This window comes from Saprospiraceae bacterium (assembly GCA_026129545.1).
Taxonomy (GTDB): domain Bacteria; phylum Bacteroidota; class Bacteroidia; order Chitinophagales; family Saprospiraceae; genus M3007.
This window is the reverse complement of the sequence record JAHCHX010000002.1, coordinates 57672-115342: the sequence shown is the minus strand read 5'-3', so window position 1 is coordinate 115342 and position 57671 is coordinate 57672. Positions and strand designations below refer to the sequence as shown.

The window sequence follows — 57671 nt, the reverse complement described above, 5'->3', positions numbered from 1 at the left end:
GCAGGTTGGCTTCGTTGAACAAGCGGCCATAAATGCCTCGGCCAAAGAACTGGAAATAGGCTTCCAAGTCGCTGTCGGGCGTGGGTGTTGGCAGGCCGAAGAACGAGATGGATTGCAGCGACAGTTCGAGGGGCGATTTGATGATGCCTCCCATGATTTCGTCCTTGTTGTCGGAGTCGTCGGCATCGAAGAAGTGCTGGCTTTGCAGCAGTTGTTCGAGCACGGGTTTTATCTCGAATCCGGCGGCGATGAACGTGTCGGCCAACGGTGCGATGATGTCGCTTTCTATTTCCGGTGTGATGTGGCGGCTCACGAAGAAGCGATAGAGCCGGCGGCAGAAGTTCTTGGCCGTTTCGGGCTGCGCGAAGGTCATGTTGACGAAAGCATCCAGCTCGGCCCACATTCCGGCATCGTCGGTGCCGCCTTGAATGACGGTGCCTTGAAATTTGTCGCTGAATGTCTTCGGGTCGGTGTCATGCTGGTCAATGTTGGTGCCGCCGCGCGGGATGTTCGTTTCGGGGTCGAGCGTGTTGCGCGGCCCTTTCACGCGGAAGCCTGTCAGCAGTCGGGCAGCCTCGTTGATGTCGTCTTCCGTGTAGTTGGTGTAGTCGCCCGGGCCGATTTGCAGGCCCTTGCCGATGGTGAACAGTTCGAAGAACTCGCGGGCGAAGTTGGTGTTGGGGTTGGCCTTCACGTTGTCCGTGTTGTTGAGGTATTTCAACATGGCGTTGTCCACCACCATTTTGGTGACAAACTTTTTGAAATTGCCCAATGCTCCCCAACGCAACAGCATGAGATAGTCGAAGTAGTGCGAGGTGAGAAAAGCCGTGATGGCGACGGAATTGAACTGGTGCAGGAAAAACGTCATGCGGTGGCCGATGCCGGGGTCGTTGAGGGCTTCGTGGAGCCACCAGCTGGCTAGCCACGGGCGCAATTTGAAATCCTCGGTGGGGGGCAGGCTGCCGGGTGGCAAGCACCAAGTGCCGGGCGATGCGCTGCCAGACGCTTCATTTTGGTCGTAAATCGGTTGGTCGTGCACCAAAGGGTAGAGTTGAAGAAGCGAAGCCACCGCTTGGCCGGCTGTCTGTCCTGCCATTTCGTCCACCTTTGTTTTGGTGAAGCGGTAACTCGTTCGGCGCAGCAGGTGTGCCGCATGCCGATGACCTAAGGCGCCTTGCATGGGAGATAAAGATGCCATGTTCGGAAAGGATTGTTTTTAGTTAAAAAAAGAAAAATCGGTTCAAAGCGCAGCCGAAGTGATGAGTTGGGTGGCTTCCCCGGCCAAACGAAGCGGACGGGGTTGAGGGGGGGACCCGCCAATCCGTCAACCAGTAAAAATCCGGTCAACCAGCAACAAGCAAATAAATAATGGTGGGTTGTTTGAGGCGGGATGTTCAGCGCGGACTTCAGTCGGCGTCGGCTGCGCATTGGACAGGTGGATTAAAATTGGTGCATAAACGAGGCGTTTAAGATTTTATTAAGGGTGCTTTGTTAAATTTTGAAAAATTAAGTCTTCAAGGGTAGCACTGCAAATTGCATCCGCCCCGCCTTCCCGCAATATCATTTCGGGTTGTGATTATGAGCGTTGGATATTCATTGCCGTGGTTGATAGGTGCCGACAAAGTCGAGAAGGTGCGAGACCTCACCGCAGAGACGCGGAGTTTTACCTCTATTCGTGGCTACATAGGAAGGTGCAGCGCCCCGGAATGTGTTTCGGGGCGCTGCCCTCGCCTAAGTATTTGCCTGTACTTTTAAAAATCTTCGCGTCTCTGTGGTGAAAAAGAACAATAGACTTGTTGCGGTGGATGCCTTTGGCGAAGGGAAAGCCCTTTTTCCGACTGGCTTCGTTAAGTTTTTCGCCGAATATGCCCGATTTCGACTGCAAAATTTGCCTTGCCAGTCGAAAAAATGACAATCCCCTTCACTCAAAGCCCTCCACCGCAACAAGTCTAATATCCATTTTCCCAAACCATCACATCCGCAGCAACTTGACGATGCCGAACCGACCGCCCTGCGTCACGCGCACGGCATAAATGCCTATGGGCAAATGCTGCACGGGCAGTGTCATTGTTTGGCGCTCGTGGCCGTTGTTTGGAAGCCGGTATTGTTGGGCAAGTCGTCCGAATGAGTCGAACACTTCCACCAGAGCAGGTGCATCGCCAGTCAAATGGGCAGAAAGCTGGGCGGTGGAGGTGGCAGGATTGGGCGACAGCGCCAAATCAAAAGCAGCGTCCGCTTGTGGCAGGTCGAATATACTGTTGGTCAGAAAATCGGTGGGCACCTCGAACCAGTTGATGGTATTCGTGGTTGCGCTATGATTGGTTCCCCACACGTTGGAACCGGGTATGCCGTCTTGCTGATAGAGCACCCACACCTTGTCGCCCACAATGCGTCGCGGGATGGCTGGCCATGCCGACTCGACAAACCCGATGAACGCTTCGTCCACAAATGGGGGGGCCGTGAGCTCAAACGGCTCGCTCCAAGTGTCGCCATTGTCCTCCGATTTCATGATGTAGAGGTGGCGGTAATACTGGTCTTTCTCCGCGCCCCAGTTGGAGCGGTACAGCTCGTTGACTGCGGCATATACGAGATAGATAGAGCCTTCGGCATCCATCCCAGTGGTGGCAAAGCTGGAAAGACTGTTGAAATATGGGCCAATCGCGCCACCGCCGCCTACCAATGTGAGCAAAGAATCGCCGTCGTAATCGAGCGCGCCCGTGATGACTTGAATGTTGTCGCTCCCCCAGCTTTCCTTCCAGTAGCACAGCCCGTTCGTGCCGGGATAGTAAAAGGTGTTGGCTGCCGGGTCGTTGTCAATGACATACATCCGACCGAACCACACATGGGCCTGCAAGGCATCGTCAATGAGCAGCGACCCGAACCCGTCGTTGGTAAATACGGCCAGCGAATCCGGTGCTTCAGGGTCGAAATAGCCAATGTCGTCGAAAGTGTAAAAATCACCGTCCGCCCCGGCGTAATTTTCGAGCGCATCGGGGAAATCGTTCACCACCGTTTGCTCCCAAGTATCTCCGTTGTCGAGGGATTTGAAGAGCAAAACATCATTCCAAGTGGGGAATACGGCAATGCCGACCGCGTCGCCGTTGACATCTATGGTGTATTCGTCGGCGGCCAACGCTTTGACCTTGCTGCTGTCCAAACCCGGGATAATCTGATATTTTTTATCCCAAGTCAGGCCGCCGTCGGTCGAACGCCAATAAAGCAAGTGCCCGTTCACGCCTTGATAGATGACGCCGTTGGTGGAACCACCTGTTGGCGAGGTGATGGCGATGACGTGTACCGACTTGCCATCGGGACCTCCCACCGCGACTCTGGGCCACAGGCATCCCGAACCGGGCGGATTGTCGAGGTCGGTTTCGACCCAAGTGGAGGCACCGGCGGCTTTGCGGGTGACATGAATGCGGAAGGGGTTGAACCCGGTAGCGTGAGAGACCACCAGTTCCGTCCCATCGTCGAGCCGGGCAGCTGCCGGAAAACCTGTGCGAATAGCCTCCAAGCGATTGTTGACATTGGGCCAGCCGCCCGAAGCACGCACGTTGTAGCCAGTGCCGCGCTCGGGGTACCCGCCACTCAAATCGCTGCCGTACAGCCAAGTGGCTACTGGGTTGCCATTGGCATCGCCATAGATGCGCGAAGGCATGCTGCCATAAGATTGGGCATCCCAAGTGGTGAAGCCCGCAAATTCTTCCTGACGGGCACTGACGGCGGGGCGACTGATGGGGTGGGGGTTTTCAGGCTCAGGCAGGTAATGCTCGGGTGCTGGGGCGGTGTGCTTCCAGTAAGGCGCGGGCTGCGCAGCCGACGAGGCAGGTACTTTGCCTGCCCTTTTTCCCTGTGCTATCAAAGCACTTGCCCACACGAGGGCTAGGATGGTGTAGAAGTATTTTGTTTGCATAAAATCCATGCTTTTGAAAAAAAGTGAAAAATATCTCGCAGGTGTGGTATGCCCACGTTGAGAGCAATAATTTGTAACTGCTTGGGCTGCCGCTTTTAAAACAGCCTCTAAAACATTCGGGACAAAAGAACAGCTGAAAAGCCTGAATTAGGCAGTCTGGCATTAAAAACCTTTTTGGGGTTATTGTAAAATTTTGACCGAATTAGCTGAAAAAAAATATTCGGGTTTTCCCGTGCTCTACTTTTGCCGCACAACTAAAATTGATTGCTTTTTTAACTCTTCTTTCTACGTTATGAATAAACACTCCCTACTCTCGGCAAAGGCTGCCATGCTCAGTTTCTGCTTCCTCTTTTCTGCCCTCGTCGCAAACGCACAGGGCGACCCCGGCACCGACGACGACGGCTTCATTGTCAGCATCGTGTCGCCCCCTAGCATCGCCAAATACATCAGCAACGGCTTCTTGGACTGTGGCTGGATTGGCACTTCGGGCTTCGGACCCGACGTGACCGAGGAACTCTGCGGAGAAGTGGTGTGGGCACCCGATTCCTTGGCTTGCTCGCCGCTCCCCGCCGGTAGTCTCAATGGCAAAATCGCGCTTATCCGCCGTGGTACTTGTGGTTTTAGCTTGAAAATTTACCATGCTCAGCAAGCGGGTGCCAAAGCTGTCATCATCCTCAACCACTACGCCAATCCTTTGGATGGGCCATGCGAGGCGCGTATTGATGCCAGCACTTACTTTGGTGGAATGTCGGGTCTCGACAGCGCGAGTGCCGTGACCATTCCTGCCATTTTCCTCCAACGCTTGACGGGCGAGGAGATTGATGGCGCCCTGAAAGCGGGTGAGAAGGTGGAAGTTTGCTTCGTATTCCCGCGTTTCACGCAAGCTTGGGCAGCCTATTCCTACGCAATGCCTGCCAGCCAAGTAGATACATTGGGCGCTATGGTGGTCAATTTCATCAACCGCGACAACAATGTGGTGGACAATTTGGTCATCAAGGTGGACATACAGGGGCCGAATGGCTACAGCGAGTCCTTCGAGGCGCTGCAAGACCCCATTGACCCAGGTGCTGAATTGTTGGTAGGATTCGGCGAGTTCTATGTGCCGCCAGCAGTGCCTGGCGAGTACACCGCCACCTTCTCTTCCAATCTGTACACCGAAGGGCGCGACACGCTCACGCGCAAATTTGTCGTCACGGACTATACCTACGCGCTCGACAACCTGAACCTCCGCTTGGACGGCGGTGCTGCCCTCAACACCGACTTTGCCAACGGTGGCTTCCAATATCAAACAGCGGCGCTCTATTTCACGGGCGATGCGGGCGCGGTGGCTACTCACGCCACTTTTGGCATCGCCAACATTGACTCCGTGTATGTGCCCGGTGGCGATGATGAAACCAACGCTGTCTTCGTTTTCCTCTTTGACGGCGACTCGGACGAAGATGGCACCATCAACCTGTCTGGTGGTTTCAACAGCATCGAGTCCGATGTGGTCGCTATCGGAACTTACATCATGAAAGGCGGCGAGCAAGAAGACAAATTGATTGACGTGGCGCTCGAAGATTTCTTTGAGCCAGGCCAAGCCCCTGTGCTGAAACCCAACCACCCCTACTACCTGTCGCTCAAATACGACGGTATCAACAACGGCTCTGGCCGCTGCATTGCGTTCACCAACACGGCGAACGAGAGTTATCTGGTCATCAATGGCGGCTCCACCTCGCCCATTTTCATCGGGCAGTATTACGGTGGCGGTTGGAGCGACCGCACCATTGTGCAACGCCTGCAGTTGGAAGGTTATACTTCCTCTGCCAAGCCTGAGCCGAAACTCAGCGCCGACAAGTTCAGTATCACGCCGAACCCCGGCAACGAGTATGTCTATCTGAACCTTGATTTGGAGAGCACCAATAAACAAGTGGTCGTGTCCTTGTTTGACATGGGCAGCCAGCCCGTGCGCCAATCGGTGGTGCGCAATATCCAAGAAGGGCAGATTCGCCTCGATGTGAAAGACCTGCCCGTAGGCACCTACATCATGACCATTCGCACGGACGAAGGTGTGGCAGTGCAAAAGGTGATGGTGCTCCACTAATTTTTGCACCTCTAACCAACGACAATACGAGTCATCGTCGAGCTTTCGGCGATGACTCGTTTTTTTGGGGGGGAGCGGAGGGACTATTTTAAACTCCGTTGAGCAGGTGTGGCATGACCGCTTTGAGCGCAATAGTAAAGTGTAATTCCCATGAGCGGTCGTGCCACACCCATTCAACGCTGGATTTCGGATGGCTTTATACCCAGATTAAAGAGGATTTGAATTTGCCCTTTGGCATGGCAGGTTCAAATCCTCTTTAATCTGGGTATAGTCTGCTGGAGGGAGGCAGACTACCCCATCAGACGTGAATTGTTGCTTTTTTAGGTCGTAAAGACCAATTTTTGATTTTGCCAGCTCCTCGCAAACAACATTTTTTGAGAAACATGTACGTTGGTCTCCCCAAGACCATACTTTTGCCGCACAAACAGTTTGACTTAATCTAAAAATACTTCGTGTTATGAAAAAGCAACTTACACTTGCTCTAGGACTTGCATTCGCACTGCTATTCCAGTTTGCGGTGCCCAATCAAATCGTTGCACAGGGCACCGATGGCCTGAACTTGGTACTCCGAGTGACCATTAACGGCCAAGATTATGAGTACTTCCAAGGCACATGTGGCTACGAGACGGCCAACTGGGGTGGTACCGTTACTGCCGAATTTTGTGGCAATCCCGCATGGGGATACGACATTACTCCCGACTCATTGGGCTGCGACTCCATTCCCGCAGGCCAGTTGACCGGAAAAATTGCGATGATTCGCCGTGGCGCGTGCGAATTTGGCTTGAAGGCGCTCAATGCCGAAAAAGCAGGCGCCATCGCGGTGATGATTGTGAACAGCGATGCGGCAACTGCTGGCGACGACTGCAACGCCATCCCGATGGGTGCCGGAGCCGTCGGCGCCCAAGTCACCATCCCGGCTATTTTTCTCTCTCGTGTTGTCGGCAACCAAATTGACGCAGCTATTTCGGCGGGTCAAAACGTGGAAGTCTGCTTCTTGCTACCCAATGTGGGCACTCCCTACGTCGCCCGTGCTTATGCCACGCCAGTGACACAGGTTATCGAAAATGACGTGATGAGCATGGTGTTCTACAATCGCGGCACCACTGTGATTGACGACTTGGTCGTCAAAGCCGACATCACCGGGCCAAACGGCTACACAAACACGATAGAGACCGCCGCCCCGCCGCTCGACCCCGGCTTCAACGGCTTGGTTTTCTTCGACACTTGGTTGCCTCCGAGCGTGCCGGGCAAATACGATGTGGTGATGTCCAACAACAAATTCACCGAATCGCGCGACACGCTCCGGCGTTCTTTTGAAATCACCGACTACACGTTTGCGGTGGACAATTTGAACCTTATTGATGCACGTCTGTGGAACAATAGCTCTTTCGTCGCGGGCAACTTTCTTTATCAGACAGGAGCGCTATACTTCACTGGCGCGAACGGTGGGGTGGCCACTTACAGCACTTTTGGCATCTCCAACATTGACTCCATCTACACGGGCGACCCCGAGGCGGATTTGATTCAGGTGTTGGTCTATGATGCCGACTCCGATGAAAATGGTGTCATAAACTTCCAAAGTGGCGGCTTTAATGACTTGGCTGCCGACTTGGTCGGCACGGGTTCGTACATCCTTAAAGGGAATGAGACTTTTAACAAAGTGGTACACGTCCAGTTGGAAGACTTTTTCGACCCCGGACAGCCAGTGACCTTGAAGCCCGACCATGCCTACTACATCTCCCTGCTCTACGACGGCATCAACAACGGCTCTGGCCGTTGCCCGGGCTTCAACGCCAGTGCCAGCGAGGACTACTTGGTTTACGACGGTGGCGGCCTGACCACCCCGCTGCAAATGGATGCACTTTATTCTGGCTGGGGCGGCGGCACCTTGGTCAATCGCATGGAACTGGAAGGCTTCGACCCGACCATCTCCGTGAAAGAGGCCAAGCCCCAATCCCTTGATGCCTCCAAGTTTTCCATCACGCCGAACCCCGGCAACGAGTACGTCTATCTGAATCTCGATTTGGAAAACGTGAACAAGAAAGTGAACGTCACGATATTGAGCGCGTCGGGTCAGGTGTTCCGCACGAAGTTGCTCAATGACTTCCAAAGCGGCCAGATTCGCTTCGATGTGAACGACTTGCCCACTGGCCACTATCTGATGTGGATTCGCACCAACGAGGGCAACACGATTCAAAAAGTGGCGATTTGCCATTGATTCTACCTTCCTCGTTTCAATAACAAGCGGCTTCCCGGATGCTCCGGGAGGCCGCTTGCTCTTAAGACACATCTTATGCTCAGGCATGAGGTGCTACTTAATTTTCATATCCATTTAGTTTCTTGTTAGCATGTTGCCTTGAATCAGTCAATTAAGACGAAAATCAAATTCGTCAAAGTATAAATCGCTTTTTGCTTTATTTTACAAATAAAGTTCTTCAAAAAACTATTCTTTCAATTGCCCGAACGCACTATATTTGCCCCACAAACATTTCGTGAACTTTTAAATCCTCCGTGTTATGAACAAAATGCTTACAAACATCACTCGCCTATCTGTTTTGGTAATTTTGCAAATGGCCTTGTTGCAAGGCCTATATGCGCAAGGCAACCAAAACGACAATTTCATTTTCAGCATCAAGTCTGCCAACACCGACCAGTTCTTTCGTCAGGAGGCCTGCGGTTTCGGTTATTCACAATTTGGAGCTAGTGTGCAGAGCGAATTGTGCGGCGATATCGTCTGGGGTTTTAGCACAGCTGGCGACTCGCTTGGCTGCGATACCATTGTCAACAACTACGCTGGAAAGTTTGTGTTGATGCGCCGCAAAACCTGCAACTTCTCCATTAAGGCATACTATGCACAACAAGCAGGTGCCGCAGCGGTTTTGATAGCCAACCACTACGACAACGTTGCTGATGACGGTTGCTCGATAGTTGGCATGGCTGCAGGTACTTTTGCCGACCAGGTCACCATTCCTTGCATCTTCCTTTCGCGCGACATGGCAGAGGCTATTGACAACGAGCTGCAAGCAGGCAACCCGGTGGAAGGCTGCTTCCTGCTGCCGCGCGTGACCGGGGCTTGGGCGGCTTATTCTTATGCCGTGCCTGCCAGCCAAGTGGATACATTGGGCGCTATGGTGGTCAATTTCATCAATCGAGAGCCTAATGTGCTAGATAACTTGGTTATTAAAGTGGATATCAGCGGACCGAACGGCTATAGTGAATCATTTGAGGCGCTGCAAGACCCTGTGGACGTAGCCTTTGAAGGTTTGTTGGGCTTTGGTGAGTTTTATGTGCCCCCTGCTGTACCGGGTGAGTACACTGCAGTGTTCTCCAACAACGTGTATACCGAAAGCCGCGACACGGTTTCTCGCAAATTCGTTGTGACGGACTACACCTATGCCGTGGACAACCTCAACTTGCGCCTTGACGGTGGCGCTATGCGCAATGATTTGTTCGCAAATGGCGGCTTCCAATATCAGACGGGTGCCTTGTATTTCACAGGTGACGCGGGCGCGGTAGCCACCTATGCTACATTCGGTATTGCCAACATTGACTCGGTGTATGTGCCAGGAGGGGATGACGAAACTAACTCTGTTTATGTGTTTCTCTTTGACGGCGACTCCGACGAAAACGGCACCATCAATCTTTCGGGTGGGTGGAGTAGCATTGAGGCCGACGTGGTGGGTATCGGAACCTACGTCATGAAGGGCAACGAGAAACAGGATGTTTTGCTGGATGTGCCGTTGGAAGATTTCTTCGAACCCGGCCAAGCACCCGTACTTAAGCCTAACCATCCTTACTATATTTCTTTCAAATACGACGGCATTCCGAATGGTAGCGGTCGAAACCTTGCGTTCACCAATACCGCTCACCAGAGCTACCTCATCATTAATGGCGGCCCCACCACACCGATGTTCTTGGGTCAGTTCTATACTGGTGGATGGGGCGACCGCACGGTGGTGCAACGTCTGCAATTGGAGGGTTACACTTCTTCGGCCAAACCTGAACCCAAACTCAGCGCCAACAAGTTCAGTATCACGCCGAACCCGGGTAACGAATATGTCTATCTCAACCTTGACTTGGAAAACACCAACAAGCAAGTCGTTGTGTCCATCTTCGGAATGGGCGGGCAGCCAGTTCGTCAGTCCATCGTGCGCAACTTCCAAGAAGGTCAGATGCGTTTCGACGTGAAAGATTTGCCTTCTGGCACCTACTTCATGACTATCCGCACAGATGAAGGTGTGGCAGTGCAAAAAGTGGCTGTTTGTCACTAATTGCTGCCTCATATAAAAAGCCAAGCGGCTTCCCGGATGCTCCGGGAAGCCGCTTTTTCTGCTCGCTCGGAGTTTACAAAAACTTTACATTAGCGGCTTGATACGACTTGCGCTGCCAAGTTTTGGGCATGGCTATAATCGCAATCTGCTCAGAATCAGGGATATCAATCATGCCCATCTGACAACTCTTCTCGAATCAAGGTATAAAACCGCCGCTACAATGAAACACCACATCTATTTCTGGAACCTCGAAAACCTCTTCGACGTGGTGGACAGCCCCACACGCCCCGCATGGCTGCAAAAAGCCCTCAACAAGGAACTCAAAGGCTGGACGGCCCCCGTGCTCGCTCGCAAAATCGAGCAATTGTCCAGCATCATCATCCAACTCAACCCCGACATCTTTTGCGTCTGCGAGGTGGAGAACGAGGCCGTTTTGAAAAAACTGACCGCTGCGCTCGCGCCCTTGGGCCGCAACTATGTGGTGCGACATCACGACACCAAAGACCAACGCGGCATTGACGTGGCCTTTTTCTACGATGCCGACCGCTATGAAGACGACGGGCGCCTGTTCACCCTCGAAATCATGAAGCGCACCTACACCCGCGATTTGGCGCAAATCAACCTGCGTACCAAACCGGGTGGCCACGACCTCATCCTCATCGGCAACCACTGGCCCGCACGGTCGGGTGGCCAATACGAAAGCGAGCCATATCGCATCATGGTGGCTGAAACGCTGAGCTATTGGATAGACAGGATTTATGAAATCAAGGGCAACAACGCCCCCATCGTGGTGATGGGCGATTTCAACGACGAGCCGTTCAATCGCTCGCTCGAAGACTACGCCAACAGCACCCGCAACCGCGACAAAGTGCTCAACGCCCGCTCGGTACCTTATCTGTACAACCTGATGTGGCCTTTTTATACCAAAGGGATAGGCACGCACTACTTCAACCTGCCCGTCCTGCTCGACCAGTTCATGGTATCGCGGAGCATTGCCTCCAGTGCTGCGTCAACGCCTTTCGTGGTGGATTCGGTGGACATCATCAATCTGCCGGGCATGACGAGGGGCGAGTATCGCATACCCGTTCGGCACAGCCGTCCGTCGCAACAGGACTACAACCCAAATGGCTACAGCGACCACTTGCCGATACGCCTGGTGCTGAACGAGCGTTGACGCGAGCGGCTAAGTTTTTACAAACAGAGGTAAAAAAACACAAGAGCCATCACTCTATCCCACTGCTGGGAGATGATGGCTCTTGTCAAAAGGCTGGAACTTAAAAACAACCTCAAATGAATGCGGAGGGGGAGGGATTCGAACCCCCGGTGGTGTAACCCACGACGGTTTTCAAGACCGCTCCATTAAACCGCTCTGGCACCCCTCCTGTTATAGTGCTTTCAAATTCGGCGGCAAAGGTAGCCAAAGAACCGAAATGCCAAACGCAAAGTTCGGATGTGGAAAAAAAAGCAGGTAGGGGGGCACAACTTCTTCCCGTACCTCTTGCACTTTTGTATTTTATGCCTCGCGCCACCAAGTTTTGAGCAGATTGCGCTTTTGGCCATGCCCATAACCTAACGGCGCGAAGTATAAAGACAGCCAACTTCCAACATCGTTTCGCCGCAACGAGGGGTGAAGTACTTTCACGACAATTTTGTGCTCAATCGAAGTCCAGTGTCTATATTGTACTTTTGTGTCCCTTCGCCATGCCAAGCCACCTCATCGCTTCAACCGACAGATATATGCACGACTACGCTCCAATTGCTCCCGCGCCTGCCCGCCCCCAGTTTTTCGTGGTGCCAGACGACCCCATTCAGGTGCAAATGCACACTTTGTCGAATGGCCTCCGCTTGTTTTTTACCGTCAACAAAAACGAGCCGCGTGTTTACACCGAAATAGCGGTGCGGGCAGGCAGCAAGCACGACCCGCCAGAGACAACCGGGCTGGCCCACTACTTCGAACACATGATGTTCAAGGGCACCGATAGGCTCGGCAGCCTCGATTGGCCCAAAGAAAAGGCCCTGCTCGCTCGCATCGAGCAAAAATTTGAGGAACACCGCAAGGAACAAGCACCCGAGAAAAAGAAAGCTTTGTATGCGGAAATCGACCAGCTTTCGTTCGAGGCGGCCAAATATGCCGCCGCCAACGAGTACGACAAACTGGTGAGCGCCATCGGCGCGAAGGGCACGAACGCCTACACTTGGGTGGAGCAGACGGTGTATGTGAACGATATTCCCTCCAATGAGCTGGAGCGGTGGTTCGAGCTGGAGAGCGAGCGATTCCGTCGCCCAGTGTTGCGCTTGTTTCACACCGAACTGGAAACGGTGTTTGAGGAATACAACATCAGTCAGGACAAGGATTTTCGCAAGACGCTGAAAGCGATGCAGGCGGCGCTCACTCCCTCGCATCCCTACGGCACCCAAACCACGCTGGGGCGCGGCGAAGACCTGAAAAACCCATCGCAGACCAACATTTACCGCTTTTTCGACCAGTATTATGTGCCCAACAACATGGCGATTGTGTTGGCGGGCGATTTTGACCCAGCGCAAGCCCTGGCTTTGGCCGACCGCTATTTCGGTCACTACAAAGCAAAACCCATCCCGACGTTTTCTTTTGAAAAACAGCCCGCGCTCCGCGCCCGTGTCCGCCGCGACGTGTATGGCAACGAGGCCGAGTGGCTGGAAATGGGATGGCGTTTTGAGGGAGCCGCCTCAGAAGAAGCCATGATGTTGCCCCTCATCAGCAATATGCTGCACAATTATCAGGCGGGCCTTTTCGATATGCACCTCGTTCAGAAGCAGCAACTGCTCGAAGCATTTGCCTACCCGCGTGTCTATGAGGACTATTCGAGCCTTCTGCTCTATGGGAAGCCCCGCGAAGGCCAATCGCTTGAAAAGGTGGAGGCGCTTTTTTGGGAACAAATAGAGCGCCTGCGCGAAGGGCACTTCGAGGATTGGTTGCCACAGGCAGCGGTGAACGACTTGAAATTGTCGGAAATCAAGGAGTTTGAAAAAAATCAAGGCCGTGCGGGCGCGCTCGTGACGGCTTTCGTGCTCGGCCTCGATTGGAGCGACATGGTGCAACGGTGGAAAAAACTGGAAAAGGTGACAAAAGCCGATGTGGTGGCGTTTGCTCAAAAACACCTGCGACCCGACAATTATGTGGTCGTCTTCAAGCATCATGGCGAAGACAACTCGGTGATGAAAGTGGAAAAGCCGCCGATTACCCCGATAGAGGTGAACCGCACGGATGTTTCGGAATTTGGTCAGGCATTTTTGGCACAGGAAGCCGCCGAAATCGCGCCGCAGTTTGTGGATTTCAAAAAAACGATTCGGCAGGCTACCATCATGCCGCACCTGAAACTTCGCGCCGTGCAGCAGCACGACAACAAGCTTTTTCGCCTCTACCACACTTTCGACATGGGGCGCTTGAGCGACCGGCGTCTGGGTTTGTTGGCTTCTTACCTGCCCTTCCTCGGCACCACCCGATATTCGGCGACGGAGATGCAGCAGGCCTTTTATCGCCTCGGGGTCAATTTCTCGGCCAGCTGTCAGGACGACCATTTCCACTTCACGCTCACGGGGCTGGAAGAGTCGTTCGAGGAAGCTGTGGCACTCATGGAGCACCTGTTGGAAGATGCGCAGCCCAACGCGGAGGCTTTGCAAAATCTTGTGGCCGACACCCTGTTGCGTCGGGAAAACAACAAAAAAGACAAGCGCACCGTGCTGACAAAAGCCATGGCCAATTATGCCAAATACGGCGCATTGTCGCCATTTACCGACAAATTGACGAAGGAACAGCTGCTGGCGGTGAGACCGGAAGAATTGACGAGCCTGTTGCGCCATTTGCTCGCATACAAACACGAGGTGTTTTACTATGGTGCCAAAAGCCCGCGTGCGGTGGCAAACGTGTTGAAGCGTCACAAGCCTGCATCGCTGGTGCCGCCGGCTGCCCCGCTCCCCGCCAAAAAATATCCTGAGTTGCTGACTCGAAAGGACAAGGTGTTTTTCGTGCACTTCCCCACCGTACAGGTAGAACTGATGTTGCTCTCGAAAGGAACGCCCAAGTTCGATTTGCAGGAGTTTGTTTTTTCGGAATGGTACAATCAGTATTTCGGATACGGGTTGTCGTCCATTGTGTTTCAGGAAATCCGCGAATCGAAGGCGCTGGCCTATTCCGCCTATGCCTTTGCGGCCAACCCGGCCAAAAAACAACGGGCGCACTGGCTGCAGGCTTACGTCGGCACACAGCCCGACAAGTTGCGCGAGGCGGTGGAGGCCTTCCAAACGATTTTGGAAACAATGCCCGTCTCGCTCCCACAAATAGAAAACGCTCGCCAAAGCGTGCTCAAACAAATAGCAGCCACTCGCATCACGAAAACCGATTTGTATTGGACTTGGCGGGCCAATCGCGACAAAGGGTTCCCCAACCGCGACCTCCGCGCAGACATCTATCACAAATTGGAACACGCTGATGCCGCCGACCTGATTCACTACCAACAGCGCCACGTCAAAGGCCGCCGCTACACTTGGCTGGTGTTGGGCGACCGCGAGCGTATTGACTTCCAATACCTTCGGAAAATAGGGCCAGTACAAGAGCTGACCATGGAAGAGGTATTTGGGTACTAATCACCACACGATGACACAAACAACAAGAACACTGCGGCTGGCCGTCATCTTTGGGCTGACCGCCGTCGCCATCGGAGCCTTTGGCGCGCACGGCCTGAAAAGCGCCTTCGAAGCACGACAACTCGACACGCGCTATCTGCTCGGCATCTACGAAAAAGGAGTGCAGTACCAGTTCTACCACACGCTGGCACTTGGCTTGGTGGCTTTGCTGCTGCATCATCGCCCCGACAGCAAATGGCTGGTTCGCGCAAGCGCCTTGTTTGTGGCGGGCATCCTGCTCTTTTCGGGTTCGCTCTATCTGTTGGCATGTCGCGATTTGTTGCCTTTCCCGGTTGGCTGGGCGGGGCCAGTGACACCTGTGGGCGGGCTGTGCTTCATCGCGGGTTGGGCGGCCCTGCTGTGGGCCACTTTTGAGAAGCCATAAGAGGACGGAACTATTGCGCGGAGCAGAAGGTTGTGTTGCGCCATCGGTGTCACAGCATCTCCCCGTCCAATTCGTCTGAAATGCTATGCAAACAAAACAACCCTCCGTGCGCAATCCTTACCTCGCCATGCTCGCCATCGCGTGGAAATATGCTCGCAACGAGCGACGGCGCTACCTGCTGGTGTACGCGCTCTTTATGCTCAGCAACGTGGCGATGGCGATGTATCCGGTCATCTGGGGTTTGTTCATCAACGCCGCGCAGCAGCAAGGTGCCGATGTGCTGAAAAGCGCGTGGATATACGGCCTCGCATATCTCGGTATCCGTTTCGTTGACTGGAGTTTTCACGGCCCGGCGCGGCTCATGGAGCGCGAGTTGGCTTTCAATCTGAGCCGCAATTTTTTGCAGGAACTCTACCACAAAGCACTGCATCTGCCCGTGCGCTGGCATCAGGACAACCACTCCGGGGCCACCATCAACCGCATCCGAAAAGCCTACGAGGCGCTGCGCGATTTTTTCCAAAACGGCTTCGAGTATCTCCACACCTTTTTCAAATTCGTGTTCTCATTCGCAGCCATGATTTATTTCGCCCCCGTTTTCGGCCTCGTGGCAGTGGCTATGGGGTTCGTGGTCGTGTTTATTATTCTGAAATTTGACAAACCCTATATCGCCACCCAAACCGAAGTGAACGAACGCGAAAACGTCGTGTCCTCCACACTTTTTGACAGCCTCTCGAACATCATCACCGTCATCACGCTACGTCTGGAAAAACGCATGGAAAGTGGCCTGCTTCGCAAAGTCGCTGACATCCTGCCGCCGTTCAAGCGCAACGTGGCCGTGAACGAGTGGAAATGGTTCGTCACCGATATGCTCGTCGGCCTCATCTATGCCGTCATTTTGGTCGGTTATGTCTGGCAAAACTGGAAACCCGGCGAGGTGTTCCTGCTTGGCGGACTCGTGATGCTGGTCGGCTACGTCGAGCGTTTCACGAGCGTTTTTCACAATGTCGCATATCTCTACACCGATGTCGTGAAACATCACACCGACGTGAAACAAGCCTACGCCGTGCTCGACGCTTACGACGAACATCACCTGCCGGAGAGCGACCACCAGTTGCCCGAAAACTGGCAAGTCATTGACATTCAAAACTTAAATTTTACGCACCGCGGCTACGGCGAAGCGGTTTTGCCCGACCCTACCCGAAAATTTGTTGGTCTGAAAAACATCCATCTACGGCTCAAACGCGGCCAACGCATCGCACTCGTGGGCGAAAGCGGCAGCGGCAAAAGCACTATCCTCGCCCTGTTGCGTGGCCTCTATCCCGCAGAACCGGGCGTGCGGGTCACGGTGGACGGCCATCCGCAAAATGGCCTCGATATCATCACTGGCGATGTGACTTTATTCCCGCAGGAGCCGGAGATTTTTGAAAACACCATCGAGTACAACATCACGCTCGGCCTGCCTTTCGAGCCAGCGGAATTGGACGCGATTTGCAGGACCGTTCATTTTTCGGAAGTCATCGAACAACTGCCCAAGGGCCTGCAAAGCAGCATCATGGAAAAAGGCGTGAACCTTTCCGGTGGACAAAAACAACGGCTGGCACTGGCACGGGGCGTGTTCGCGGCCAAAGACAGCGACCTCATTCTGCTCGACGAACCCACCAGCAGCGTGGACCCGAAAACCGAAATGCGCATATACGCTCGGATGTTCGAATCTTTTGCCGACAAGGTGGTGGTGTCGGCCTTGCACCGGCTGCATTTGTTGCCGAAGTTCGACTATATCTACGTCCTCGACCAAGGCAAGGTGGCCGACGAAGGCACGTTGGAAGCGTTGTTGGAACGGAGCGCGACTTTTAGGGAGTTGTGGCGGCATCAAGAAGAAATGGGGCCTTTGGCGGGGTAGTGTATGGCGGCTGTTTTCATGCGCCTCGCCGAACCCAAACAGCGAAGCCTTTTCACTCCCTTCCCTCGATGAGTCGGCGCAAGCCAGCCATCATGTCTGGCCCCGTTTGTTTGCCCACCGACATGGAGGTGAGGTAGGGCGCGTGGGGGAGCGAGGCATTGTCGAAATAAGCGGGTTTCAAGATGTATCCCAATGCGTCCATGCCCAAGCCAAGCACAAATTTAGGCCCATTGGTCTGCATCATTTTTTTTGTTTCCAGACCATAGAAAGGGGCTGTTTCTCCGGGATGCGTGGCAAACTGTGCATCGCCAATAGCGAACCATGCGAGCTCGGTCGCTACCGAATCGCTGAGCGCCCGTTTGATGGTGCCTATGGCGGCCAATTGTTTCCAGCCAGCGTTGTCCAATCGGAACTGGATGGGCAGGGTGCGAATGCGGAGGGCGTTGCCGCGCAAAGGAGTGGGGCGTTGGAGTGCTACAAAGACGGCATCTGCCAGTTGCTCGCCGCGCAGATAGGCTTTTTCGGGCGTCCCTTCGCCGTCCACTGGCTGCACCCAGCCTCCGATGGCACCTTGCAAAAACAGGTTTTCGCCGCCTATCTGCTGCGCCATTTTTCGGTAAAACCCCGCTACATAATCCGAAGAAACTTCCGTGTACTTGGCATCGAGGTAAGTGGGGTGGCAGGCAAAGTTGGTGAGCGATGCCACGTTCTGACCGTTTGCACCGACGAATTGCAGCACCGTCACGGAGCGGTCTATCTCCTCGTCGCATATATTTTGCACCCATTCCGTTCCGAATTGTGTCTCTGCACTGCGGGCGGTCACGGGTTGAAGCCGTTGGGCGGCAAGGTTGATTTGGGCGGCAGCGGTGTGTATGAGTTGTTCCATATAGGCGCTGTCCACGCCGCTATGCAAATAGTCCACGCCCCAAATGCCCACCACGTCGGGGCCAGCGTGAGTGTGCGTTGAACTGACTACAATGTGCCCCGGGGGCAGGTTGACGTTCGTGACCAATCGGCTGGCTCGTAGGCGTATTTGCTCTATGTCTGGATAAAGCAGCCCAATGCAATCCACTGTGACGATGGCGAGTGCGGTATGGCCATCGTGTAGCACCACAGCTTTTGCGAATAGGCTGTCCAACACGCCAGTAAAACGGCGGTTTTGCTTGTCGCCCGCGATAAACGCGCCGATGGGTGGGTTGACGTGGGCCGATGCAGCACCTGCTCGAAGCTTCGATGCCGAAATCTGTGCAGAGGCTTTGTTAGCCATGCCTATCAAAGCGCAAAACAGCAATCTGAGGCAAAGTTGATAATAATTCATGTCGTGGTTGTTTGATTCTATGTTCCTTGCTTGATTTTGCCGTTGGTGCCTCTCGCCAGCATTCTGATGCTCATTGCCGGCATCCTGTCAATGTCGTTCCCTCTCCCATCCGCCCGCTACCAAAACGCATACCCTATGTGCAGTCCCAAGAGCAAATCCAGCAAGCGGCGCCTGCCAACGGGATATTCGAAGGAGAGCAGCCCTCCGCGCTCCAACAATTCCGCATCGGGCGGCAAGTCTATCGAGACACGATGAAACACCACTCCCAGCCCAACGTATGGCTCGAAAAGCAGGCGCCTCCTTGCGCCTTCATAAAAATACCCCCCGAAACGCCCTGCCACGCCCCAACTCCGTACTGTCCGCTCCGTCAGTAGCGTCTCCTGATATTGTCCGCCTTGTCGCAGCACCTCCCTGTATTTCAAGTGGCGGATATTGTTGTGTTTTGCCTCAATGCCTAAATGGATAGGTGCGTTTTCTGCGGCATCGGGGAAAAATTTGATGCCGGAGCGCAGCCTAAGCCCTTGATACGATTCCCCTTTGTATTGGGTGAAACTGGCAGAGTGGAAAAAGTACCCCGTCCCCAAGTCAAGGCTAACATTGGGAGCGAGGCGCACGTCCGTCGTGAGGGCGATAGCCTGCTTGCCCGGGCTGATGAGCGTCCCGGCATTGGCTTTGAGTGTGAAGGAGGGCAGGCCATCGCGTTGTGCGCTCGCAGTGGCCTGCCAAATGAGCAAAAGGAATAGGGTGGGGCGCATTTACTTTTCTATGAGACCAATTCGGCGTATGGCTGTGATGTCGCTGAGGTCGTAAATCTGAAAGTCGGTCTTCGTGGACACGAGCATTTTTTCGCCATACACGATAAGGTCAAAAGGGTCAGTGATGGGCACTGAATAGTCCGTCAACTGGAGCGAGCGCGGATTGGAGATGTCGAACACTTCCAAACGGTCGGAGCCTTCGTCGCACACGAAAAGATAGTTGTCCTTGTAGCCCAGCCCATTGGGAAGCGACAAAGGGTAGATTCCCACCTGTATGGGAGTCGTCCGGTCACTCACATCGTACACCAGCAAGGCGCTTTGTGCCGCTGCCTGACCGCAGACGTTTGCGATGATTTTTATGGTGGAATAGGCAAAGTTGTCTTTCACCACCACAGGGTCGCAGCCTCTGCTCAACGCTTCTACCCGTGAGGTTTGTGAAAGCAGCACTGGCGCGGCAGGATTGTCAATGCCGAGAATGTAGAGCGACGTGCGCGAGCCGAGAAAAATGGTGTTGTCGTACACGATAATCGTTTCCAAGCCATAGTCCGTCGGGAGCCGATGCACCAAAACCGGCTTGTCCGCATTGGCGAGGCTGTAGGTTTGTACCTCGTTGAGATTGAGCACATACATATAGTTGTTGTGCACGGCAAACCGCGTTATCGAGCCGGATTTTCCAGTGGCATCCGCGAACTCCGCGTTGTCCTGGGTGCAAGAAACGGCCAAGAGCATGACCGCGATAAGTAGTTGTGACAACTGTTTCATGTTTGATAGAAATGAATGGGTGAAAGCAAGGTTCCAATTTGCGGGTGCTATATTAAGAGGTTGGATGCGCAATGCCAAAAAGTTTCTGGTTGCATAATTTTTTGTGTCAAACATTTTTTCAAAAAATAAAACTATTTATTTTTGTCCTGTTTTTTTGTGAAACACAAGTTGTTCAAAAACAAGAACTAATCGAGCAACTCGCCAAATAACCTTAAAACAAAGGCCATCAATAGCCGTTTAATCAAACAAACAATTTATGAAAAAACAACCCGGCCATCGCAAGTACAACGTCTCTGAGGCCGACCTCTATGTCACCTGCATGGAGGCCATCAGGGCTGCTCACCGCGATATCGAACACTTCAAACAATATGGCTACGGCCTTGACAGACTCAAGGCCTTCAAAGCCCAATGCGACCAATTCCAAGCCATGCCCGGCGACGACGAGCTCGTGGGCGACCAGATGATTTGCACCGAAAAAAAGAACATCGCCGCCGATAAGCTGCGCACCGCCATCCGCTCCGTGATGACCCGCGTGGCGATGAAATACCACGACCGCACGGGGCGCTACCGCAAGTTTGGCACCGCCAAACTCGGCGACATGAGCGACCCGCAACTGCTTTTTTGTGGCCGTCGGGTGGCTCGTGTGGCAAGACAACAGATTGATTTTCTGGCAGAAGTAGGCATCAATGAAAATATCATCCAGCGCGTGCTCGATGCTTGCGCCGAGTTTGAAAATGCCATGAACATCCAGCAGGACAAACTCCACGACCGCGACATCGGCGTGGAGCGCCGCACAGATTTTGGCAATAAAATCTACAAAGAATTGGTCGTGTTGGCAGACATCGGCAAGGACATCTGGATAGAGCGCGACCGCGTCAAATACGACCAATACTGCCTCTACGACAGCAATGCCGACCAAAAACGCGCCTTGCGCGAGCGCAAAAAGGCAGAAGCGGCGGCAATGGCGCAGCCAGCGTGAGCAAATGGGCTACAATCTGGCAATCACCTCCGTCAGATTCGCGTCGTTCGGCAATCCCAATTTTTTTCGCAGCCGATAGCGGCTCGCCTCCACACCGCGCACCGACACGTTCATCAGCGGCGCGATTTCCTTGGTCGTCAGATTCATGCGCAGGTAGGCGCAAAGTTTGCAGTCCGTAGGGCTTAATTGCGGGTAGCGGTCGCGCAGCCGCTTCAGGAAATCAACGTGTACTTGGTCGAAATGGACGGCGAACTGTTCCCAGTCCTCGTCCAATTTGGCATCGAAATTCAGTAGGTTGAGCAATTGCTGAATCTCTTTTTTGACCGCCGGGTTGGTTGATTTTTCCAAGATATGATTCAGGTTCTCCTGAATCGTTTGCAAAATCTCGCCCTTTTGCACCAAGTGCATGGTTGCGGTCGCCAACTCCTTGTTTTTGAATTGGATTTCCGCCTCCAACTTTTCCTTCAACACATCGGTCAGCGCCGCTTTTGATTCCTCCACCCTGCGCTGCTGTTCTGCGGTAATCTGCTGGTGCTGCACAGTCAGGCTCTCCTTTTCGCGCTCGAACTTGCGCCGCTGACGAATCAAAAAGCCCGCAAAAAAACCCAAAAAACACAGCGCGTACGCAGTGAGAGCGGCGGTGCTGGCATACCACGGCGGGCGGATGCGAAAAGCAAACGCCAACACCCCGCTTTCACGCCCGTTTTTTTGCCGCGCCTGCACCTCGAAGCGGTATGTGCCCGGGCGGAGATGCATAAAATTTTGCGTGTTTTCGCTCGACCATTCCGACCATCCGCCGCCCAGCCCATCCATCCTGAAACGATATTGCAACAAGGCCGGGTCGTCGAAATAGGTCGCCGAAAAAGCGAAGCGGAGCGTATTCATGTCTGCCTCCAAGATGGGCAAATTGGCTCGGCCTTGCTCGTCGGCCAAAAGTCCATTTTCGACAAACCAGCCCCCAAAAAGCACCGAATCCCGCGTCGCTCCGCTCGCCACCACCTGCCCTAAAACCACTTGCAAAACGGTGTCGAAACGGCTGCGCTGCGCTGCGTTGAAATGGATGAAGCCCTGCTCCGCGCCGAAAAAAACATTGGCTTCGTCTAACGGAAAGACGAACTCGAAACCCGCCACCAACTTCCCAGTTAGTTCGGGAAAAACCTGTTGGCGAATCTCTTTTTTTAACCCGAAATCATCCACCGTCAGCACGCCCACCTCTTTTCCGGCCACAAACCATATACGCCCCTCCGCGTCCTCGCGCAGATATTTCACAGGGTTCTCCTTGCCCAAAAGCCGCTCAAAATCCTCGTCGGGCACGAACGCCCCAAGCTGTTTGTCAAAGCGAAAAACACCTTTTTCTGTGGCGAAAACGGCCTTTCCCGCGAGCGAGAAAACCAGGTTGTTGAGGTCGGAGGGCAAGCCGTTTTGAGCGTTGAAAAACTGCACTCGAAGCTCGCTTTTTCGCTCAGCCGACCACTCGACGCGGAAAAGCCCCCGGTACGGATGGGCTATCCAAATCGAGCCATCGGCATCCCTGACCATGAATCGGCACGACTCATTCAGCCCGTTGAGTTTTTGGTCGAAAACCCAGTTTTTTCCCGATTTTCGATACAAAACCAGACCCGCATAGTTGCCGCCAAGCAAGTAATCGTCGGTCAATCGCACAAAAGTCCACGCTCCCGGTTCGCTCGAAATCCTGCTGCACACTTGCCCGGCAAGTCGAAAACTACCTTCGTGGTGGCCGAGCAAAAGCGCGTCGCCTGCCGCGTGCAAGGTCCAAACCTGCCCATCCGTCGAGCTGATTTTTTCGTAATAAGGCCTTTTTTCAGGGTCGAAGTAGCTGCGCCAAGGGGTCCGATAGACGCCGTTAGAAACGCCCAGAAAAAGTTGCCCATCAAAAACGGCGGCGGCATAGCCCGTGCCTTGCAAGTCGGCATCCGGGATGACGCTCGTGAACGGGGAGTGCAGCAGGGCGCAGTCAATGCCATTGTCGAGGCCGAGCCACAAATTGCCCGCGCGGTCGGCGAAAGTGTGCAGGACATTGTTGTTCTGAAGCCCATTTTTTTTGTTCAGATGTCTAAAAATTCGGCGTTCGAGGTCAATTTCGACGAAGCCGTCGAGCGAGGTGCCCAATGCGAGGTGGCCGTCGGGAAGCGTGGTCGAGGTGTAGATTCTTTTTTCCTGAAAAAGCGCGTCGTGAGCGGTGCGCCAGCGAGCGAATTGATTGCCCGAAAAATGGAACAACCCGTTTTTCAAAGAACTGAATAGCAAGGTGTCGCCTTGCCAGCGCATCATCCCGGTCAGTTCGCTGGCCAATTCCGGGACTTGAAAAAGCGGGCGAAAGCGAGCGTTTTCAAAAAGAAAAATCTCGGAAAGGTCTTTCTGGACGAGCAAGCCGCGTGGCGTGGCAAACATGGCCGTCAAGTCGCCACCCGGCTCATGGGTACTTATTCTGTTGTCCAAAAGTTGGAACACGGCGCGTTGGGTCCGGAAAAAAACGGCCTTGCCCACCACCGCGATGTCCCACACATCTTCAAAGTTTCGCTTATCGGGCGGCAACAGCGCCACGAGAGAATGGTAGCGCAGTTGCCCATTGGCAGCTGGGAAAAAGTATCCCAGTTCGCTCTGCGCCCCGACGAAAATCCGCCCTTCCGGGTCAATCGCCACAGAGCGCACGACGGTTTTGTTGGCGACGGGATGGCAGGCCCAATGACTGCCATCGAATTGGAGCAGGCCTTCGTTGTTCGCAAAAAACAACACGCCCCGAGCATCCTGCGCCGCGTCCCAATTTTGCGTGCCTGCTTGATATATTTTTTTGGAAAAATTCCGAACGGGAGGGATGCCCAAGTTGCTCTCCTGCGCCACAGATGCTTGCCCGACATGGAGGACAAGCGCCCAGCACACCAAGTGGACACGGATATGACGCGGTTCTATCATCAACAATAAACGGACTTGTGACTCGGGGCGAAGATACGACGCGATGTGGGCAGTTTTTTGCGGGCGTGTGTGGTTTTGTCGTAGTGCCGATGAGTGTTTTGAGTAGTTGAGTTGTGGTATAAAATTACTATAAGGAGTGACAATGTCCCCACTTTTGCTCGCCGATGAAGCCGTTTCCCAAAATTTTGTTCTAAAAATTTCAAAATTGAATTCGTATGAAGAAGTTGCTACTCCTTTTCCAATGCTTGGTGCTTGCCGTAGTCGTTTCGCGGGCGCAGACCACCATTCTGGACTTTGAAGCTGCTGCCACGAGCACGGTTTTCCAATATTTTGGCTCCACGCTCGATGGCACGTTCAACGAAGTGATTGCCAACCCCAACCCAACAGGGAGCAACACCAGCAGCATGGTGGGGCGATACGTCAAACCAGCCGTTGCAGAAGTATGGGCAGGGTGTTTCTCCAACCCCGACCCAACGGTGGCAGTGGACTTGGCCGCCAACGGTAGAATCGCGGTGAAAGTCCATCGAGACCGCATCGGCAACCTCACACTGAAGCTGGAAAACTCCACCAATGGCGGCGCGAATTGGGTGACCACCGTGCAGAACACCAAAATCAACGAGTGGGAAGAACTCGTTTTTGATGCCAGCCAACCTTCAATAGAGCCGCCTTTCGCCTCGGCAAGCGGGTTTGTTTACACCCGCGTGGTGCTGTTTTTCGACTTCGGCGCAAGCGGCACAGGCAGCGACGTGGTTTCTTATTTTGACGACATCGTCGCTTTGCCCAATGCCACCGTCACCACCACTATTTTAGATTTTGAGACCCCTGCGACGGGCACGACCTTTCAGTACTTTGGCTCCACACTCGACGGCACGCTTACCGAAACCATAGCCAATCCCAACCCGACAGGCCTCAACACTAGCGCGAACGTGCTCAAATACGTCAAGCCAGCAGTGGCCGAAGTGTGGGCTGGCGCATTCTCCAACCCCGACCCTACCACGCCTGTTGACGTTTCGGGAGGCGCAAAAGTCTGCATAAAGGTACATCTCGACCACATCGGCAACCTCGCGCTCAAACTCGAAGGCTCCACCTCCGGCAAGCCAAACTGGATTACCCAAGTCCCGAACACCAAGGTCAACGAATGGGAGGAACTCTGCTTCGATGCCAGCGTGCCTTCCATAGAGCCACCGTTCGAGGCCGCTTCGGGGATATACACCCGCGTCGTGCTGTTTTTCGACTTCGGCACCCCGGGCACGGGCACAGATGTCGTTTCGTACCTCGACGATGTGGTGGTCAAAAGTGGCGGCGCGCCGCAAGTCCGCACCGTCAATTTTAAAGTGGACATGAACAGCTACACGGCCAATTTTGACCAAGTGTACATCTCCGGCAATTTCAACAATTGGTCGGGCGATGCCAACCCGCTCTCCGACCCTGATTTGGACGGCATCTGGGAGGGCAGCATCTCCGTGCCGAATGGCCTATACGAGTACAAGGTGACGCTCGACAACTGGGCGGTGCAAGAGCAGTTCGGCGGCTTTGAAGAGTGCACCAAAACCGACCCCTCCGGTCAGTTTGTCAATCGCTTTTTGCCCGTAAGTGCCGACACGGACGTGCCGCGATTCTGTTTCAATTCCTGCTATGCCTGCGGCGAAGAGGTGAAAATCACGTTCAAACTCGGCATGAACGGCATCGCGCCCAACCCCGACGGGGTTTGGTTGGCCGGGGGCGGAAACTTCGACGTGCCGGGCGGCAAATACAAAATGAGCGACACCGACGGCGACGGCATCTTCGAAATCGTGGTGCCGCGCAAACAGGGATTCTCGTCCTATTACACCTTCGCCAACGGCCCCTGCCCAGACTACAGCTGCAAGGAAAATTTGGAGGGCTTGCCCTGCGGCAACCCCGCGAATTTCAACGACCGCTTCTTGCCAGCAACCAACTCCAACGTGACCGTAGCGACCTGTTTTGGGGCCTGTTTCACAAACGCGGAATGTATTTCTTCAGTGAAAAACTTGGTGCAGGATGCCCAGATTTTCACCCTCTTGGGCAATCCGTCCAACGCTGGCACAACGGTCCTGCAGTTTGGCAATTCCATCTTTGAAGACAAAAGCATCATGCTGACCAACACTATCGGGCAAGTCCTCGGTCAATGGCATTTGTCGGGTGGCGTGCCGCAATTCGAACTGCATACCAGTGATTTTCAACCCGGCATCTACTTCGTGACGGTTCGCGCTGGCGAGCGGTTTTTTACCCGCAAGTTGGCGAGATAAGTTGACTAATGGTTTGAGGAGGTCTCACAAGTTCAAATTTCGACAGCATTGACAAGATTTACAGGTTTTTTTCCAAAAAAAAGTGCTAATCCTGTAAATTTTGTCAATCCTGTCAACAAATATCACTTGTGAGGCATCCTCAAAACAACCCTCCCGTTTCAAAAGCAAAACCCATGCGTCTTTTATTTACATTCCTATTTTTGAAAATCGCGCTTGCCACAGCCGCGCAAACCCGCATCAGCGGGCGCATCACGCTCGACCCGACCGGTGAGGCGGCAGTAGGCGCAACGGTGGCGGTAAAAGGCACTACCGTGGGCGCGACGACCGACTTGGACGGCTATTATTCCCTCGAAATGCCCCCCGGATACACCGTTTTGGTGGCATCCTACACAGGTTTTTTGACCCAAGAAATGGAGGTGGGGGGGCGCAGCACCCTCGACATCCGACTGGCGGAAAGCGCCACGCAAATCAACGAGGTCGTCGTCACGGGCTACGGCTCGCAAAAGCGGTCGAGCATCAGCGGCGCGGTTTCCTCCATTTCAGCAGCGGAAATCGCCGAACGACCCATCTTGCGCGTCGAACAAGCCCTGCAAGGCCGCACGGCAGGCGTGCAAGTGGCTCAAAATTCCGGCTCGCCGGGCAGCCCGCTCACGGTGCGCGTGCGCGGCGTGGGCACCATCAACAACGCTGACCCCCTCTACATCGTGGACGGCATCCCGGTGGATGGGCTGGACTTTCTCAACCCGAACGACATCGAGACCATCAACGTGCTCAAAGACGCAGCCTCGGCAGCCATCTACGGCTCGCGCGGCGCAAACGGCGTGGTGCTCATCACCACCAAAGGTGGCCGACGCAACCAAGACGGGAAAATCAGTTACGAAGCCTACTACGGCATCCAGCGGGCGGCGCGATTCGTGGAGTTGCTCAATGCACGAGAGTATGCCACCCTACAAAACGAGGCGTATATCGCCGCCGGGCGTACGCCGTTGCCCGAATTTGCCCATCCCGAATTTTTGGGCGAAGGCACCGATTGGCAAGAAGCCATTTTCCAAAATGCCCCCATTGCCAGCCACCAAATCACTTTTTCGGGCGGCGGCGAGCGCTCGGCTTACACGATTTCGGGCAATTATTTTTCCCAAGACGGCATCGTGGGCGGGCCCAAGGCCAACTTTCAACGCGCCACCGTTCGGTTCAACGGCACGCACGATTTGAAAAAATGGCTGACCATCGGCAACAACCTCGGCTTCACTTGGCTCGAGCGCAACGGCTTAATCGAAAACAGCCAGTTCAACTCGCCCGTCATTCGCGCCCTCAACATGGACCCCATCACGCCCGTGCGAAAGGCAGACGGCACTTTTGCCTACTCCAATTACACCAGCACCGACATCGCCAACCCAGTGAACGCCATCGAGCAAACACACAACACTTGGCGCAGCAACCGCTTTGTCGGCAGCGTTTTTGGCGAGCTGAAATTGGCCAAGGGGCTGACGTTCCGCTCGACATTCAGCCTCGACGCGACGTTTGCGTTGCAGCGGATTTTTTTCCCAAAATATGATTTGAGCAACGTGCCAAGCCTCAGCGAAGCCCCCGTGGCGGAAAAATCGCTCGTCAACTCGGTCAATATCGGCAACAACAACTGGCGCAACTGGCAGGCCGAAAACGTGCTGACTTACCAAAAAAACATCGGCGACAAACACGACCTGACCCTCATAGCAGGTACCACCGCGCTCCACAATCGCTACGACGCAAACGGAGGCGCCAACACCAACCTGCCCTCCAACGACCCCAAAGATGCCTACATCTCGAACACCATTGACCCCATCACCTCGCAAAGCGCCTATCAGTGGGCCACCGAATCGTCGTTGTTGTCGTGGTTCGCAAAGGCAAACTACGAGTTGAGCAAGACCTATCTGTTCTCCGCCACTTTCCGCGCCGACGGCTCCTCGCGTTTTGGACGAAACAACCGATTCGGTTATTTCCCCTCCTTCTCTGCGGGCTGGATTGCCAGCCACGAGGAGTTTTGGAACATCGGATGGGTCAATTTTTTCAAAGTCCGGGCAAGCTGGGGGCAAAACGGCAACGACCGCATCGGCGACTACTCATTCACCACCGTCATCAACAACGGGCAGAACTACACCTTCGGCCCCAACGAAATCATCACCAACGGCGCCGTCGCCCTCACCTCTGCCAACCCCGACCTGAAATGGGAAACCAGCACGCAGACGAATATCGGCTTGGATGCCGAGCTGCTCGACGGGCGCGTGCAGTTCACGACCGATGTGTATGTGAAAAAGACTTCCGATATGCTCTATGCCGCGCCGATTCCGCTCGTGGCAGGCACCGCGCCGCCCATCCAGAACGTGGCTACGGCAGAAAACAGAGGCCTGGAGATGTCGCTGAACTATCGAAATTTTGACCGCCCGTTGAAGTATTCGTTCGGCGGCAACATCGCCTTCGTGCAAAGCGAGGTCACCGGGCTGGGGCGCGGCGGCGAGCCAGTCCTTTCGGGCTACGTCCAATTCGCCAACGCCAACGCCTCAAAAACCGACGTGGGACACCCGCTCGCCTCCTTTTTTGGCTACGTCACCGACGGCATTTTTCAAAACCAACAGGAAATAGAAGCCGCTGCTTTCCAGAGCAACGAGACCGTACCCGGCGACATTCGCTTCAAGGATTTGGACGGCAATGGCGTGATTGATGAAAACGACCGCACCTACATCGGCAATCCCATGCCGCGTTTTGCGTACGGCCTCACCGCTGACTTCGAGTGGCGCGGATTTGAAATCAACCTGTTTTTTCAAGGCACACAAGGCAACGACATTTTTGTGAACACCACCCGCTTCGATTTCAGTTATGTCAATCGCCCTGCATCCGCGCTCAACCGCTGGACGGGCGAGGGCACCTCGAACACAGAGCCGCGTGTCAGCCTGAACGACCCCAACCAAAACGCCCGCGTGAGCGACCGATTCGTCGAGGATGGTTCGTATCTCCGCTTGAAAACGCTTCAAATAGGCTACAACCTGCCCAAAAACTGGCTGAAAAAGGCGCGTTTGGAAAAAATGAAAATTTACTTCACTGGCCAAAACCTCCTGACTTTCACGAAGTACTCCGGCCTTGACCCCGAAATAGGAGCCGTCGGCGGAAGCTTGGAACTCGGCATTGACCGGGGCTTTTACCCCCAAGCCCGGACGGTTTTGGGAGGCGTGAGTTTGACTTTTTAGATTAAATCGTTGGACGAAAAGAAAAAGATTTTACAATGAAAAAAATAGCCACGCTTTTGCTGCTTGCCCTTGCTTTCACGGCTTGCCAAAAGGAGTTTTTAGAGAAAAAACCCATCGTCGGGGTGACGGAAGAAAATTTCTACCGCACCGAAGCCGATGCCATTGCCGCGGTCAATGCCGCCTACGCGACTATGCAATTCGAGCTGTCGCCCGCTGGTCATTTTCGTTGGTTTTGGGGCGACATCATGTCCGACGATGCCATCAAAGGCGGCTCCGGCGACAACGACGTGAACGCGCTGCTGCAGCTCGAAACGTTTAAAGGCCCCACCAATACCGACTTGCTCGAGTCCGAGTGGGGCGCGAATTTCGAGGGCATCTATCGCGCCAACGTGGTGTTGGAAAAAGTGCCCGCCATCGAGATGGATAGGAAGTTGAAAGCGCGGATTCTGGGGGAGGCCAAGTTCATACGAGCCTGGAATTTTTACAATCTCGTCGTCATGTTTGGCGGAGTACCGTTGGTTGACCACGTGCTGGCACCGTCGGAGTACAATATGCCTCGCGCATCGGCAGACGACATCTGGAATTTGATTGAAAAAGACCTGACCGAGGCCAGCGCAGACCTGTGGAAGCGCAGCGAATACCCGGCGGCGGATTTGGGGCGCATCACAAAGGGCGCGGCACAGGCATTGCTGGCAAAAACCTACCTCTGGCGCAAAAAATGGGCGGAGGCCAAAACCATCACCGCCGAAATCATCGCCTCGAACGAGTATCAACTCACGCAGAACTATGCCGATATTTTCACGCTCGACGGTGAAAACAACGCCGAATCAGTCTTTGAAATCCAATACATGAACGCTTCGGGGGGCAACTGGGGCAAAAACAACGCGAACGAGGGCACTTTCACCAACGTCTTCCAGCGCGCGCGCGGCCAATTTGCGGGCTTTGGCTTCAACATCCCGACGCAGGATTTTGTGGACGAGTTTTTTAAGGAAGGCTTTGAAGACCCGCGACTGAAATCCACCGTTTTTCGCGTCGGCGAGCCGATGGGCGACCGGGGCATTTTCACGCTCGCCGCCACAGGCGATATGCCGCATATCTACTACCCGAAAAAATACTTCAGCAACAAAAGCGAGGACGCGCCTTTTGGCGACCCCAACCCGAACGGAGGCTCCAACGACCGCGTCATTCGCTACGCCGATGTGCTGCTGATGCACGCCGAAGCCGCTTTCCAAACAGGCGATGAGCCGGCCGCGCGCGCCTCGCTCAATCAAGTGCGGACGCGGGTCGGCATCCCATCCATCGGGGCTTCGGGGGCGGATTTGCTCAATGCCATCTACCGCGAGCGGCGCATCGAATTGGGCTTGGAAGCGCATCGTTTCTTCGACCTCGTGCGCACCGGACGGGCCGCGCAGGTGCTTGGCGGTCTTGGATTCAGAGCAGGCACGCACGAACTTTTCCCCATTCCCCAGTCGCAGATTTTGGCGACGGGCGGAGCATTGACCCAAAATCCCGGATATTGATTTCAACTCGTAAAATCTTAGGTAGAGGGCAGAAAGTAGGGGGCTGCGCGGTGGCTATGAGGTGAACGAGGGGCAGCACCCCAGAAAATTGACTGGAAATGAAATCAGCCCTCCACCTCCTACCCTTTACCTATGTTTTTACTTTACTTTTTAAAAATGATGAAAAAAACACTCTTTTCTATAGTTGTGCTCGTGCTTGCGGTGCTCAGCTGCGCACCCGACCGCGACGACGAATTTCAATTGCCACCCGCGCCCGCCGCACCCGATTTCAGCGTCGAGATGCTCGTCGGCGATTCCAATCGGGTAGTGGTGAAAGACCTTTCCGAGGGGAACTTTCAGCGGCTCTGGGACTTTCCCGGCGGCTCGCCCAAAACATCGGCGCGGGCGGTGGATACCGTGCTGTTTGCCAAAAAAGGCGAGTACGTCATCACGCTTTTCGTGTCGAAAAAGGACGGCACCGGCTCGCCGTCGGCATCCAAAAAAGTCGTCATTTTGACCGATGCGCCCGTTACATGCACGCCCAAAATGGCGATGCTGACGGGCGATTGCAATCCGTTGGGAAAATGCTGGACTTTCTCGCGCGACGCGGGGGCAGTGAAAGTAGGCCCCACTTACGACGACTTCTCTTGGTACACTTCGCCAGCCAACGGTCTTCAAAACGAGCAGTACGACGACGGTTTTTGCTTTGTTTTTGAAAATTTGGTCTTCCAAAACCGCAACAATGGCGCGTCGGTCAATCCGTGGAACGGGTACACACCGCAGGCATACGACCCCGGCGTGAGCGAGTTCGTTTTTCTGGAAGGAACGGGCATTCTCGGGCGCGACCAAATCGTGCTGCCCGACGACCAGTTCATGGGTGTTTGGGATTGCGACAATGTGCTGGACGTGGTCAAACTGACCGCCAGCGAGCTGATTGTGCGCGGGCGACAAAGGGCGCAAAATGGCACCCCGTTGGCACAAGGGTGGTTTGAACTTCGATTTGTTCCTCAATAAATTTTGCACCTAGACTTTATGAGAGTAGTTTTTTTGTGCGCGTTTTACGCACTTTTGGGACTGGCCTTGCTGCCGACGGGGTGTTTTTCGGGAAAAAACACGGCGGCGGGTGGCGGCAAAAAACGCCTTGTGTGGTCGGACGAGTTCAACTACACAGGCTTGCCTGATTCCTCGAAGTGGAGCTACGACGTGGGCGACGGCTGCCCGAACCTCTGTGGCTGGGGCAACAACGAGCTCGAGTTTTACACCGCCAACCGACTGGAAAACGCGCGGGTCGAAAACGGGTATCTGGTCATAGAGGCGCGGCGCGAGAAAATGGGCAGCCGCGATTTCACTTCTGCCCGCATGGTCACGAAGCAAAAGGGCGATTGGTTGTACGGACGCATCGAGGCGCGGGCAAAATTGCCGAAAGGCAAGGGCATCTGGCCAGCCATTTGGATGTTGCCGACGGACTGGGCCTACGGCGGCTGGCCCCGGAGTGGCGAGATTGACATCATGGAGTTTGTGGGGTATATGCCCGACAGCGTCTTCGGCACGGTGCACACCGACCGCTTCAACGGCATGAAAAACACGCAAAAAACAGGGGGCTTATTCTCTAATTCGCTCTCCGATGATTTCCACCAATATGCCATCGAATGGGATGCCGACAAAATTGATTTTTATTTCGACGGCCTCAAATACCACACCTTCCGCAACCTCCGCGAAGGCACGGATGCTTGGCCTTTCGACCGTGCTTTTCACCTTGTTCTGAATGTGGCGGTGGGTGGCCATTGGGGTGGAAAAATGGGCGTGGACGAGTCCATTTTCCCGCAAAAAATGTTGGTGGACTATGTAAGGGTATATCAAATTGAACCGCCGGCAACGGCTCAAATTTCTAAAAAATGACAATTCGGTTTTTTTGCAAGTCACTCATTTTCACGTTTCTAATGATGGTGCTCGCCTTTTCGAGCTGCCTAAAAGATGATGACGGCTCTCCTGCCGAGCGCGATTTGCCAACGATTACGGTGGCTGACATGACCGTTGAGGAAAGTGATGCCGACCAGATTTTTTCGCTGGAAATAACGCTCTCCGGGACGCACCGCACGAACGCCGTGGTCAAGTTCGCGGGCGTGGACGGGACGGCGACTTCTCCCGAAGATTTTGAAATTCTGACGACGGGCCAACTCGTTTTCGCGCCGGGCGAGACGCGCAAGACCATCGAGTTCAAAATCGTGGGCGACGAGGTGAAAGAACCTAAGGAGTTTTTTGAAATCAAGTTTTTCAATCCCATCAATGTGCGCTTGGCAAACGACGTGGCAAGGATTTTCATCGAGGATGACGACGACAACACGAGTGGCTTGGTCATCCCGACGAGCGGCTACACCTCGCCGACGAGTTACCCGGGGTACACGTTGGTGTGGGCGGACGAGTTCGACGGCACGGCCGTGAACCCTGATTTCTGGACTTTTGAGACAGGCACGGGCAACAATGGCTGGGGCAACAACGAGCTACAGTATTACCGCGAAGACAACGCCACGATTTTCAACGGGCACTTGGTCATCACCGCCAAAAAGCAAAAGTTCGGCTCGAGCGACTACACCTCCGCTCGAATGATTACGAAGGGCAAAAAGGCGTTCAAATTCGGTCGGATTGACATTCGGGCGGCGCTGCCAAAGGGCAAGGGCTTGTGGCCGGCGCTTTGGATGCTCGGCACCAACATTGACGCGGTGTCGTGGCCTGCCTGTGGCGAAATTGACATCATGGAACTGACCGGCGACCTGCCCAATCGCGTGCTGGGCACGGTGCACTTTGGTGCGAATTTTAGCCAACACCAGTACATCACGCAGGCTAAATACCTTTCAGGGAACGCCAACTTCCACGATGAGTTTCATGTGTTTTCCTTGAACTGGGAAGCCGACAAAATCGAATTTTTGGTGGACAACGAGGTCTATCACACCATCACGCCAGCCAGTTTGAATGGCGCGGCTTATCCGTTCAACAAGACCTTTTTCTTTATTTTCAACGTGGCGGTTGGCGGCAACTTGCCGGGAGCGCCCGACGCATCCACTGCTTTTCCGCAGAGCATGATTGTGGATTATGTGCGGGTTTTTCAATGAAAAGAACTTTGTCGGATGTGTCAGAACCCTCCGACGGATTCTGCCGTGCGTGGTTTTTGCACTCTCGCACACCGTGTTGCATTTCGCCCCCCCCGGCCAGAGGGCGAAATGCCATGCGCAGCTCATAAGCCTTATTGCGCCGCCATCCGAAAGATTTCGTTTTCGATATAATAGGTCAATACCCCACTCAAATAGCCCACCAGCGCATACGGCGAGATACGCCTCAAATACCACAAGAAGTCAATCTTCAGCACACCCATCGCCGCCACGCCTGCTGCCGAGCCGATGATGAGGATGCTGCCCCCCGTGCCAGCACAGTAGGCCAGCAATTCCCAGAAATCATGGTCGGGCGGGAACTCCGACAATTCGTACATGCCCATACAGGCGGCTACCAACGGCACGTTGTCCACGATGGCCGACAACATCCCGATGAGTGTGTTGATGACATAGATGTTCCCAAAAGTTTTGTCTAATTCTTCTGCCAAAAGATGCAAGTGGCCGGAAGCATCGAGCGAGCCGACCGCGAGCAGGATGCCGAGAAAGAACAGGATGCTCGGGGTGTCAATGCGGTGCAGCATGGCGGCCACCGAGAATTCGCGGCGGAAATCGGGTTCCTTGCGCCAATGGAGCAGCTCGGTGATGTACCACATCACGCCCAGCGCGAGCAGGATGCCCATGTAAGGCGGGAAGCCGGTAATCGTCTTGAACACTGGCACTGACAGCAGAGCCATGCCTCCCATCACAAACATCAGGTTGCGCTCGAAGGGGGTGGTGGTGTGTCCGTTGCCGTTGCCATGCCCGTTGCCGTTGGCTATTTCTGCAACATCGGGCGGCTCCACTTTTCCTTTCAGAAAATAAGAAGCGACGAGCAGCGGCACCAGCAGACTCACCGAGGAAGGCAGGAATATCTCCCGAATGATGTTCAGTGTGGTGACTTGCCCACCAATCCAAAGCATGATGGTGGTGACATCGCCGATGGGCGACCATGCGCCGCCCGCGTTGGCGCCGATGATGACGAAGCCGCCGATGAGCCACATATTTTCCTTGTCCTTGATGATGCGGCGAATCAGGGCACACATCACGATGGAGGTGGTCAGGTTGTCAAGCCCTGCGGAAAGGAAGAAGGAAACCCAAGAAATTATCCAAATGAGTTTGACCCTATCCGTTGTGGCGATGCGGTCAGTGATGGCGCGAAAGCCATCGTGCACGTCCACCAGTTCCACGATGGTCATGGCACCGAGCAGGAAAAAGAGAATCCCGGCGATTTCGCCCAGATGCTCAAACAGGCTGTGCTCGATAAAGGCGTGGTTGTCGGGATATACCGCTCGGTCAATGCCGGGGAAACCCGGCATCGCCTCGATGCCATAAAGTAGCAACAACCAGCAAAGTACTCCCGTGAGCAGGGCAGAGGCGGCTTTGTCAATTTTTAGGGGGTGTTCGAGCGCAATCAGTGCATATCCGGTGATAAACACCGCGACAATCAATAAGGCCATGAGTGATGGACGGTTCGAGAAACAGGTGTTCGAAGATGAGTGGATACAGGCCTATCGGAGTAATGTAGGGGGGAGAGCAGATTAGGTGCCGGAGATGTATTGCTCCAAGAACGTGATGTGGTCTTTTTGTTCCCGAATAATAGCCGACACAATATCACCAATGCTAAGCATACCAACAACTCTGCCATTTTCCATGACGGGCAGGTGTCGGATTTTTTTATCCGAAAAGAGCTGCATGCAATCTTCAATATCCATAGTGGGCGACACCGTGAACACGTTGGCCGTCATCACTTCCGCTACGGGGGTGCTTTTCGCTTTGCGCCCCTGCACGATGCCTTTGCGAGCATAGTCGCGCTCGGAGAAAATACCTGCCAAACGGTCGCCTTCCATCACGAGCACCGCGCCGATGTTTTTTTCGGCCATCAACTCGAGCGCGTCAATGACCATGTGGTTGGGCGTGACGGAGAAAGTCATGTTCAATCGTTTTCCTTCGAGCAGTTTCTGTACTGAGAGCATAAGTAGTGGTGGTGGATTTTAGAAAAACTTGAAAAGGTGAAAAGGCCATTTGGCAGGAAGGGCTTCCTGCTCGCTAAGGTATGGCGAACGAGGTGAAGAGCCAAATTTTCAATGGAAATTTCTGCTTCCGGATGGCTTTGAACATTCGGTCGTAACTTTGTCTGAAATTTGAATCTTATGCTGCCTGTTTTGCTCCTCTCCATTGCCCTTGTGCTCGTCGCTTTTGCGCTTTTCAGCGTGCGAATCTTGTTTGTAAAAAAAGGCGAGTTCAGGGGGACATGCGCCACCAACAACCCCATGCTTCAAAAAGAAGGCGCGGTGTGCGGGGTGTGTGGCCGCAAGGCCGGGGAGGCTTGTGGGAAGGATGAGGCGGCCGCCTCATCGTGAGGCCGAACACCTCTTGTGGGGAGTCCTTCCCAGGGCAAACGCATCAAAATACAACCGACCTCTCCGAGGTGTGTGCCATTTTGATGCGTTTGCCCTGCGGGTGTACCCCAACCCTGTTTCCGCTGAGGAGGTGCTGTCCATCGAAGGCCTCGACATGGAGGGGAGCGATTTCGTGCTTCGTGACCTGACGGGCAGGCTGGTGCTGGAGGCGACCGTCACGGGCGGTCAGGTCAGGGTGAGCGAGGCCAGTTTGGCAAACGGGCTATATTTTTTCAGCATTTTGAAAAACGGTTTGCCTGTGGGGAGCGGGAAGGTGGTGTTGGCGAGGTGAGTAACGTTTTTTGGAGATTCATTTTTTGCCTCTGAAAATCAATTTTGTAGAGTAAGCGCACCCGAAACCGGGGTTGTGGCGTAAGTCCCGGAGGGACTGTATCTTTGTAATGAGCGCCAAAGGATATTCTGTGTTGTTCCGTAGGAACAGTATCTGGGGGAGCGAGATGCTGTTCATACGGAACGACGAAAAAATTTTGTTCGCAGTCCATATACAGATGCAGTCCCTCTTGGGCTTTTGACACGACCTCTTCCGCGAAAATGAAGACGGTCTGCCAGTATCATGTTACTGAAACCCCGGCGTGGCTCGCACTTGCAACGCGCCCTTTTCATCCTCGTAAATGCAGTAAGCCTCCAAACCCAGTTGCTGCGCCAGTTCCATCGCTTTTTCCATGCCGAGCACCAAAAAGGCCGTCGCGTACGCATCGGCAGTGGTGCAATCGTCGGCGATGACCGACACGCTCAAGAGATTGTGCGTGATGGGGTAGCCGGTTTTGGGGTCTATGGCGTGGCTGAATTTTTTGCCGTCGCGCTCCACGAACTTGCGGTAACTGCCGGAGGTGGCAAGTGATTTTCCGCTCAGCGCGACGGTGGTTTGCAAGGGCCGGCCTTTTTCATTTTCGACGGGTTTGTCAATGCCGATGTTCCAGACACTGCCGCGTTCATTCACGCCAGCAGCGCGTACTTCTCCCCCAATTTCCACGAGGTAGTTTTTCACGCCTTGTTTTTCTAAAAAATCAGCCATCACGTCCACCGTGTAGCCTTGCGCGATGGCGTTGAAATCAATTTCCATGCGCGGGTCGGTTTTTTTCAAAACGCCGTTTTCGAGCCGTATTTTTTGAAAACCAACAAGTTGCCGCAGGCTGTCCACTTGCGTCGAATCGGGCGGTGGCAACCCTTTTTTGATGCTGAATCCCCAAGCCTTCACCAGTGGCCCCACTGTCGCGTCGAATATGCCGTCGGTGGTTTCAGAGATGCTCCTTGCTTTTTCAAAAACGGCGATGAAGTGCTCGTCGGCCACCACCCCCGGCTCGTTGCGATTCATTCGGCTGATGACGGAGGCGCTGTCCCACAGCGACATACTTTTGTCCATCAGGCGGAAGAGGCTGTCAACGGGTTGGGAAAAGTCGCGTGCAAGCGAATCTTGGTAGGTGATGGTGAAAGTGGTGCCTTGCGCCTTGCCGGCGAGAGTGGTGTAGGTGGGTTTTTCTTTTCCGCAGGAGGTGAGAAGGGCAACAAGCACGATAAACTTTGTCATGCTGTAAGCATCCGTCCACCCTACGAGGGGAAAACGTAGAGCGGACGGATTCCGACAGAATGACAAAAAACACAGAGTGTGCATCATTTTATCAAATCCCAAAATCATCGAGGGCGATATTTGTTTTGGGCACGCCGAGGTTGTCGAGCATTTTTTTCACGGCTTCGTTCATCATCGGCGGGCCGCAGAGGTAGTATTCGACCTCTTCGGGTTCGGGGTGTTTGTCCAAATACTCTTTTAGCACCACGCTGTGGATAAAGCCCGTGTAGCCCGTCCAGTTGTCGTCGGGCAGCGGTTCGGAGAGCGCGATGTGGAATTGGAAGTTTGGGAAATCCTTTTCGATGGCGCGGAATTCGTCTTCGTAAAAAATCTCGCGCCGGCTGCGCGCACCATACCAGAAGGAAACTTTACGCTTGGTTTTCGCTGTGTGAAACAGGTGAAAAATGTGTGAGCGCAAAGGTGCCATGCCAGCGCCGCCGCCGATATACACCATCTCTTTGTCGGTGTCTTTGATATGGAATTCCCCATACGGGCCGCTGATGGTCACTTTGTCGCCAGGCTTGCGCGAAAAAACGTAGGAGGAGCAGTAGCCGGGCGGCACGTCTTTCCAGCCTTTTTTCTCGCGGTCCCAGGGCGGTGTGGCGATGCGGATGTTGAGTTTGATGATGTTGCCTTCCGCTGGGTGGTTGGCCATCGAGTAGGCGCGGAAAATCGGCTCCGGCACCGTCGTTTTCAAGTCCCAGATTTTGTAGTTGTCGTAGTCGTCCTTGAATTTGTCGGGTATGTTATAGAGGTCTGTTTTATAGTTGATGGTCATCTCCGGCACATCCACCTGAATGTAGTCGCCTGAGCGGAATTTGAGGTTTTCGCCGGGCGGCAATTTCACCACAAACTCTTTTATGTAGGTCGATACGTTTTCGTTTGAAACGACCTCGCACTCCCATTTTTTCACGCCAAAAACGGCATCGGGCACACGGATTTCCATGTCTTCCTTCACTTTTACCTGACAGGCGAGGCGCAATTTTTCCGCTACTTCGCGGCGATTGAGGTGGTTGGTCTCGGTCGCTAGCACTTCGCCGCCGCCGCTGTACACTTGGCATTTGCACATGGCGCAAGTGCCGCCGCCGCCGCAAGCAGAGGCCAAGAACAGGTTGTGCGACGACAGGGTGGTGAGCAGGGTACTGCCCGGCTTCACGATGAGCGGCCTGTCTGCATTGCCGTTGATGACGATGGCCACATCCTTCTGTGGCAGCAATCGGTCTTTGGCCGTGAGGATGAGGAAGGTCAGCAGGAAGATGACCAGAATGAAAACGACGATGCTGCTGGAAATTATCGGGAGCATTTCTATTATTAAGTTGATGAAGGTAAATGAGGGTTGATAAGAGTTGATGAGGGTTGATTTTTTTATCAACGATTTAAACCTTCATCAACCTTTATTAACCTGTTTCAAAGTTGAATACCGGAGAAACTCAGAAACGCCATGCCCATCAGTCCCGTGACTATCATGGCCATGCCCAAGCCTTGCAATGGTTCGGGGATGTTGGAATAGCGCAGCCGCTCTCGGATGGCTGCCAACAATACGATGGCAATGAAAAATCCGATGCCCGCCCCCACGGAGAACACGGCTGTTTCAGCAAAATTGTACTCGCGCTCCTGCATGAAGAGCGAAGTGCCGAGGATGGAACAGTTCACCGTGATGAGCGGGAGGAAAATGCCGAGCGCGTTGTAGAGGGCCGGCGTGAATTTTTCCACCACCATTTCCACCAATTGCACCGCGCCCGCAATGGTGGAGATGAAGAGGATGAACGACAGAAAGGTCAAATCCACCGTTGCCAGTGAAGGATGTATCCATGCCAACGCGCCGTCTTTGAGCATATAGGTCAAAATCAGGTAGTTGAGTGGCGTGGTCAGCACCATCACGAAAATGACGGCGAGGCCGAGGCCAAATGCCGTTTTTACTTTTTTCGACACGGCCAAAAAAGAGCACATCCCGAGGAAAAACGCGAACACCACGTTCTCGACGAAAATGGATTTGATGAGTATGTTGAGCAGATTTTCCATGTTTTAGTTGTTGGTTACCATCTTTTTTTGTCATCCTATACCATGACAAAAGGAGTCAAGAAGCATTTATCAGTTTCCGATTCCGTCCCCGTTGCCACCAGATATAAATCCCAATGACGAACAGCGCCGCGGGTGGCAGTACCATGAGGCCATTGTTGACGTAGCCCATATCGTAGGCCCATTGCGGAACGATTTTGTAGCCCATGAGTGTGCCGGCCCCCAACAACTCGCGGAAAATCGCCACCACCACGAGGATGATGCCGTAGCCCACGCCGTTGCCTATTCCGTCGAGGAAGGAGGGCCAAGGGCGCTGAGCCATTGCGAAGGCCTCAAGCCGCCCCATGATGATGCAGTTGGTGATGATGAGGCCGACAAACACCGATAGTTTTTTGCTCACATCGAACATGAAGGCTTTGAGCACTTGGTCCACAAGCGTCACCAAAGTAGCCACCACGATGAGCTGCACGATGATGCGCACGCGATTGGGAATGCTGTCGCGGATGACGGCGATGATGAGGTTGGAGAATGCGCAGACGAATATGACCCCCAACGACATGATGAGGGCTGGCTTCACCTGCACGGTCACTGCAAGGGCAGAGCATATACCGAGCACCTGCACGGTGATGGGGTTGTTGTCGTCCAATGGGTCGCGCAGCACCTTGCGGTTCTTCTTGGAGAACAGCGGCTCGCGCTTCACTTCGGTTTTGGGCGGTGCGGTTGCGGTTTCGACGCTCATATTTTTATGTTGATGAAGGTTGATAAAAGTTGATGAGATGGTTGGAATGGGATTTTCACTTCGAGCAATCCACACAATACATACTCTGCGGCATCAGCAACAATCGTTTTTCCGGTATCGGTTTTTTGCATTTGGTGCACAGTCCGAAACCGTGCTCGTGAATTTTTATTTTCATCGCCATCAATTGGCTCAATTTGTTTTGTGCCTCCCGCAGGGCGTCGTCCACGATTGACTTGCTCACGATAGCGTCCATCCGAGATACCCTTCCTATAGCGTTATCGGGCGCTATCGGCCCTGCCATTTCCTTGTAAGTCTCTATTTTTGATAGCGTTTTTTCTATCTCGGCTTCCAAGTTTTCTATAAATCGTGTTTTGTCCATTTTTCCTTGTCGCACCGTGCTTTCACACTAGATGATTAAAATTAAGTAGCAGGTTCTTCGGGTTCGGTATTGGTCTCTGTTGTTTGTTGGCTACGGGATGCCGAACGGTTGCAACAGAAAAATTGCTTTCAAACGCTAGCCTTTCCTCTTCCCAAAATACCCCAAATACCCCTCCACACACTCATGCAGCATCTTGTCCGTCCCATTGGAAGTAATTGTGCCGCCAGAGATGCCGTCCACACGGTGCTGAGGGGCGACATCGGTGGGTGCTGTTTTTTTCACGACACGGACAGACACGAAATTGTTGTCGTTGCCCATGATTTTTTTGCCCTGAAACTGCTCCTGAAAAGGCCGTTCCGAAATCTCCGCGCCCAAGCCCGGCGTTTCCGATTTGTGGTCGAAAAACGCGCCGTACACCGTGTTGAAATCCTCTTCGATGCTGATGTAGCCCCATATCGGCCCCCACAGCCCCACACCATGCATCGGCACGATGTAGCGTTTTTTGCCGTCGTCGCCTGAGTAAATGTATAGCGGCAGTTGGCGTTGTTCGACGGGTTTCGCCAGTTCGTTTTTCAGCACGATGGCCTGCGCATTCACCCCGTTGAGTTCCTCGCCTTTGCTGTTGACGACCAGCTCCTTGACGCGCTCGTTGTAGATTTTTTCGATGGCGGTGCGCTCTGTGGCATCCACCCGCACGGCGCGGAGGATGCTCGTTTTTTTGTCCAATGCGATGTTGGCATCCTGCAAGGGCTTCAAGCCCTGCGAGGCGAAGGCCAGCAAGACGGCAGCGACGACCGAAATGATGGCTGCGTAGATGAAGGTATATCGGTTGGTGTGCACAAGAGTTAGTGATGAGTGATGAGTGATGAGTTTCCTAAAACTGTCTAAAACCTTTCTATGCTCTCTCTAAATCGTTTTCATCCGCCGCATCCTTCGCTTGATATGCCTTTCCACCACGATGTGGTCAATCAACGGTGCAAATACGTTCATCAACAGAATGGCCAACATCACGCCTTCGGGGTAGGCGGGGTTGAACACCCTCAATATTACCGTGAATGCGCCGATGAGCAGCCCGTAAATCCATTTCCCCGTTTCCGTGTGCGCGGCGCTCACTGGGTCGGTCGCCATATAGACCGCGCCAAACGCGAAACCACCTATCAACCAGTGATAGTGGGCAGGCGTGTGCATCGCATGGGTCGGCACGTCGGCAGGAGCCAAGCCGTTGAGCGCCAGCCCCATGAGCAAAGCGCCCGCAAACATGGACACGATGATTTTCCAACTGCCCACGCCTGTGACGATTAGAATAAATGCACCGATGAGGCAAGCGGCCACGCTCGTCTCGCCGATGCTGCCCTGCTCAAATCCCCAGAACATATCGGACACGGACTGCATCTGGGTGTAATCGGCATCAAAAGTCACGAGGTTGGTTGCGCCGGAGTAGGCATCCACGAGGGCGTGTCCGGCCTCCGGCGACAAATCCGTCCAGATGTCGCCAGACATATAGGCCGGAAAAGCAAAGAACAAAAAGGCGCGGGCTAGCAGGGCGGGGTTCATGAAGTTCATGCCCGTGCCGCCGAAAATCTCCTTGCCGATCAGCGTGCAAAAAATCGCAGCCAGTGCCACCATCCAAAGCGGTACCGTGACAGGCATCGTGAGTGGGATAAGTAGACCCGTGACCAAATAGCCCTCGCTCACCTGGTGGCCTTTGAGCACGGCAAAGGCAAATTCTACTCCCAACCCCACCGCATAGGAGACAATGACGATAGGCATCACTTTCCACAGGCCAAACATGAAATTGTCAATGTGCGACACCTCCATGCCATAAGCGAGATAGTGCTGGTAACCCACGTTCCACATCCCAAACAACAAGGTCGGTATGAGCGCGATGATGACGGTGAACATGGTGCGTTTCATATCCATCGCATCGCGCACGTGCACACCATGCTTGGTCGTTTCGGCTGGCACAAACAAAAACGTCTCAAAGGCATCGAAAGCAGGATGGAGCTTTTCAAACTTCCCGCCTTTGGAGAAATGCGGTTTTACTGAATCAACTAAGCGTCTGAGTAATTTCACGAGTTATACTGACTTTGGTGTTAGACTTGTTGCCAAATAATCATTGTTTTTTCAGAGAAATCCACGTCCATGCTGCTCCCGATAAATCAACTCCGCCGAAAAACAGCAGCGCCGGTTTTGCCCATCCCAACATGACGAACAACGCGAACCATGCGACCACCAATGCACGGGTGTAAACAGTGGTTCTGTTGAATGTTTCGTTGTTGGTGGGGGAGGTGAGGATGTAGTAAAGGCCAATGTTGATGACCAAGACTCCTACCACCATTATCCACACTTCACCTGTCGTGTCCATGCCAAATATGGACAACAGTATATTAGGGGCGAAAATGAGCGTTGTGCCTACCAAGAGTAGATAAAACCCAAAGTAATAGACGGTTTTAGATGCCTTATTCATGGCTGTGAGTGCAAAAGGTGAACGTTGCAAAACAATCCCCTCGTGGGGTTCTGCGGTGTTACCCGACTCATTCAACCCTCCAACCGCACATAATCCAGCCCCTCCGCCACTATTTTCTGCACCTCGATTTTCGAGGTGCACACAAACTCGCACAAGGCAAAGTCCTCTTCCGAAATCTCATAAATCCCCAATGCCTCCATGCGCTCGATGTCTTTTGCCAAGATAGCCTTCAACAGGAAAACGGGGTAGATATTCATCGGCAGCACTCTGTCGTATTGTCCGCTCATCACGAACGCGCGTTCCTCGCCGTGCAGATTGGTGTCGAGATCGTAGGTGCGATTGGGGAAAAGCCACGACAGATAGGTGCGTGATAGGCTCAATTTGTTGAAGCCCGGCAGCAGCCAGCCCAGAAATTCGGGTTGGTCGCCTTCCGGTATCGCCGTGATTTGGTTGGTGTAAAAAGAAAGAAAATCCTCGGCAGAGGAAGTCTTTCCGGTCAGCACATTGCCCTGAATGACGCGGCTGTGCTCCGTTTTTAGGCGCCCCCCCACAAGGTCGCTCATGCGTTGCCCCGTCATGACGCGCAGGTAGTGCGGCCAAGTGGCACAACTTCCCGTGAGTGCCACCAATCTTTCGGCGCGATAGCGTCCTTCAAGGAACAAGCGCCCGATGATGAGCAAGTCTTGCAGATGCACATACCACACCGTGTCGCCTTTTTCTATGGGGTCAATGTGGTGAATCTGGATGCCTACATTGCCAGCAGGGTGGGGGCCTTTGAAAAAATGGTGATTGAGGCAGTGGGTACCGGGGAAATCGCCTTCCTGTTGGCCGGGCTTGAGGCCGAGATGCACTTTGTCGGCAGAAAGCTTGGCCAATACTTCGAGGCCGGTTTTCAGGCTTTCCGGCTCAAAGTCTTTGATGTAGTCAAGGTCGGGCGCAAGCGGTGCGGAGTCGAAACAAGAGACGAAAATGGATTTGGGCGTGTCGTCAGGGTTGGCAATCAGCGAATAGGGGCGTTGGCGGATGTAGTTCCAGCAGCCGCTTTCGAGGAGCCGCTTGACGATGTCGTCGCGGTGCATGTTGGCGGGGTTTTCTTTCGGAAACTCCACATATCTCATCCCACCCTTGTCGGGGATGATGCGAATCTCCATGATGCGGCGTTTTTCGCCGCGCACCACTTCCGCGATTTCGCCACTCACGGGTGAGGAGAAGCGGAGGTCGGGACGGTTTTTGTCAAAAAATATCGGTTGTCCCGCCAGCACCTCATCTCCCGGCTCGACCAATAGTTTTGGCGTGACGGAGGGGAAGTCTGGCGGTTTGACGGCGATGACATCGGAGGCCGCTACGTCACTTATTTTCTTTTCGGCGGCGCCTTCCAACTTGATATCGTACCCGCGCCGGATGGTGATTTGTTTGCCCATTTTTTGCCTTTCTTTTTCCTGACAGGCAAATGAAAGGCGTTTTGTTTTGACGGCAAAGAATTATCCCCAAAAAAATTTTGTTTTTTCTGACATAAATTTACATCTTGAACATTTTGCCATGAGCTGCATGAAATACTCGGATTTTTAATCAAAATACTTTGTTTTTATTTTTTAAAAATGGTTTTTAAAAAAATTATATTCTAAATTTAAAAAAATAAAGTGTTTTTTTTGTATAAAAGGGCTTTTAAAATAGAATTTCATGCTACCCGGAGGTGCAAATCGTTCCACACTGGAAATCTGCAAGTTCGAGTTCACGCTTTCCTTTCTCCTGTCATTAAACAGGGCAATTAATACCCCACCTTCCTTCGGATTTGATTTCTCATCATTTTTTCATTTCAAATCGTTTACCAATGAAAATCAAACTTTTGACCTTTTCCCTCGCCATTTCTGCACTCTTTGTTCTCAACGGGTGTTGCAGGCCTGAAATCATTGGCAGTGTTCCCAACACACTTCGGCCACAGGAAACGAACAACTGGTGCTGGGCAGCTACCACACAAATGTTGGCGCAGCATGTAGGTATCGCCGTCAACCAATGCGACCTTGCCAACCATCGTTTTAGCAAGACAAATTGTTGCAATCCTCAAACCGCGGGTCAAGCGTGTCCCAAAACCAATGATTGCAACACGCCCGGCTGGCTGGAGCTTGATTTTGCCGGGGTGGCCTTCTCTGAAAGCGCCACGGCGCTCACATGGGATGCGCTCCGACGACAAATTTTCTGTGCCAAAAAACCCATGGGTTTTGCCTACGGCACTTCTGGCGTGGTCGGACACGTCGTCGTCATCAAGGGTTATGTCACGGTCGGTTCCACTAGTTATGTCGTCTTAAACGACCCTTGGAACCCCTGTGTGGGCCAAGAGCGCCTCATCACCTACAACGAATATCAGGACCCCGCCGGCACAGCCACGCACTGGAACACATGGTACGACATTCGGAAAAAATAGTCTTTTCAAAAAAAATACATGGTCATGAAACTACTCATCTTCACCCTCATATTTGCAGGCTTTTCGCTCGTTTCCTGCTCTCAGCGCAATCAAAAAATGAATGAGCCTACACCCACCACCCAGTATTTCCCCACCCGGGAAGAAGCGGTCAACCAAGGCAAAAGCGACCTGTTGGAGCTGATTCGGCAAAAGGGCGTCTTTCAAGCGGACATCAATCCGGCTGACTTGGAAAAAGCAACGCAAGGCACTCCGCTCGAAACTTTTCAACTCAACTTCGACAAGCTGATTGGCGGCGACTCGCTATCCAATTTCGCCCAAATTTCTGGTGGGAAAGAATACACCGTGGTGCCGCTTGTGGCGAACGGCCAAACCCTTTCTGCTGTGGAAGTTGTCCAAAACGACAAAGGCTGGAGCGTGGCTGGGCTGAACAACAACGAGTACATCCGTGGGCTTAAATCGGTGCAACAAAGCCTTCAAGGCATCAATTACAGCAGCCTTGCCGTGTACGAAGTCCCTAATCTTCGTGCAAAAATCTACATGGCCACGACTCCCGAGGGCGCGTTGTACTTCGCCGATTATCCCGGCAGATACAGTCCCAGCGAACGAGTACAATTTGGTGAGCTCGCCAAAGTGATTCAAGTGGATGCAAGAGAATTCTACTCGAAATATGGCGAATTGCTGAAAAAACAAAAATTGGTTGATTGAGCCGCGCCTCGAAAAGATGCAACTTTGGCCTTGTCGGGAAATGACCGACAAGGCTTTTTTTGTGCCATTGGCCAAGCAAGGAAATCAGTTCAAATATACCGCCATTTCCTCCACGTCCCGAATTCGAACGTCAATATCGTCGAGCAGGGTGGTGGCCAAGGAAAGTCCCACATAATCAGCCTTGATGGGGAAAGATTTGTGCTTGCGGTCCACCAGCACGGCCACTTCCACTTTCTTCGGAATCACGCTCAACAAGGGCTGCACGGCATAAAAAATCGTGCGGCCAGTGTTCGCCACATCATCCACGATGATGACGGGCTTGCCGCGCAAGGCATCGGCGGGCATTTCGATGACCGGGTCGTATTCCACCGGGTTGGCAGGGTTGAGCCGGATGCGCGTGAGCGATATTTTCACGTTGCCGGGCGCGAGCGGCAGCAGCTCATCCACGAGGAATTGCGCAAACCCCACGCCGTTGTTGTTCAGCCCGGCGAGTATGATTTCGGGTTCGCCGAAGTTGCGCTCTAGGATTTCGATGGCGATGCGGCGAATTTTCTGGCGGATTTGACGAGCGGTGAGAATTTGCATTTCTAAAAAGGTTGCTGGTTTCTGCTCACTCGGATGAAGAACATCCGAGCTCCGAGTATCTGTTCGGACGGGGTTTCTAATTGTATATTTTTTTCCCTTGCAAAAGTCTTATCCTCTCACCGTATTTTTCGCCCGAAATCGAAAATTTATGTTTCAATCAATCCTTTTTCTCCTTGTGCTCGGCATCACTGGGTGGTTTGCTTGGCAAGGCTACCGCCGGGTGTGGCGCAACATCCAACTCGGCAAACCCGAAAAAATCGGCGGCCACGCAGGGCAACGTTGGCGCAATGTGCTGCTCGTGGCGTTTGGCCAGCAAAAGATGTTCAAAAACTGGCTGCCCGCCGTCATGCACCTATTTATCTATGTGGCTTTCGTCGTCACACAGGTGGAGCTGATTGAAATAATCGTGGACGGTGTTTTGGGCACACACCGATTTTTTGCGCCCCTGCTGGGTGTGTTTTACACCTTCGTCATCAGTTTGATAGAAATCTTGTCGGTGTTGGCGTTCGTCGCCACCGTCATTTTTTTGGCGAGAAGAAATCTGCTGCGGGTGCCGCGTTTCTGGAAGCCCGAAATGAAAGGCTGGCCTTCGCGCGACGCGAACCTGATTCTTTTGGGCGAAATCGTTCTCATCGTCGGCATCTTTTGCATGAACGGCGGCGACAAAGTGCTGCAAACGCGCGGGCTGGAACACTACCAGCCCACGGGCGCTTTTGCCGTGAGCAGTTGGCTTGGCCCAGCTTTGTTTGGGCATTTAAGCAATTCAGGGGTCATTTTTGTGGAGCGTTTTGGCTGGTGGCTGCACATCCTGACTGTGTTCGGCTTCTTGTGTTATTTGCCTTATTCAAAACACCTGCACATCCTCTTGGCTTTCCCCAACACTTGGTACGCCAAACTCACGCCCAAAGGCGAAATGGAAAATATGCCGGAAATCCAAAAAGAGGTGCGCATCATGATGGGGCTGGAGCAGCCCGATGGCAACACTCCCGCTGAACTCCCTGAATTTGGGGCCAACGACGTGTTTACGCTCAGCTGGCAAAACATTTTGCAAGCCTACTCCTGCACCGAATGCGGGCGCTGCACCGCTGCTTGCCCTGCCAACATCACCGGAAAAAAACTCTCGCCCCGCAAAGTGATGATGGACGTGCGCGACCGGGCGGAGGAAATTGGGAAGAAATTGGAAACGGAGAAATTGGAAATTGGAAATTACAACGACGGGAAATCCCTCTTCGACCGCATCACGCCAGAAGAAATCCACGCCTGCACGACTTGCAACGCCTGCGTGGAAGCCTGCCCGGTGCTCATCAACCCGTTGGACATCATCCTGAAAATGCGGCGGCACGAAATCCTGACCCAATCGGCAGGCCCCGCCGAGTGGCTGCCGATGTTCAACGCCATCGAAAACAACGGCGCAGCGTGGGCGATGAGTGAGGATAGGGAGGCGTGGAGGAAGTAACTCGGAGAAAGTACGATGTTTGCTTTTAGCCCACCATCGGTCCAAATTTTCAAACTTAAAAACCTTGAGCAATGGCGAAACTTTTAAACACAACCGGGGTGTCTTATAGCCGGAGCAAAATAGTTTTGAGCAGAAAGATTAGAAAAGATTGGGTTGTTCGTTCAAAACCACTTTGCGTTGACTATCAAATTACTTTCAATGTTGAAAAGCCTTTGAGTTATGACGCTTACAAATCTTGGAGCAAATTTGGCGACCCGAACTACGCAGAAAAATTTTGCCACTTTTCAGGCGAGTCGTCGAATGGTGAGACCAGCGTCGCTAAGCCTATCTTGAAAAAGAACTGGCAAAAAGCCAAATAGACTTTCGGGCTTTGACCTAAAAATTTGATAACCAATCTTATGATAGCATACACAATGGCCGAAATGGCCGCCGAAGGCCGCAGCCCCGAAATCCTCTTCTGGGTCGGCTGTGCAGGCTCCTTCGATGCCCGCGCCCAAAAAGTGACCCGCGCCCTCTGCGAAATACTCAACCACGCAGGGGTAGAATTCGCCATTCTCGGCAACGAGGAACGCTGCACCGGCGACCCCGCCCGCCGCGCCGGCAACGAGTTTTTGTTCCAGATGACGGCGGCCATGAACATCGAGACGCTGAACATGTACGGCGTGAAAAAAATCGTGACCGCCTGCCCGCATTGTTTCAATGTTTTGAAAAATGAGTACCCCGCGCTGGGCGGCCACTACGAAGTCGTGCACCACACGCAGTTGCTCAACGAATTGATTTCCAACGGAAAATTGAAACTCAAAGAAGGCGGCGACTTCAAAGGTCGGCGCATCACCTACCACGATTCTTGCTATTTGGGAAGGGCAAACGACGTGTACGAAGCCCCGCGTGCCCTGCTCGAAGCCCTCGACGTGGATTTGGTGGAAATGAAACGCTCGCGCAAAAACGGCCTTTGCTGCGGCGCGGGTGGCGCACAAATGTGGAAAGAGGACGAACCCGGCGACAAACGCATCAACATAGAGCGGGTGGAAGAGGCACTCGAAACCGACCCCACCGCTGTCGCTGCCAATTGCCCCTTTTGCCTCACCATGCTCCAAGACGGGCTAAAAGCAAAAGAAAAAAATGAACAAATCCCCGTTTACGACCTTTCAGAGATGGTACTGACACGGTTGGCTTGACGCGCTCTTTCAAGCGCGTCAACGACTCTTGTCGGCAATAGGCACCTTGCCATCGCACACAACACAAAATGACTACGACGACTTCCATATCGCTCACGCCTTCCCTCGCGCACCAAACCTCTTTCGCGCCCGAGTCGCGTGTTTGGGTCTATACCGCCCACCGCCCCCTGACGGACGAGGAGGCACTCGAGGCGCAGCAGGCTTTGGATGTGTTTGCCCGGCAGTGGACGGCGCACAATCAAGCCTTGCAAGCGCAAGCCGAAGTGTTTCAGAATCAATTCGTCATACTGATGGTGGATGAGACGCAAGCAGGTGCTAGCGGCTGCTCCATTGACAAATCCGTGCATTTTCTCGAAAGGCTGGGCCAAGAACTCGGCGTTGATTTTTTTGAAAGAATGCGATTTGCGTGGGTGGAAAATCACGACTTGAAATTTGCCAACCGCGACGAGTTGGCGGCACACGTCAGAAGTGCTCATATTTCTCAGGACACTTTGATGGTGAACACGCTGGCGCAGTCGAAACGGGAGTTGGAAGAAAAATGGCTCGTCCCGTACGGGAAAAGTTGGCACCGACGCTTGGTATAAGCGAAACTCAAACGCTCATTGTTATGAAAAGCTACGCTACCCTCACCGAAGCCCTCGACGACCTCAAACGCAGGGGTTACACCGCCGATTTTGACTTGCGCCCTCACTGCATCGAATGCGCAGCGGCACAACTCGAACTGCATCCCGACGATTTTGAAATCACGGAATTTTATCGCTTCGAGGGCGCTAACGACCCCGGCGACAGCAACGTGGTATATGCCGTCGCAGGAAAGAACGGGCTCAAAGGCGTGTTGGTGGACGCCTATGGGGCGTACTCCGATAGCCTCACGGCAGAGATGCTGGAAAAATTACGGATGCGGCACTGACGGGGTCTATGCCCTGATTCACCAAGGAGTTTCAGTAGTCCCTAACTCGTACAAGTATTTGGTCATGCCTGAAAGCACGCCCTCCATTTCGAGACCTCTACGCGACGAATACCCCGAGTGGTACGCCGAAGAAATCGAGCGAGTGCCCTACGACGATTTGCTCACCGGATTGGAAGATTCTTTCCAACAGACAATTCTTTTTTTGCGCGGCTTGAATGCGGAAAAACTTCTTTATCGCTACCTGCCCGAAAAATGGACCATCAAGGAAATATGGCAGCACGTCATTGACACGGAACGCGTTTTGTCGTACCGCGCCATGCGTTTTGCGCGTGGCGACAAGACCGTGTTGCAGGGGTTTGACCAAAATAAATATGCGGAAGTCAGCAAAGCCAATGCTCGCGATTGGGAAGATATTTTGCGGGAATATAGTGCCGTGCGAGAGTCATCCTTGATGCTATTTAGGAGTTTTGACGAGGAAATGTGGATGCGGCGTGGCACGGCGGGGCGTTCGGAGGCATCGGTACGCGCGGTCGGTTTTTTGATTCTGGGTCACGAGACACATCATGTGAAAATTATTCGAGAGCGGTATTTTTGAATTGATTTGTCGTAAAATAATTGGTTTGGGAAAAATGAGGGTCTCGCTGCACAATAGTGGCGAGACCCTCTCAATTTTTCAAAAACTCAATATCAACGATTCACCACCAACTTCCTTACGCCTATTTCAGCACCTGTGCGGAAACGCACGATGTACATCCCGTCGGGCAAGAGCGAGCAGTCGAGTGATATTTCGTATTGCCCTTCGCTGATTTGAGCGAGCAGGATTCGCCCGGTGGCATCCGTCACGCTGATTTCCAGCGTAGAGGCAGGAATTTGACTGAACAGCACGCGGGTCAGTCCGCCAGTTGGATTGGGCTGCATACGCACACCTTTAAGCCAAGCCGGTTCTTTTGTGCTCACGGTGTTGCCTACCACGATGCTTTCCTTCACAATTTCACAGCCGTTGGCATCAGTGACCACAACGGAATAAACGCCCTCAGAAAGCCCGCTTACGTCTTCGGAGTCGCTGAAATACGCGCCATCTTTCGTCCATTTGAACGTGTAGGGCGCGGTGCCTCCCGAAGCGGTGATGTCAATGGCTCCGACGCCTTGGCTGTTCACATCGTCGGCGATGGACACGACCTCGAGTGCTACCGGCTCGAATATCGTGACGGTGAAGGTGCAAGTGCCCACGTTGCCGCCATCATCCGTGTAAGAGTATGTCTGAGTGGTCGTGCCGATGGGGAAAACAGCGCCGCTTGGCAAGCCATTTTCCAACTTCCAAGTCCCGCCATTGCCGAGGCAGTTGTCCACCGCGACTGGTGCGCCATAGCTCACCAAGTTATCGTCGGCGCATCTGCTGAGATTGCTTGGGCAAGTCACGGTGGGGGCCGAATTGTCCACGATGGTCACAATGGCAGTGGCCGTGGAGGTCAAGCCGGATTGGTCGGTGACGGTGACGGTGACTTCATGTTGGCCCAACTGTGCACAGTTGAAGGTGTTGGGCGAAATGCTCGACGAGGCAACACCACAGTTGTCCGACACTTGAGCTGCCAATGCCGACAGGGTTACAGTAGCCAAACCGGAGGCGTTCAGCGGCAGGGTCGCGTTTTGTACTGCGACGGTAGGCGGCACATTGTCCAAGGCCACCAGCACGACGGTGGTGCTGGTGTTGCAGCCATTTTGGTCAACGACCGTCACGGTGTAGTTGCCTGCCACCAGATTGATGGCTGTGTTGGATGTTTGGCCATTATTCCAAGTAAACTCGTAAGGCATGGTGCCGCCATTGATGGAAACTGTGGCCGTGCCGGTGGCCTCGTTCGCGCAGGATGGATGGGTTGTTTCCACCGTCCAGTCAGAGAAAGGCTCTGGTTCGGACACAGTCGCTGATGCAAGCACTTGGCAGCCATTCACATCCGTCACGGAGACGGAGTATTCGCCGCCCGGCAGGTTGGAAACAGTGGCTGTGTTGCCGCCATTGCTCCAAAGATAGGTGAAGGGAGCCGTGCCGCCCGTGAGCGAAACGGTGACAGCGCCATTGTTGATGCCGGCGCAGGTCACGTTCGAGATGCTGGTCTGAACAGCGATGATGCAGTTGAAGGAATTGACCACCACTGTTTGTTCATCGGTACAGCCATTTTCGTCTGTCACCGTGACAGAGTAGCTGCCGGGAGCAAGTCCGCTAATGGATTGCGTGGTCGCATCGTTGCTCCATTGGTAGCTCACATCGCCTGTGCCGCCTGTTGGGTTGGCTGATGCGGTGCCATCATTGGCGCCAGCGGCTGATTCATGGGTTGCGGTGGCATTGGCTTCCAGCAAGGCTGGTTCGGTGATGTTGATGCTTAGCGATGCGGGGCAGTTGTTGTCGTCCACGAGGGTGACGGAATAGAGACCCGGTGCGAGATTGGAGACGGATGGCGAGGAAGCGCCGTTGCTCCAATCGTAGACGACTGGCTCTGCCGCGCCATTCAGCGAGACGGTGGCTGTGCCGTTGTTGGCGCCAAAACAGGTCGCATTGGTGGCGGAGATGCTGGCGGCCAAGGCACAGTTGAACGAGTTGACCGTCACCGTTTCCACGTCGGTGCAGCCATTGGCATCAGTGATGGTGACGGAATAGCTACCCGGCGCGAGGTCGGTGATGGTCTGTGTGGTTTGGCCATTGCTCCAGGCGTACTCATAAGCGGGGGAGCCACCTGTCGGGTTGGCGGTGGCTGTGCCGTCGTTCACTTCGTTGGCGCTTTGAGCAGTGGCACTGGCGTTGGCTTCCAGTGGGCTGGGTTGCGAAAGTACCACGGACGCGGAGGCCGTGCAATTTTCGCCATCGGTCACTGTCACGAAGTAAGTTCCGGCAGGCACGTTGTAAAGTGTGGCGCTGTTTGAGCCATTGCTCCAGTTGAAAGTGAAATTGCCATTGCCGCCGCCGTACACCACCGATGCTGAGCCGTTGGCGAGGCCGTGACAGGTGATGTTGCTTTGAGCGCCAATGTTGGCGGTCACGGATGCGCTTTGCGCCACATTGGTGGAAGCGGTGGAGGAGCATCCATTTTCAGTATTGGTCACCAGTAGGTTGTAAGCGCCTACTGCATCTACAATGGGCGTGAGGGTATTGCCGCCCGACACGATGTTGCCGTTTGAGGTGGTCCATTGATAGGTAAATTGCTGGCCTTGCGAGGAGCCTGCGCCGCTGAGTTGCACCTGTTGGGTGTTGCAGTTCAGATTGCCGGGCGTGGAAGCGGAAGCGGCTGGTGGGGTGTTGTTCAGAGCCACCGTTGCGTTGGCAGAGGAGGTGCAGCCATTGACTTGGCTGGTGGCCGTGAGGATGTATTGACCTGCCGCGTTGACGGTTGGGTTTTGCAGGCTGGAAGTGTAGCCATTGGGCCCTGTCCAAGCAAAAGTGGCGCTTGTGTCGGGCGATGCGCCGCTGAGCGTCACATTGTTCACGACACAAGTCAAGGTGCCGCCATTGGCCGATGCGCCGGGCGGCGCGGTGTTGGTGGTCACGGTGGCGATGGCGGTGTTGGTGCAGCCTGTATTATTGTCGGTGAGCACCAAATTGTAGGAGCCGGACACCGTCACCGTTGGGCTTTGTTCGGAGGATGAATAGCCGTTGGGGCCTGTCCAAGCAAACTGTGGGCTGTTGGCATTGGTGGTCGTTGTCAGCGTTGCGTTGTTGGTGGTGCAAGTGAGCACGCCATCGGACGTGGTGACAGCGGGCGGTGTGTTGTTGCCCACCACGAGCGTGGTATCGGTGCGAGAGCAGCCGTTAGCGGTGTTTGTCACTTTCAAGGTGTATGTTCCCACCGCATTCACGGTCGGTGTTAGGGTGTTGCCACCCGACACGATGTTGCCGCCATTGGAGGCCGTCCAGAGGTAAGTGATGTTTTGCCCTGCCGAGCCGCTGCCTTGCAGCACGGTGCTGGGTTGGGCGCAAGTGACCGCGCCTTGAGGCCCGGCATCTGCGTCGGGCAGGTTGATGGTGGCCGTGACGAGGGTGTTGGCGAAAGACACGCAGTTGGTGATGGTGCTGCGTACTTGCAACGAGTAGGTGCCTCCCGCATTCACGGTTGGGGTGAGGGTGTTGGCTCCTGACACGATGTTTCCGCCGCCCGATGCGGTCCATTGATACACGAATTCGTCGCCTTGGCTGGAGTTGGTCGCATCCAATTCGATGACGGGTTGCAGACAGGTGATGACTGGTGGGGGCGCGACACTTGCGGTCGGATACACCACGGGTGCCATATTGACCAGCAGGGTCTTCGTGCAGGTGTTTGCGTCTGTGACGGTCACGGTATAGTTGCCGGCTCCGCCTGTCACGGTCGGTCCGGCTTGCCCGTTGCTCCATGTGTAGGTATAATTGGACGACCAGCCTCCTACTCCTTCCACGGTGGTGGTGCCTGCGATGCCACATCCGACGGGCGTTTGGTTCACCATGACCAAGTCCAAAGGCTCTGTGGGGCCTTCTACTTCGATAGGGCCGGTTTCGCCGGGCCAGCCGTTGCTGGATGTGATGGAGCAGGAATAGGTGCCCGCCGGGATGTTGTTCAGGTCTTGAGTGGTAGCGCCATTCGACCATAGATAGGTGTAGGGCGGGTTGCCGCCGGAAGGCGTGATGTCAATGGAGCCAGTGTTGGTGCCGTAGCACTTGACAGACTTCACGTTATTAACGGTAACATCAACTATCAAAGGGGGGCAGGTGTTCTCACGGGCGGCCCACAAGCCTTCCATGCCTTGTTGGCCAACTTCATAGACCTTTTTGTTGGCTGGGCAAACCATGTAGATGGTGGGGTAATAGGCTACCGCGTATTGCGCCCGCACGGTGTGCGATTCCACAATGGGATAGGGAGTGCCGTCCACCCAGTTGCCTTGTGTGCCGCCTACGCAGCCTACGGGTCCATACAGACAAGCGGTATTGGTGTTGGCATCTCCTTCAATGAAAAAAACAAATGCCTCATTGGTGCCGTGAGGCCCGTATGTGTTCCACAAATTCGCCAAAGCATGGGTGTTGTGATAGTTCCAGCAAGGGCCACACCATGTGGCGGAGAAATCAATATATACCGTCTTGCCTTGGTCGAGCAGGTTGTAAAGATTCCAAGAATTGCCATTCAAGTCGGTGACGGTAAAATTGGGGGCAGTGCTGCCGGGAGGCAATTGCGAATAAGCAACCGACGAGCCAGCAAAACAGAGGGCGAGCAAGAGTAAGACTCTTTTCATAGGCGGTGAACAGGTTGTTAGATGTGTGAAAAATTGCGCAGCGAATGTAGAGAACCTTGCAAGTATTTTACCCTGTTCGAAAAATAATTCTCAACAGCGACGCGAAGGCGACAGAATTTGCTTTGCAAACCACTAAATTTGCTCTGATTTAATTTGACTTGTCCGCCGCGACAAGTCCATTTCTTTACAAAGCGACAAGACCATGAACAATCCTTGGCATCAAGTACCCATAGGCAAACGCGCCCCCGAAATAGTGACTGGCATCATCGAAATCCCGAAGGGTAGCCGCGCCAAATACGAACTGGACAAAGAGACTGGCATGCTACGCCTCGACCGCGTGCTGTATTCCTCCTTCTACTACCCTGCCAACTATGGCTTCATTCCGCAAACCTATTGCGACGACGGCGACCCGCTCGACATCCTGATTCTCTCCCAAATTGATTTTGTGCCCCTGTGCCTCGTGGAGGCACGCGTCATCGGTGTCATGCAAATGCTCGACAACGGGGAGGCCGACGATAAAATCATCGCCGTGGCCGCCCACGATGTGGCGGTCAATCATATCCGAAGCATGGACGAACTGCCGCCGCATTTCACCCTCGAACTCCGCCATTTTTTCGAGGAATACAAAAGGCTGGAGAAAAAAACGGTCGTGGTGGAAAACTTTCAAGACACGGCAAAAGCCCATCGAATCGTTCAGCAAAGCATAGAGGACTACGCCCGCAAGTTCAAATAGCGCGGGTTGGATAGCACCCACCCGGGTTGGGAATTGCCTCCGCAGCCCAACCTTCTCTGCAACCTTTTTTTCGCCGAAGGTGTCATTCACGCATTTGCGTGTTCGCTATTCGTTTGCCCAATTTATTCGCACATTATCACAATCCGTCCCGAGCTGTCGGGATTCTCCAGTTATCACATCGTGCTTGCGCACACACTTCCGTTTGCTTTGCTCACAATGAAAAAAACACTTCTGCTACTCGCGCTTTGCTGCGCATCGCTCGCTTCATTTTCACAAGTTGCCATCAGCGGCAAAGTCACCGACGAAAGCCAACAACCCCTCGGCTTTGCCACCATTGCCCTCGTAAATGCACAGGACTCGCAATTGGTCAAAGGCACCTTGTCCGACGCATCCGGCCTGTTTTCCATTGCCAACGTACCGCCCGGCCAATACCGCATGCTCAGCAACTTGGTCGGTTATGCCACCCAATACACCGAGCCATTCATCGTGCAGGCCGACAGCAAAAACGTGACCGCCGACATCACACTACGCCCCGCCGAGAATATGTTGGGAGAGGCAGTAGTGGTGGCCAAGCGCCCCTTGTTCGAGCAAAAGCCTGACCGCCTCATCATGAACGTAAGCGATAGCCCGGTGGCAAGCGGTGGCTCCGCCCTCGAAATGTTGCAGAAAATGCCCGGCGTGTTGGTCGTGCAAGACCGCGTCACATTGGCCGGAAATGCGAACGTGCAAATCTGGATTGACGGCAAACC

General features: G+C 53.8%; 46 protein-coding genes and 1 tRNA gene (2 of these 47 cut by a window edge). 26 read left to right on the top strand and 21 right to left on the bottom strand.

Annotation, left to right across the window (positions count from 1 at the left end):
• The 3 genes from KIS77_14815 to KIS77_14805 form a co-directional block, all read right to left on the bottom strand.
• Positions 1-1198, bottom strand: partial view of a DUF1800 family protein gene (locus KIS77_14815; GenBank protein ID MCW5923613.1) — the 5' portion only. It extends 455 nt beyond the left edge of the window; only the first 1198 of its 1653 coding nucleotides appear in the window; it begins with the start codon at positions 1196-1198; its stop codon lies off the left edge, out of view.
• A gap of 471 nt (positions 1199-1669) precedes the next feature.
• Complete coding sequence (locus KIS77_14810) at positions 1670-1885, bottom strand: hypothetical protein (protein MCW5923612.1); 216 nt, start codon at positions 1883-1885, stop codon at positions 1670-1672.
• A gap of 87 nt (positions 1886-1972) precedes the next feature.
• Positions 1973-3913 carry a hypothetical protein gene (locus KIS77_14805; protein ID MCW5923611.1) on the bottom strand — a complete coding sequence of 647 codons (1941 nt, stop codon included), beginning with the start codon at positions 3911-3913 and terminating at the stop codon, positions 1973-1975.
• A 292-nt stretch (positions 3914-4205) separates the two neighbouring features.
• On the opposite strand from KIS77_14805, the gene KIS77_14800 reads away from it, so the two are divergent.
• The 4 genes from KIS77_14800 (at position 4206) to KIS77_14785 (ending at position 11441) form a co-directional block, all read left to right on the top strand.
• Complete coding sequence (locus tag KIS77_14800) at positions 4206-5996, top strand: T9SS type A sorting domain-containing protein (GenBank protein ID MCW5923610.1); 1791 nt, start codon at positions 4206-4208, stop codon at positions 5994-5996.
• Between the two features lie 457 nt (positions 5997-6453).
• Entirely contained in the window at positions 6454-8214 is a 1761-nt protein-coding gene (locus KIS77_14795) for a T9SS type A sorting domain-containing protein (GenBank protein MCW5923609.1), read from the top strand.
• Positions 8215-8512: 298 nt separating this feature from the next.
• Positions 8513-10267, top strand: a complete 1755-nt coding sequence (locus KIS77_14790) for a T9SS type A sorting domain-containing protein (GenBank protein ID MCW5923608.1) — start codon at positions 8513-8515, stop codon at positions 10265-10267.
• A gap of 220 nt (positions 10268-10487) precedes the next feature.
• On the top strand, positions 10488-11441 hold the full coding sequence (locus tag KIS77_14785) for an endonuclease/exonuclease/phosphatase family protein (GenBank protein ID MCW5923607.1): 954 nt from the start codon (positions 10488-10490) through the stop codon (positions 11439-11441).
• 123 nt (positions 11442-11564) lie between these two features.
• Here the strand turns inward: KIS77_14785 and KIS77_14780 are convergent.
• Positions 11565-11649, bottom strand: a tRNA-Ser gene (locus tag KIS77_14780).
• 355 nt (positions 11650-12004) lie between these two features.
• Between KIS77_14780 and KIS77_14775 the strand changes: the two genes are divergently transcribed.
• The 3 genes from KIS77_14775 (at position 12005) to KIS77_14765 (ending at position 17214) form a co-directional block, all read left to right on the top strand.
• Positions 12005-14890, top strand: coding sequence for an insulinase family protein (locus KIS77_14775; GenBank protein MCW5923606.1), 2886 nt, complete (start codon positions 12005-12007; stop codon positions 14888-14890).
• Positions 14891-14900: 10 nt separating this feature from the next.
• Positions 14901-15314, top strand: coding sequence for a DUF423 domain-containing protein (locus KIS77_14770; protein MCW5923605.1), 414 nt, complete (start codon positions 14901-14903; stop codon positions 15312-15314).
• 85 nt (positions 15315-15399) lie between these two features.
• A complete protein-coding gene (locus tag KIS77_14765; GenBank protein MCW5923604.1) occupies positions 15400-17214 on the top strand; it encodes an ABC transporter ATP-binding protein in 1815 nt (604 codons plus the stop codon).
• Positions 17215-17266: 52 nt separating this feature from the next.
• Here the strand turns inward: KIS77_14765 and KIS77_14760 are convergent, their stop codons facing one another.
• From KIS77_14760 to KIS77_14750, 3 genes are all read right to left on the bottom strand, one after another.
• Positions 17267-18532 carry a hypothetical protein gene (locus tag KIS77_14760; protein MCW5923603.1) on the bottom strand — a complete coding sequence of 422 codons (1266 nt, stop codon included), beginning with the start codon at positions 18530-18532 and terminating at the stop codon, positions 17267-17269.
• 116 nt (positions 18533-18648) lie between these two features.
• The gene (locus KIS77_14755; protein ID MCW5923602.1) at positions 18649-19287 is read right to left on the bottom strand and encodes a hypothetical protein; all 639 of its coding nucleotides are present in this window, start codon (positions 19285-19287) and stop codon (positions 18649-18651) included.
• The gene (locus KIS77_14750; GenBank protein MCW5923601.1) at positions 19288-20049 is read right to left on the bottom strand and encodes a hypothetical protein; all 762 of its coding nucleotides are present in this window, start codon (positions 20047-20049) and stop codon (positions 19288-19290) included. It abuts the gene before it with no gap.
• A 256-nt stretch (positions 20050-20305) separates the two neighbouring features.
• Between KIS77_14750 and KIS77_14745 the strand changes: the two genes are divergently transcribed.
• Positions 20306-21028, top strand: coding sequence for a hypothetical protein (locus KIS77_14745; GenBank protein ID MCW5923600.1), 723 nt, complete (start codon positions 20306-20308; stop codon positions 21026-21028).
• Positions 21029-21037: 9 nt separating this feature from the next.
• Here KIS77_14745 and KIS77_14740 read toward each other — a convergent pair whose 3' ends face one another.
• Positions 21038-23962 (bottom strand): hypothetical protein, encoded by a 2925-nt coding sequence (locus KIS77_14740; GenBank protein ID MCW5923599.1) that lies wholly within the window; start codon positions 23960-23962, stop codon positions 21038-21040.
• Between the two features lie 215 nt (positions 23963-24177).
• Here KIS77_14740 and KIS77_14735 point away from each other — a divergent pair, with 215 nt between their 5' ends.
• From KIS77_14735 to KIS77_14710, 6 genes are all read left to right on the top strand, one after another.
• A complete protein-coding gene (locus KIS77_14735) occupies positions 24178-26229 on the top strand; it encodes a T9SS type A sorting domain-containing protein (GenBank protein MCW5923598.1) in 2052 nt (683 codons plus the stop codon).
• A 173-nt stretch (positions 26230-26402) separates the two neighbouring features.
• Positions 26403-29450 carry a TonB-dependent receptor gene (locus KIS77_14730; protein MCW5923597.1) on the top strand — a complete coding sequence of 1016 codons (3048 nt, stop codon included), beginning with the start codon at positions 26403-26405 and terminating at the stop codon, positions 29448-29450.
• A gap of 35 nt (positions 29451-29485) precedes the next feature.
• Positions 29486-30970, top strand: a complete 1485-nt coding sequence (locus tag KIS77_14725; protein MCW5923596.1) for a RagB/SusD family nutrient uptake outer membrane protein — start codon at positions 29486-29488, stop codon at positions 30968-30970.
• Between the two features lie 156 nt (positions 30971-31126).
• Complete coding sequence (locus KIS77_14720) at positions 31127-31963, top strand: hypothetical protein (GenBank protein ID MCW5923595.1); 837 nt, start codon at positions 31127-31129, stop codon at positions 31961-31963.
• A gap of 18 nt (positions 31964-31981) precedes the next feature.
• A complete protein-coding gene (locus KIS77_14715) occupies positions 31982-32848 on the top strand; it encodes a glycoside hydrolase family 16 protein (GenBank protein MCW5923594.1) in 867 nt (288 codons plus the stop codon).
• The gene (locus KIS77_14710; protein MCW5923593.1) at positions 32845-34059 is read left to right on the top strand and encodes a family 16 glycosylhydrolase; all 1215 of its coding nucleotides are present in this window, start codon (positions 32845-32847) and stop codon (positions 34057-34059) included. Before KIS77_14715 ends, KIS77_14710 begins: the two co-directional genes overlap by 4 nt.
• A gap of 131 nt (positions 34060-34190) precedes the next feature.
• Here KIS77_14710 and nhaD read toward each other — a convergent pair whose 3' ends face one another.
• On the bottom strand, positions 34191-35552 hold the full coding sequence (gene nhaD, locus KIS77_14705) for a sodium:proton antiporter NhaD (protein MCW5923592.1): 1362 nt from the start codon (positions 35550-35552) through the stop codon (positions 34191-34193).
• A gap of 81 nt (positions 35553-35633) precedes the next feature.
• Positions 35634-36068: a CBS domain-containing protein gene (locus KIS77_14700; GenBank protein ID MCW5923591.1), complete on the bottom strand. Its 435-nt coding sequence runs from the start codon at positions 36066-36068 to the stop codon at positions 35634-35636.
• A 177-nt stretch (positions 36069-36245) separates the two neighbouring features.
• On the opposite strand from KIS77_14700, the gene KIS77_14695 reads away from it, so the two are divergent.
• Positions 36246-36455, top strand: a complete 210-nt coding sequence (locus KIS77_14695; protein MCW5923590.1) for a hypothetical protein — start codon at positions 36246-36248, stop codon at positions 36453-36455.
• Positions 36456-36525: 70 nt separating this feature from the next.
• Positions 36526-36786 (top strand): T9SS type A sorting domain-containing protein, encoded by a 261-nt coding sequence (locus tag KIS77_14690; protein MCW5923589.1) that lies wholly within the window; start codon positions 36526-36528, stop codon positions 36784-36786.
• Positions 36787-37071: 285 nt separating this feature from the next.
• Here the strand turns inward: KIS77_14690 and KIS77_14685 are convergent, their stop codons facing one another.
• The 9 genes from KIS77_14685 to KIS77_14645 form a co-directional block, all read right to left on the bottom strand.
• Positions 37072-38043, bottom strand: coding sequence for an FAD:protein FMN transferase (locus KIS77_14685; GenBank protein ID MCW5923588.1), 972 nt, complete (start codon positions 38041-38043; stop codon positions 37072-37074).
• Positions 38044-38134: 91 nt separating this feature from the next.
• Entirely contained in the window at positions 38135-39385 is a 1251-nt protein-coding gene (nqrF, locus tag KIS77_14680; protein ID MCW5923587.1) for an NADH:ubiquinone reductase (Na(+)-transporting) subunit F, read from the bottom strand.
• A 104-nt stretch (positions 39386-39489) separates the two neighbouring features.
• The gene (nqrE, locus tag KIS77_14675) at positions 39490-40104 is read right to left on the bottom strand and encodes an NADH:ubiquinone reductase (Na(+)-transporting) subunit E (protein ID MCW5923586.1); all 615 of its coding nucleotides are present in this window, start codon (positions 40102-40104) and stop codon (positions 39490-39492) included.
• Positions 40105-40159: 55 nt separating this feature from the next.
• Entirely contained in the window at positions 40160-40840 is a 681-nt protein-coding gene (locus tag KIS77_14670; GenBank protein MCW5923585.1) for an NADH:ubiquinone reductase (Na(+)-transporting) subunit D, read from the bottom strand.
• A gap of 55 nt (positions 40841-40895) precedes the next feature.
• Positions 40896-41219, bottom strand: a complete 324-nt coding sequence (locus KIS77_14665) for a TraR/DksA C4-type zinc finger protein (protein ID MCW5923584.1) — start codon at positions 41217-41219, stop codon at positions 40896-40898.
• Positions 41220-41354: 135 nt separating this feature from the next.
• Complete coding sequence (nqrC, locus tag KIS77_14660) at positions 41355-42059, bottom strand: NADH:ubiquinone reductase (Na(+)-transporting) subunit C (protein MCW5923583.1); 705 nt, start codon at positions 42057-42059, stop codon at positions 41355-41357.
• A gap of 66 nt (positions 42060-42125) precedes the next feature.
• Positions 42126-43292, bottom strand: coding sequence for an NADH:ubiquinone reductase (Na(+)-transporting) subunit B (locus KIS77_14655; GenBank protein ID MCW5923582.1), 1167 nt, complete (start codon positions 43290-43292; stop codon positions 42126-42128).
• A 40-nt stretch (positions 43293-43332) separates the two neighbouring features.
• On the bottom strand, positions 43333-43686 hold the full coding sequence (locus KIS77_14650; protein MCW5923581.1) for a hypothetical protein: 354 nt from the start codon (positions 43684-43686) through the stop codon (positions 43333-43335).
• Between the two features lie 71 nt (positions 43687-43757).
• Entirely contained in the window at positions 43758-45107 is a 1350-nt protein-coding gene (locus KIS77_14645) for a Na(+)-translocating NADH-quinone reductase subunit A (protein MCW5923580.1), read from the bottom strand.
• A gap of 410 nt (positions 45108-45517) precedes the next feature.
• On the opposite strand from KIS77_14645, the gene KIS77_14640 reads away from it, so the two are divergent.
• Positions 45518-46108 (top strand): hypothetical protein, encoded by a 591-nt coding sequence (locus tag KIS77_14640; GenBank protein MCW5923579.1) that lies wholly within the window; start codon positions 45518-45520, stop codon positions 46106-46108.
• Between the two features lie 24 nt (positions 46109-46132).
• Positions 46133-46813: a hypothetical protein gene (locus tag KIS77_14635; protein ID MCW5923578.1), complete on the top strand. Its 681-nt coding sequence runs from the start codon at positions 46133-46135 to the stop codon at positions 46811-46813.
• Positions 46814-46897: 84 nt separating this feature from the next.
• On the opposite strand, the gene KIS77_14630 is transcribed toward KIS77_14635, so the two are convergent.
• Complete coding sequence (locus KIS77_14630; GenBank protein ID MCW5923577.1) at positions 46898-47398, bottom strand: phosphoribosyltransferase; 501 nt, start codon at positions 47396-47398, stop codon at positions 46898-46900.
• Between the two features lie 148 nt (positions 47399-47546).
• Between KIS77_14630 and KIS77_14625 the strand changes: the two genes are divergently transcribed.
• The 6 genes from KIS77_14625 (at position 47547) to KIS77_14600 (ending at position 51537) form a co-directional block, all read left to right on the top strand.
• A complete protein-coding gene (locus tag KIS77_14625; protein MCW5923576.1) occupies positions 47547-48854 on the top strand; it encodes a (Fe-S)-binding protein in 1308 nt (435 codons plus the stop codon).
• A gap of 71 nt (positions 48855-48925) precedes the next feature.
• The gene (locus KIS77_14620; protein ID MCW5923575.1) at positions 48926-49213 is read left to right on the top strand and encodes a hypothetical protein; all 288 of its coding nucleotides are present in this window, start codon (positions 48926-48928) and stop codon (positions 49211-49213) included.
• A gap of 39 nt (positions 49214-49252) precedes the next feature.
• Positions 49253-50032 (top strand): (Fe-S)-binding protein, encoded by a 780-nt coding sequence (locus KIS77_14615; GenBank protein MCW5923574.1) that lies wholly within the window; start codon positions 49253-49255, stop codon positions 50030-50032.
• A 68-nt stretch (positions 50033-50100) separates the two neighbouring features.
• Positions 50101-50616, top strand: coding sequence for a hypothetical protein (locus tag KIS77_14610; protein ID MCW5923573.1), 516 nt, complete (start codon positions 50101-50103; stop codon positions 50614-50616).
• A gap of 23 nt (positions 50617-50639) precedes the next feature.
• Positions 50640-50942: a phosphoribosylpyrophosphate synthetase gene (locus KIS77_14605; GenBank protein ID MCW5923572.1), complete on the top strand. Its 303-nt coding sequence runs from the start codon at positions 50640-50642 to the stop codon at positions 50940-50942.
• Positions 50943-51006: 64 nt separating this feature from the next.
• On the top strand, positions 51007-51537 hold the full coding sequence (locus KIS77_14600) for a DinB family protein (GenBank protein ID MCW5923571.1): 531 nt from the start codon (positions 51007-51009) through the stop codon (positions 51535-51537).
• Positions 51538-51629: 92 nt separating this feature from the next.
• Here the strand turns inward: KIS77_14600 and KIS77_14595 are convergent, their stop codons facing one another.
• On the bottom strand, positions 51630-56189 hold the full coding sequence (locus tag KIS77_14595) for a T9SS type A sorting domain-containing protein (protein ID MCW5923570.1): 4560 nt from the start codon (positions 56187-56189) through the stop codon (positions 51630-51632).
• A 202-nt stretch (positions 56190-56391) separates the two neighbouring features.
• Between KIS77_14595 and KIS77_14590 the strand changes: the two genes are divergently transcribed.
• A complete protein-coding gene (locus KIS77_14590; GenBank protein MCW5923569.1) occupies positions 56392-56922 on the top strand; it encodes an inorganic diphosphatase in 531 nt (176 codons plus the stop codon).
• 216 nt (positions 56923-57138) lie between these two features.
• A protein-coding gene (locus KIS77_14585) for a TonB-dependent receptor (protein ID MCW5923568.1) crosses the window boundary here: on the top strand, positions 57139-57671 show its 5' portion. Its footprint extends 1876 nt past the window's final position; 533 of the gene's 2409 nt are visible here — the first part of the coding sequence; its start codon is at positions 57139-57141; its stop codon lies beyond the right edge, outside the window.

Bases quoted from the DNA above. Each gene is read 5' to 3' on its own strand.
- KIS77_14805 (MCW5923611.1), bottom strand. From the start codon at position 3,913: ATGCAAACAAAATACTTCTACACCATCCTAGCCCTCGTGTGGGCAAGT.
- KIS77_14800 (MCW5923610.1), top strand. From the start codon at position 4,206: ATGAATAAACACTCCCTACTCTCGGCAAAGGCTGCCATGCTCAGTTTC.
- KIS77_14795 (MCW5923609.1), top strand. From the start codon at position 6,454: ATGAAAAAGCAACTTACACTTGCTCTAGGACTTGCATTCGCACTGCTA.
- KIS77_14790 (MCW5923608.1), top strand. From the start codon at position 8,513: ATGAACAAAATGCTTACAAACATCACTCGCCTATCTGTTTTGGTAATT.
- KIS77_14785 (MCW5923607.1), top strand. From the start codon at position 10,488: ATGAAACACCACATCTATTTCTGGAACCTCGAAAACCTCTTCGACGTG.
- KIS77_14775 (MCW5923606.1), top strand. From the start codon at position 12,005: ATGCACGACTACGCTCCAATTGCTCCCGCGCCTGCCCGCCCCCAGTTT.
- KIS77_14770 (MCW5923605.1), top strand. From the start codon at position 14,901: ATGACACAAACAACAAGAACACTGCGGCTGGCCGTCATCTTTGGGCTG.
- KIS77_14765 (MCW5923604.1), top strand. From the start codon at position 15,400: ATGCAAACAAAACAACCCTCCGTGCGCAATCCTTACCTCGCCATGCTC.
- KIS77_14760 (MCW5923603.1), bottom strand. From the start codon at position 18,532: ATGAATTATTATCAACTTTGCCTCAGATTGCTGTTTTGCGCTTTGATA.
- KIS77_14755 (MCW5923602.1), bottom strand. From the start codon at position 19,287: ATGCGCCCCACCCTATTCCTTTTGCTCATTTGGCAGGCCACTGCGAGC.
- KIS77_14750 (MCW5923601.1), bottom strand. From the start codon at position 20,049: ATGAAACAGTTGTCACAACTACTTATCGCGGTCATGCTCTTGGCCGTT.
- KIS77_14745 (MCW5923600.1), top strand. From the start codon at position 20,306: ATGAAAAAACAACCCGGCCATCGCAAGTACAACGTCTCTGAGGCCGAC.
- KIS77_14740 (MCW5923599.1), bottom strand. From the start codon at position 23,962: ATGATAGAACCGCGTCATATCCGTGTCCACTTGGTGTGCTGGGCGCTT.
- KIS77_14735 (MCW5923598.1), top strand. From the start codon at position 24,178: ATGAAGAAGTTGCTACTCCTTTTCCAATGCTTGGTGCTTGCCGTAGTC.
- KIS77_14730 (MCW5923597.1), top strand. From the start codon at position 26,403: ATGCGTCTTTTATTTACATTCCTATTTTTGAAAATCGCGCTTGCCACA.
- KIS77_14725 (MCW5923596.1), top strand. From the start codon at position 29,486: ATGAAAAAAATAGCCACGCTTTTGCTGCTTGCCCTTGCTTTCACGGCT.
- KIS77_14720 (MCW5923595.1), top strand. From the start codon at position 31,127: ATGATGAAAAAAACACTCTTTTCTATAGTTGTGCTCGTGCTTGCGGTG.
- KIS77_14715 (MCW5923594.1), top strand. From the start codon at position 31,982: ATGAGAGTAGTTTTTTTGTGCGCGTTTTACGCACTTTTGGGACTGGCC.
- KIS77_14710 (MCW5923593.1), top strand. From the start codon at position 32,845: ATGACAATTCGGTTTTTTTGCAAGTCACTCATTTTCACGTTTCTAATG.
- nhaD (MCW5923592.1), bottom strand. From the start codon at position 35,552: ATGGCCTTATTGATTGTCGCGGTGTTTATCACCGGATATGCACTGATT.
- KIS77_14700 (MCW5923591.1), bottom strand. From the start codon at position 36,068: ATGCTCTCAGTACAGAAACTGCTCGAAGGAAAACGATTGAACATGACT.
- KIS77_14695 (MCW5923590.1), top strand. From the start codon at position 36,246: ATGCTGCCTGTTTTGCTCCTCTCCATTGCCCTTGTGCTCGTCGCTTTT.
- KIS77_14685 (MCW5923588.1), bottom strand. From the start codon at position 38,043: ATGACAAAGTTTATCGTGCTTGTTGCCCTTCTCACCTCCTGCGGAAAA.
- nqrF (MCW5923587.1), bottom strand. From the start codon at position 39,385: ATGCTCCCGATAATTTCCAGCAGCATCGTCGTTTTCATTCTGGTCATC.
- nqrE (MCW5923586.1), bottom strand. From the start codon at position 40,104: ATGGAAAATCTGCTCAACATACTCATCAAATCCATTTTCGTCGAGAAC.
- KIS77_14670 (MCW5923585.1), bottom strand. From the start codon at position 40,840: ATGAGCGTCGAAACCGCAACCGCACCGCCCAAAACCGAAGTGAAGCGC.
- KIS77_14665 (MCW5923584.1), bottom strand. From the start codon at position 41,219: ATGGACAAAACACGATTTATAGAAAACTTGGAAGCCGAGATAGAAAAA.
- KIS77_14650 (MCW5923581.1), bottom strand. From the start codon at position 43,686: ATGAATAAGGCATCTAAAACCGTCTATTACTTTGGGTTTTATCTACTC.
- KIS77_14645 (MCW5923580.1), bottom strand. From the start codon at position 45,107: ATGGGCAAACAAATCACCATCCGGCGCGGGTACGATATCAAGTTGGAA.
- KIS77_14640 (MCW5923579.1), top strand. From the start codon at position 45,518: ATGAAAATCAAACTTTTGACCTTTTCCCTCGCCATTTCTGCACTCTTT.
- KIS77_14635 (MCW5923578.1), top strand. From the start codon at position 46,133: ATGAAACTACTCATCTTCACCCTCATATTTGCAGGCTTTTCGCTCGTT.
- KIS77_14630 (MCW5923577.1), bottom strand. From the start codon at position 47,398: ATGCAAATTCTCACCGCTCGTCAAATCCGCCAGAAAATTCGCCGCATC.
- KIS77_14625 (MCW5923576.1), top strand. From the start codon at position 47,547: ATGTTTCAATCAATCCTTTTTCTCCTTGTGCTCGGCATCACTGGGTGG.
- KIS77_14620 (MCW5923575.1), top strand. From the start codon at position 48,926: ATGGCGAAACTTTTAAACACAACCGGGGTGTCTTATAGCCGGAGCAAA.
- KIS77_14615 (MCW5923574.1), top strand. From the start codon at position 49,253: ATGATAGCATACACAATGGCCGAAATGGCCGCCGAAGGCCGCAGCCCC.
- KIS77_14610 (MCW5923573.1), top strand. From the start codon at position 50,101: ATGACTACGACGACTTCCATATCGCTCACGCCTTCCCTCGCGCACCAA.
- KIS77_14605 (MCW5923572.1), top strand. From the start codon at position 50,640: ATGAAAAGCTACGCTACCCTCACCGAAGCCCTCGACGACCTCAAACGC.
- KIS77_14600 (MCW5923571.1), top strand. From the start codon at position 51,007: ATGCCTGAAAGCACGCCCTCCATTTCGAGACCTCTACGCGACGAATAC.
- KIS77_14595 (MCW5923570.1), bottom strand. From the start codon at position 56,189: ATGAAAAGAGTCTTACTCTTGCTCGCCCTCTGTTTTGCTGGCTCGTCG.
- KIS77_14590 (MCW5923569.1), top strand. From the start codon at position 56,392: ATGAACAATCCTTGGCATCAAGTACCCATAGGCAAACGCGCCCCCGAA.